The organism is Roseivivax sp. GX 12232 (assembly GCF_021272185.1).
Taxonomy (GTDB): domain Bacteria; phylum Pseudomonadota; class Alphaproteobacteria; order Rhodobacterales; family Rhodobacteraceae; genus Roseivivax.
Window position 1 is genome coordinate 334063 of record NZ_JAJSEC010000003.1, and the last position, 55085, is coordinate 389147.

General features: G+C 70.2%; 52 protein-coding genes, 1 tRNA gene and 1 riboswitch (2 of these 54 only partly in view). Of the genes, 23 read left to right on the forward strand and 30 right to left on the reverse strand.

Going from position 1 to position 55085, the window contains the following annotated elements:
• Window positions 1-546 carry the 5' portion of a DMT family transporter gene (locus LR948_RS08030; protein ID WP_232753475.1) on the reverse strand. The gene continues 360 nt to the left of window position 1, outside the view, so the window shows 546 of its 906 coding nt (coding positions 1-546); it begins with the start codon at window positions 544-546; its stop codon lies beyond the left edge, outside the window.
• Between the two features lie 119 nt (window positions 547-665).
• Window positions 666-872 carry a cold-shock protein gene (locus tag LR948_RS08035; RefSeq protein WP_232753476.1) on the reverse strand — a complete coding sequence of 69 codons (207 nt, stop codon included), beginning with the start codon at window positions 870-872 and terminating at the stop codon, window positions 666-668.
• Window positions 873-1221: 349 nt separating this feature from the next.
• Between LR948_RS08035 and LR948_RS08040 the strand changes: the two genes are divergently transcribed.
• Entirely contained in the window at window positions 1222-1821 is a 600-nt protein-coding gene (locus LR948_RS08040) for a transposase (RefSeq protein ID WP_232753477.1), read from the forward strand.
• Window positions 1822-2113: 292 nt separating this feature from the next.
• Here the strand turns inward: LR948_RS08040 and ettA are convergent, their stop codons facing one another.
• Entirely contained in the window at window positions 2114-3769 is a 1656-nt protein-coding gene (gene ettA, locus LR948_RS08045) for an energy-dependent translational throttle protein EttA (RefSeq protein ID WP_232753478.1), read from the reverse strand.
• A 105-nt stretch (window positions 3770-3874) separates the two neighbouring features.
• Between ettA and LR948_RS08050 the strand changes: the two genes are divergently transcribed.
• A complete protein-coding gene (locus LR948_RS08050) occupies window positions 3875-4357 on the forward strand; it encodes an MOSC domain-containing protein (protein WP_232753479.1) in 483 nt (160 codons plus the stop codon).
• Here the strand turns inward: LR948_RS08050 and LR948_RS08055 are convergent.
• Entirely contained in the window at window positions 4345-5313 is a 969-nt protein-coding gene (locus LR948_RS08055; RefSeq protein WP_232753480.1) for an MBL fold metallo-hydrolase, read from the reverse strand. The genes LR948_RS08050 and LR948_RS08055 overlap by 13 nt on opposite strands.
• 1286 nt (window positions 5314-6599) lie before the next feature.
• Between LR948_RS08055 and LR948_RS08060 the strand changes: the two genes are divergently transcribed.
• From LR948_RS08060 to LR948_RS08070, 3 genes are all read left to right on the forward strand, one after another.
• Entirely contained in the window at window positions 6600-7217 is a 618-nt protein-coding gene (locus tag LR948_RS08060; protein WP_232753481.1) for a nicotinate-nucleotide adenylyltransferase, read from the forward strand.
• A gap of 274 nt (window positions 7218-7491) precedes the next feature.
• Window positions 7492-8988 (forward strand): D-alanyl-D-alanine carboxypeptidase/D-alanyl-D-alanine-endopeptidase, encoded by a 1497-nt coding sequence (dacB, locus tag LR948_RS08065; RefSeq protein WP_232753482.1) that lies wholly within the window; start codon window positions 7492-7494, stop codon window positions 8986-8988.
• Between the two features lie 61 nt (window positions 8989-9049).
• Window positions 9050-9613, forward strand: a complete 564-nt coding sequence (locus LR948_RS08070) for a hemerythrin domain-containing protein (RefSeq protein ID WP_232753483.1) — start codon at window positions 9050-9052, stop codon at window positions 9611-9613.
• A 15-nt stretch (window positions 9614-9628) separates the two neighbouring features.
• On the opposite strand, the gene LR948_RS08075 is transcribed toward LR948_RS08070, so the two are convergent.
• The 3 genes from LR948_RS08075 to LR948_RS08085 all read right to left on the reverse strand — a co-directional run bounded on the left by LR948_RS08075 (window position 9629) and on the right by LR948_RS08085 (window position 12076).
• A complete protein-coding gene (locus tag LR948_RS08075; RefSeq protein WP_232753484.1) occupies window positions 9629-9883 on the reverse strand; it encodes a hypothetical protein in 255 nt (84 codons plus the stop codon).
• A 142-nt stretch (window positions 9884-10025) separates the two neighbouring features.
• A complete protein-coding gene (locus LR948_RS08080; RefSeq protein WP_232753485.1) occupies window positions 10026-11405 on the reverse strand; it encodes a HAMP domain-containing sensor histidine kinase in 1380 nt (459 codons plus the stop codon).
• Window positions 11402-12076 (reverse strand): response regulator transcription factor, encoded by a 675-nt coding sequence (locus LR948_RS08085; protein ID WP_232753486.1) that lies wholly within the window; start codon window positions 12074-12076, stop codon window positions 11402-11404. The genes LR948_RS08080 and LR948_RS08085 overlap by 4 nt, the downstream gene beginning before the upstream one ends.
• 243 nt (window positions 12077-12319) lie before the next feature.
• Here LR948_RS08085 and LR948_RS08090 point away from each other — a divergent pair, with 243 nt between their 5' ends.
• Window positions 12320-13465, forward strand: coding sequence for a S1C family serine protease (locus LR948_RS08090; protein WP_232753487.1), 1146 nt, complete (start codon window positions 12320-12322; stop codon window positions 13463-13465).
• A gap of 318 nt (window positions 13466-13783) precedes the next feature.
• On the opposite strand, the gene LR948_RS08095 is transcribed toward LR948_RS08090, so the two are convergent.
• The 8 genes from LR948_RS08095 to LR948_RS08130 all read right to left on the reverse strand — a co-directional run bounded on the left by LR948_RS08095 (window position 13784) and on the right by LR948_RS08130 (window position 19898).
• Window positions 13784-14179, reverse strand: a complete 396-nt coding sequence (locus tag LR948_RS08095) for an excinuclease ABC subunit B (RefSeq protein ID WP_232753488.1) — start codon at window positions 14177-14179, stop codon at window positions 13784-13786.
• A gap of 104 nt (window positions 14180-14283) precedes the next feature.
• Entirely contained in the window at window positions 14284-14469 is a 186-nt protein-coding gene (locus LR948_RS08100) for a PLD nuclease N-terminal domain-containing protein (RefSeq protein ID WP_232753489.1), read from the reverse strand.
• A 160-nt stretch (window positions 14470-14629) separates the two neighbouring features.
• The gene (locus LR948_RS08105; protein WP_232753490.1) at window positions 14630-14929 is read right to left on the reverse strand and encodes a CcdB family protein; all 300 of its coding nucleotides are present in this window, start codon (window positions 14927-14929) and stop codon (window positions 14630-14632) included.
• Entirely contained in the window at window positions 14916-15179 is a 264-nt protein-coding gene (locus LR948_RS08110) for a hypothetical protein (protein ID WP_232753491.1), read from the reverse strand. Before LR948_RS08110 ends, LR948_RS08105 begins: the two co-directional genes overlap by 14 nt.
• A gap of 198 nt (window positions 15180-15377) precedes the next feature.
• Window positions 15378-17582 carry an excinuclease ABC subunit UvrB gene (gene uvrB / locus LR948_RS08115; protein WP_232753492.1) on the reverse strand — a complete coding sequence of 735 codons (2205 nt, stop codon included), beginning with the start codon at window positions 17580-17582 and terminating at the stop codon, window positions 15378-15380.
• Between the two features lie 451 nt (window positions 17583-18033).
• Complete coding sequence (locus tag LR948_RS08120; protein WP_232753493.1) at window positions 18034-18627, reverse strand: SCO family protein; 594 nt, start codon at window positions 18625-18627, stop codon at window positions 18034-18036.
• A gap of 170 nt (window positions 18628-18797) precedes the next feature.
• On the reverse strand, window positions 18798-19385 hold the full coding sequence (locus LR948_RS08125) for a hypothetical protein (protein ID WP_232753494.1): 588 nt from the start codon (window positions 19383-19385) through the stop codon (window positions 18798-18800).
• A 3-nt stretch (window positions 19386-19388) separates the two neighbouring features.
• Window positions 19389-19898: a hypothetical protein gene (locus LR948_RS08130; protein WP_232753495.1), complete on the reverse strand. Its 510-nt coding sequence runs from the start codon at window positions 19896-19898 to the stop codon at window positions 19389-19391.
• 193 nt (window positions 19899-20091) lie between these two features.
• Here LR948_RS08130 and LR948_RS08135 point away from each other — a divergent pair, with 193 nt between their 5' ends.
• Together LR948_RS08135 and LR948_RS08140 are read left to right on the forward strand one after the other, a co-directional pair.
• Entirely contained in the window at window positions 20092-20403 is a 312-nt protein-coding gene (locus LR948_RS08135) for an ETC complex I subunit (protein WP_232753496.1), read from the forward strand.
• A 56-nt stretch (window positions 20404-20459) separates the two neighbouring features.
• Window positions 20460-20536: transfer RNA gene (locus tag LR948_RS08140), tRNA-Arg, on the forward strand.
• 92 nt (window positions 20537-20628) lie between these two features.
• Here LR948_RS08140 and LR948_RS08145 read toward each other — a convergent pair.
• The 3 genes from LR948_RS08145 to LR948_RS08155 all read right to left on the reverse strand — a co-directional run bounded on the left by LR948_RS08145 (window position 20629) and on the right by LR948_RS08155 (window position 24973).
• On the reverse strand, window positions 20629-20919 hold the full coding sequence (locus tag LR948_RS08145; RefSeq protein WP_232753497.1) for a HigA family addiction module antitoxin: 291 nt from the start codon (window positions 20917-20919) through the stop codon (window positions 20629-20631).
• 11 nt (window positions 20920-20930) lie between these two features.
• On the reverse strand, window positions 20931-21212 hold the full coding sequence (locus LR948_RS08150; RefSeq protein ID WP_232753498.1) for a type II toxin-antitoxin system RelE/ParE family toxin: 282 nt from the start codon (window positions 21210-21212) through the stop codon (window positions 20931-20933).
• Between the two features lie 134 nt (window positions 21213-21346).
• Window positions 21347-24973 carry a hydantoinase B/oxoprolinase family protein gene (locus tag LR948_RS08155; protein ID WP_232753499.1) on the reverse strand — a complete coding sequence of 1209 codons (3627 nt, stop codon included), beginning with the start codon at window positions 24971-24973 and terminating at the stop codon, window positions 21347-21349.
• A gap of 137 nt (window positions 24974-25110) precedes the next feature.
• Here LR948_RS08155 and LR948_RS08160 point away from each other — a divergent pair, with 137 nt between their 5' ends.
• The 5 genes from LR948_RS08160 to LR948_RS08180 all read left to right on the forward strand — a co-directional run bounded on the left by LR948_RS08160 (window position 25111) and on the right by LR948_RS08180 (window position 29457).
• Window positions 25111-26091 carry a TRAP transporter substrate-binding protein gene (locus LR948_RS08160; RefSeq protein ID WP_370634913.1) on the forward strand — a complete coding sequence of 327 codons (981 nt, stop codon included), beginning with the start codon at window positions 25111-25113 and terminating at the stop codon, window positions 26089-26091.
• Window positions 26092-26160: 69 nt separating this feature from the next.
• Window positions 26161-26712 (forward strand): TRAP transporter small permease, encoded by a 552-nt coding sequence (locus LR948_RS08165; protein ID WP_232753500.1) that lies wholly within the window; start codon window positions 26161-26163, stop codon window positions 26710-26712.
• Window positions 26712-28016, forward strand: a complete 1305-nt coding sequence (locus tag LR948_RS08170) for a TRAP transporter large permease (RefSeq protein WP_232753501.1) — start codon at window positions 26712-26714, stop codon at window positions 28014-28016. Before LR948_RS08165 ends, LR948_RS08170 begins: the two co-directional genes overlap by 1 nt.
• On the forward strand, window positions 28013-28540 hold the full coding sequence (locus tag LR948_RS08175) for a winged helix DNA-binding protein (RefSeq protein WP_232753502.1): 528 nt from the start codon (window positions 28013-28015) through the stop codon (window positions 28538-28540). Before LR948_RS08170 ends, LR948_RS08175 begins: the two co-directional genes overlap by 4 nt.
• A complete protein-coding gene (locus LR948_RS08180; RefSeq protein ID WP_232753503.1) occupies window positions 28537-29457 on the forward strand; it encodes a hypothetical protein in 921 nt (306 codons plus the stop codon). The genes LR948_RS08175 and LR948_RS08180 overlap by 4 nt, the downstream gene beginning before the upstream one ends.
• Here the strand turns inward: LR948_RS08180 and LR948_RS08185 are convergent.
• The 10 genes from LR948_RS08185 to LR948_RS08230 form a co-directional block, all read right to left on the reverse strand.
• Window positions 29417-30595, reverse strand: a complete 1179-nt coding sequence (locus LR948_RS08185; protein WP_232753504.1) for a sialidase family protein — start codon at window positions 30593-30595, stop codon at window positions 29417-29419. The genes LR948_RS08180 and LR948_RS08185 overlap by 41 nt on opposite strands.
• A gap of 1003 nt (window positions 30596-31598) precedes the next feature.
• Entirely contained in the window at window positions 31599-31778 is a 180-nt protein-coding gene (locus LR948_RS08190; RefSeq protein WP_232753505.1) for a hypothetical protein, read from the reverse strand.
• Entirely contained in the window at window positions 31775-33103 is a 1329-nt protein-coding gene (locus LR948_RS08195) for a c-type cytochrome (protein ID WP_370634914.1), read from the reverse strand. Before LR948_RS08195 ends, LR948_RS08190 begins: the two co-directional genes overlap by 4 nt.
• Window positions 33100-34326, reverse strand: coding sequence for a formate dehydrogenase subunit gamma (locus LR948_RS08200; protein WP_232753507.1), 1227 nt, complete (start codon window positions 34324-34326; stop codon window positions 33100-33102). Before LR948_RS08200 ends, LR948_RS08195 begins: the two co-directional genes overlap by 4 nt.
• A gap of 235 nt (window positions 34327-34561) precedes the next feature.
• Window positions 34562-35155 (reverse strand): formate dehydrogenase FDH3 subunit beta, encoded by a 594-nt coding sequence (gene fdh3B / locus LR948_RS08205; protein ID WP_232753508.1) that lies wholly within the window; start codon window positions 35153-35155, stop codon window positions 34562-34564.
• Window positions 35156-35170: 15 nt separating this feature from the next.
• Window positions 35171-38179, reverse strand: a complete 3009-nt coding sequence (locus tag LR948_RS08210; protein WP_232753509.1) for a formate dehydrogenase subunit alpha — start codon at window positions 38177-38179, stop codon at window positions 35171-35173.
• Window positions 38180-38293: 114 nt separating this feature from the next.
• A complete protein-coding gene (locus tag LR948_RS08215; RefSeq protein ID WP_232753510.1) occupies window positions 38294-38488 on the reverse strand; it encodes a twin-arginine translocation signal domain-containing protein in 195 nt (64 codons plus the stop codon).
• Window positions 38489-38625: 137 nt separating this feature from the next.
• Window positions 38626-39237 carry a molecular chaperone gene (locus LR948_RS08220; RefSeq protein WP_232753511.1) on the reverse strand — a complete coding sequence of 204 codons (612 nt, stop codon included), beginning with the start codon at window positions 39235-39237 and terminating at the stop codon, window positions 38626-38628.
• Window positions 39234-40046: a DUF3306 domain-containing protein gene (locus LR948_RS08225; protein WP_232753512.1), complete on the reverse strand. Its 813-nt coding sequence runs from the start codon at window positions 40044-40046 to the stop codon at window positions 39234-39236. Before LR948_RS08225 ends, LR948_RS08220 begins: the two co-directional genes overlap by 4 nt.
• Window positions 40043-40627: a DUF3305 domain-containing protein gene (locus tag LR948_RS08230; RefSeq protein ID WP_232753513.1), complete on the reverse strand. Its 585-nt coding sequence runs from the start codon at window positions 40625-40627 to the stop codon at window positions 40043-40045. The genes LR948_RS08225 and LR948_RS08230 overlap by 4 nt, the downstream gene beginning before the upstream one ends.
• 158 nt (window positions 40628-40785) lie before the next feature.
• Here LR948_RS08230 and LR948_RS08235 point away from each other — a divergent pair, with 158 nt between their 5' ends.
• From LR948_RS08235 to LR948_RS08275, 9 genes are all read left to right on the forward strand, one after another.
• Entirely contained in the window at window positions 40786-42750 is a 1965-nt protein-coding gene (locus LR948_RS08235; RefSeq protein WP_232753514.1) for a 4Fe-4S binding protein, read from the forward strand.
• 297 nt (window positions 42751-43047) lie between these two features.
• Window positions 43048-43126: riboswitch (SAM riboswitch) on the forward strand.
• 85 nt (window positions 43127-43211) lie between these two features.
• Window positions 43212-44390, forward strand: a complete 1179-nt coding sequence (gene metZ / locus LR948_RS08240; protein WP_232753515.1) for an O-succinylhomoserine sulfhydrylase — start codon at window positions 43212-43214, stop codon at window positions 44388-44390.
• A 136-nt stretch (window positions 44391-44526) separates the two neighbouring features.
• Window positions 44527-45621, forward strand: coding sequence for a GTP cyclohydrolase FolE2 (gene folE2, locus LR948_RS08245; protein WP_232753516.1), 1095 nt, complete (start codon window positions 44527-44529; stop codon window positions 45619-45621).
• 153 nt (window positions 45622-45774) lie between these two features.
• Window positions 45775-47223, forward strand: coding sequence for a TrkH family potassium uptake protein (locus tag LR948_RS08250; protein WP_232753517.1), 1449 nt, complete (start codon window positions 45775-45777; stop codon window positions 47221-47223).
• 6 nt (window positions 47224-47229) lie between these two features.
• Entirely contained in the window at window positions 47230-48375 is a 1146-nt protein-coding gene (locus LR948_RS08255; protein WP_232753518.1) for an ABC transporter permease, read from the forward strand.
• A gap of 2 nt (window positions 48376-48377) precedes the next feature.
• On the forward strand, window positions 48378-49145 hold the full coding sequence (locus tag LR948_RS08260; RefSeq protein ID WP_232753519.1) for an ABC transporter ATP-binding protein: 768 nt from the start codon (window positions 48378-48380) through the stop codon (window positions 49143-49145).
• 9 nt (window positions 49146-49154) lie between these two features.
• Window positions 49155-50894: an MlaD family protein gene (locus LR948_RS08265; protein ID WP_232753520.1), complete on the forward strand. Its 1740-nt coding sequence runs from the start codon at window positions 49155-49157 to the stop codon at window positions 50892-50894.
• Between the two features lie 8 nt (window positions 50895-50902).
• Window positions 50903-51511, forward strand: a complete 609-nt coding sequence (locus tag LR948_RS08270; protein WP_232753521.1) for an ABC-type transport auxiliary lipoprotein family protein — start codon at window positions 50903-50905, stop codon at window positions 51509-51511.
• A gap of 132 nt (window positions 51512-51643) precedes the next feature.
• Window positions 51644-52696 (forward strand): hypothetical protein, encoded by a 1053-nt coding sequence (locus tag LR948_RS08275; protein WP_232753522.1) that lies wholly within the window; start codon window positions 51644-51646, stop codon window positions 52694-52696.
• Here the strand turns inward: LR948_RS08275 and LR948_RS08280 are convergent.
• Both LR948_RS08280 and metF read right to left on the reverse strand, forming a co-directional pair.
• On the reverse strand, window positions 52693-53688 hold the full coding sequence (locus LR948_RS08280) for a type I glyceraldehyde-3-phosphate dehydrogenase (RefSeq protein WP_232753523.1): 996 nt from the start codon (window positions 53686-53688) through the stop codon (window positions 52693-52695). The two genes, LR948_RS08275 and LR948_RS08280, sit on opposite strands and share 4 nt — an antisense overlap.
• A 104-nt stretch (window positions 53689-53792) precedes the next feature.
• On the reverse strand, window positions 53793-54659 hold the full coding sequence (gene metF, locus LR948_RS08285) for a methylenetetrahydrofolate reductase [NAD(P)H] (RefSeq protein ID WP_232753524.1): 867 nt from the start codon (window positions 54657-54659) through the stop codon (window positions 53793-53795).
• Window positions 54660-54755: 96 nt separating this feature from the next.
• Between metF and LR948_RS08290 the strand changes: the two genes are divergently transcribed.
• Window positions 54756-55085 carry the 5' end (the start) of a LysR family transcriptional regulator gene (locus LR948_RS08290; protein WP_232753525.1) on the forward strand. The gene runs 576 nt beyond the window's last position, so 330 of the gene's 906 nt are visible here — the first part of the coding sequence; its start codon is at window positions 54756-54758; its stop codon lies off the right edge, out of view.

A 55085-nucleotide genomic window follows, 5' to 3' on the forward strand; every position in this document is an offset into this window, starting at 1 on the left:
CAGCGCCAGCGCGCCGACCTCGCGCGCGATCATCCGGGTGACCAGCATGAACCCCGCGAAGAAGACCGCGACGCCCAGCGGCAGAAGCGCCGGCAGGCCGACGCTGTCGAAGGCGGGCTCCAGCACCAGGAGCGTGCCGGCAAAGCCCACCAGGCAGGCGCCGAGGCGGCGGGTGCCGACCTCCTCGTCCAAGAACAGCCAGCCGAGGAGCAGAAGCAGGAAGGGCATGACGAAGGCGATGGAGATCGCATCGGCCAGCGGCAGGAAGCGCAGCGCGGTGAACATGCAGCCGATGCCGCCGATGTGCAGAACGGTCCGGGCAAGCGCGATGCGCCAGACCCGGGCGGGCGCGCGCCGCATGGCCGGGAGGCTGACCGGCGTCAGGATGACCGCTTGGAAGCCGAAGCGCACGATCAGCAGCAGAAGCAGCGGCACATGCGGCCCGAGCAGCTTGGCCAGGCTGTCGCCGAGCGGCGCCAGCACGCAGAAGCCCGCCATCAGGGCAATGCCGAGGATCGGCCGGTCGGAGGGAGGCGGGGCGCTCATGGCGGCGAGCCTGTGCCGCGGCGCGCAGAATGTCGAGGCGGCTTCGCGCGCTTAGTGCGGCGCAACGAAAAAGGCCGCCCGGGCGGGCGGCCTTTGATGTCCTGCAGGCAGGGCCTGGATCAGGCGAGGGCGAGGTTGGTCGCGCTCTCGCGGCCGTCGCGGCCGGATTCGACGTCGAAGGTCACCTTCTGGTCGTCACGCAGGCCGGTGAGGCCAGCGCGCTCGACGGCGGAGATGTGCACGAAGATGTCCTTGCCACCGGATTCCGGTGCGATGAAGCCGTAGCCTTTGGTGGTGTTGAACCACTTAACGGTGCCTTGAGCCATTGGGGTCGTCCTTGATGTTTCCGCTGCCCGCGGGAGTGCGGCAGCCCGGCAAAGTCACGTCTGGATCGATAGACCTGAGTGCCGAAGTCGGAAAACAGCAGGGGTCGAAAGAGAAGATCGTCAGCAGCGACGCCTATGACAGGAAAAGATGCATCGGGCAATAGGATTCGCGATGTGTCGGCGGGATGGGCTGCACAATTTCTTAACCTTGTCGGCGCAGGGTGCGGGGATGCGAGAGCTTGCCGCACATTCAGCGCGTAGTGCGCCTGCTGCTTCCGGGGCGCCTGACGCGCCCGTGGCCTCCGGGGCGTCTGACGCTCCGGCTGCGCCGATCGGTGCCGCGCCCGCCATGCTCGGGGCCTCAGCCGTGGCCGCTGCCTTCGCCGGGCCCGCTGTGCCCACTGGGTCCGCCGTCCCCGCCGCCCGCGCCGCGCCCGACCCGGGCTTCGTGCATCCGCATCTCGCGGGCCGGACGGAGTTCTTCACCCTCGCCGTCGCCCACCGCGGCAGCGCGCTTCTGACCGAGGAGGTGGCCCTCCTGCGCGCCGCCCTGCGCGAGGTGCTGCGCCGAAGGCCCTTCCATATCGACGCCTTCGTGGTGCTGCCCGACCATTTGCACGCGCTCTGGACCCTGCCCGAGGCCGACGACAATGCCTCCGAACGCTGGGGCAACCTCAAGGCGCATTTCTCCCGCGCGCTGCGCCGGGCCGGCCGGGCGCCCGAACCGCCGCTGGGGCGGCTTTCCGCCAAGGCGCGGCGGCGCGGAGAGATCGGCATCTGGACCAAGGGCTTCCGCCGCCACCGCGTGGGTGATCGCGCCGAATACGAGGCGCTGCGCCGCGCCTGCTGGTGCGACCCGGTGAAACACGGGCTGGTCGCCCGGGCCGAGGACTGGCCCTTCTCCTCGCTGCACCGCGACCGGCGGATGGGAGAGGTGGGTGAGATGTGACGCGGAAGTGGTCGGATGAGCAAAACTCGACGGCGTGTTTGGAACGGGTGAAGTTGGGCGAGCCTTGGCCGCACGTTTGGCCCGGTGCGGAGTGCGTAGCGGAAGAGACTGGGCTGTCTGCTGCGGCGCGCGGGGCCATGGGCCCTAGCGCAGGCCTGAGATTCCCGTTGCTCCCAAACGACACCGGGCGCGCAGGTCTCCCCGCACGCCCGGCGTGATGTCTGCGCTCAAGGAGGCCCGGCCCGTCTTGCTCCGGTCACCTAGACCAAGCCGCCCAGCCCGGGCCTCGCCCTCAGCGCGAGAACTTCTTGTGCTTGATCCGCTTCGGCTCCACCGCGTCGGGACCAAGGCGGCGCTTCTTGTCCTCCTCGTAGTCCTCGAAGTTGCCCTCGAACCACTCCACATGCGCCTCGCCCTCGAAGGCCAGGATATGCGTGCAGATCCGGTCGAGGAAGAACCGGTCGTGCGAGATCACCACCGCGCAGCCGGCGAACTCGGTCAGCGCATCCTCGAGCGCGCGCAGCGTCTCGACGTCCAGGTCGTTGGTCGGCTCGTCGAGCAGCAGCACGTTGCCGCCCGACTTCAGGAGCCGCGCCATGTGCACCCGGTTGCGTTCCCCGCCCGAAAGCTGGCCCACGACCTTCTGCTGGTCGCCGCCCTTGAAGTTGAAGGCGCCGCAATACTTGCGCGAGTTGACCTCGGCATCGCCCAGCTTGATGACCTCGGCGCCGCCCGAGATCGCCTCCCAGACGGTGTCGGTCGGCGTCAGGTCGTCGCGGGTCTGGTCGACGTAGGACAGGTCCACCGTGTCGCCGTAGTCGATCGCGCCCTCGTCGGGCTGCTCCTGGCCGGTCAGCATCTTGAAGAGCGTCGACTTGCCGGCGCCGTTCGGGCCGATCACGCCGACGATGCCGCCGGGCGGCAGCGAGAAGGACAGATCCTCGATCAGGAGCTTGTCGCCCATGGCCTTCTTCAGGTTGTCGACCTCGATCACCTTGGAGCCCAGGCGCGGGCCGTTCGGGATGATGATCTGGGCCTTGCCGACGCGCTCGCGCTCGGACTGGCTGGCGAGCTTCTCGTAGGCCTGGATCCGCGCCTTGGACTTGGCCTGCCGGGCCTTCTGGCCCTGCCGCATCCATTCCAGCTCGCGCGAGAGCGTGCGCTGCTTGGCCTTGTCCTCGCGGGCCTCCTGTTCGAGCCGCTTGGCCTTCTGCTCGAGCCAGGCCGAGTAGTTGCCCTCGTAGGGGATGCCGCGGCCGCGGTCGAGCTCGAGGATCCAGCCGGTGATCGAGTCGAGGAAGTAGCGGTCGTGGGTCACGATCAGGATCGTGCCCTTGTAGTCGATCAGGTGCTGCTGGAGCCAGCCGATGGTCTCGGCGTCGAGGTGGTTGGTCGGTTCGTCGAGCAGCAGCATGTCGGGCGCTTCGAGCAGCAGCTTGCAAAGCGCCACGCGGCGCTTCTCGCCGCCCGAGAGGGTCTCGACGCTGGCCTCGTCCGCCGGGCAGCGCAGCGCCTCCATGGCGACGTCGATCTGGCTGTCGAGATCCCAGAGGTTCTCGCCGTCGATCTCGTCCTGGAGCGCCGCCATCTCCTCGGCGGTCTCGTCGGAGTAGTTCATCGCCAGCTCGTTGAACCGGTCGAGCTTGGCCTTCTTGGCGGCGACGCCCAGCATGACGTTGCCGCGCACGTCGAGCTCGGGGTCGAGCTCGGGTTCCTGCGGCAGGTAGCCGACGCGGGCGCCCTCGGCCGCCCAGGCCTCGCCCTGGAACTCCTTGTCGAGGCCGGCCATGATCTTCAGGAGCGTCGATTTACCGGCGCCGTTGACGCCGACGACGCCGATCTTCACGCCCGGCAGGAAGTTCAGGCGGATGTTCTCGAAACAGGTCTTCCCGCCCGGATAGGTCTTCGAGACCCCATCCATGTGGTAGACGTATTGGTAGGATGCCATGGAGCGCGTGCCCTCTTGCCTGTGTGAGACTGGGTTGCGCGCCTCTTTAGGGGATTTGCGCGGCCACTAAAAGGGCGCGTTCGGCGGCTTGTGGAGGGGGCGCGGATGGAACGGCTGAAGGACATGATCGACCGCCATGCTCAGCCCGGGCGGGTGGTCTGGATCGGGCTCAGGCCCGAGCGGCGCATGGAGATCGTCCCGCGCGAGGCCGCGCTTCTGGGCGTCTCGGGGCTCGAGGGCGACCATGCCCGGCCCGGCAAGCGGGCGCTGACGCTCTTCCAGGCCGAGCACCTGGCGGCGGTGGCCTCCTACCTCGGGCGCGAGGCGATCGCCCCCGAGGCCTTGCGGCGCAACCTGCATGTGGCGGGGCTGAACCTGGCCTCGCTGCGCGACCGCGAGATCGCGCTCGGCGAGGCGGTGGTGCGGCTGACCACCATCTGCGCGCCCTGTTCGCGCATGGAGGAGGCCTTCGGTCCCGGCGGCTATGCCGCGATCCGGGGCCATGGCGGCTGGTGCGCCGAGGTGGTGGAGCCGGGCCGCATCGCGCTCGGCGACCCGGTCCGGCCCCTCGGCGATCAGAGCGCGTAGTCCCACTGGGCGGGCACCAGGCGGTAGCCCTCGCCCTCGCGGGCGACATTGGCGAGCCCGGGGAAGCCGATATGCGAGCCCGCGATCATCAGCCGGTCGGCGCTGACCCGGTCGAGGATCGCCTGCCGGGTGCTGACCGCCTGTTCGGGGTCCACGTCGAAGCCGATGGCGACATCGGGGCGGGCCATCTGGATCGGCGCGACATGCACGATGTCGGCCCAGATCAGGAGCGCGTCATCGCCCGAGGTGATCATGTAGCCCGCATGGCCCGGGGTGTGCCCCGGCAGCGGCACCGCCGAGACCCCGCGGGCGACCTCTTCCTCGCCCTCGAAGGTGGTCAGCCGGTCGGAATAGGCGCCGACGACGTTCTGGGCGAGGGCGGCGAAGCTCTGCACCATCTCGGGCGCGCCGGAGAAATTGCCCGCGTCGGTCCAGAAGGCGCGGTCGGTCTCGCTGACCACCAGTTCGGCATTGGGGAAGAAGGCCCCGCCGTCCGAAAGCGCGCCCGCGACGTGGTCGGGGTGCAGGTGGGTGGCGAGAAGCTTGGTCACATCGCCCGGCGCCACGCCCGCGGCCTCGAGGTTCTGCGGCATCTTGCCGAGGTCCGGGCCCATGGCATCGGCGGTGCCCGCGTCGACCATGATCACCTCGTCGCCGCTTTCGATCAGGAAGGCGTTGACCGCCGAGGGGAAGGTCGCGGGGTCGCGGAAGGCGGCGCGCATGCGCTCTTCGTATTCCGGCGCCTCGATGCCGATCAGCGCCTCGGGGCCGATGTGCAGCGCCCCGTCGGCGAGCGCGGTGACGGTGATGTCGCCCACGGCGAAGCGCTGGACGGCGGGCACCTGGCCCGCGGGCGCGGCATGGGCGGCGGCCCGGGCGGTCCGGGGCAGGGCGGCGCTGCCGAGGCCCGCCAGCCCGGCGAGCGGCACGGTGGACAGGAAATCGCGGCGTTTCATGGTTCTGTCTCCTCCTTCGGGTGACCCGGGGTCACTTGGGTTGGTGCCGCAGAGGTATCCCGAGCGCGCGCCCGGGCCGGTCACGATCGGGTGATACCTGTCGCGCGCGATGGAAATTCGGGGGTGGGGGCAGGGTTGGAGCTGGAGAAGGCAGGGCGCAGTGGGGCTGGCCCGAGAGAGGGCTGGGCAGGTCATGCCGCCACAAAGCGACCCGCAGCCGCAGTTCTTGCCGCATTTCGCCCACCTCCGTAGCTCTTCCCAGCCAACCCCAACCAATCGGCCCAAGATCGCATGCCTCCTTCCGCACCCACCAAGCATTCGCCCAGCCCCACGCGCCTTCCGAAGACACCGCCATCGCCTTCGCGCCTCCTTGCGCCCGAATAGCACCGAAGGTGCCGGGCGCGCGCCGGACCGGCCCGATGGGCCGGCGCTCTTTCGGGCGGTGCGCTTAGCTATCCCCTCGTCCTGACCTTGCAGCCATAAAACGCTTCGCTCAGAGGCCAGCAGCGCCGGCCCCCGGTCCGGCGCGCGCCCTCTGTGGCGAGGAGGGCGCGCGGGGGCGGGGCTGCTTGACGAGACGGGGGTGCTGCCCTCGGGGGCGTTTCTTCGTGGTTGCCCCGATATTTCAAGCACACCACCACTCTGCCGTCGTTTTCCCCGAACTTCGACACTGATGCACCTCCTTGCGCCCGAACAGCATCAAAGATGCCGGGCGCGCGCCGGACCGGCCCCTTGGGCCGGCGCTCCTTGGGATGGTGTGCTTAGCTCTACGCTAGTCCTGACCTTGCTGGGATAAAACGCTTCGCTCAGAGGCCAGCAGCGCCGGCCCCCGGTCCGGCGCGCGCCCTCTGTTGCGAGGGGTGGAGAGGAGGATTGGGTGGAGAGGGAAGGCCAAATTGGCAGATTGACCGCTGTGCCACTGAAGGGCCAAAGGGTAGCGCTGAGGGCCGCGCGATAGGGCGGTGAAGGGCAAGGCCGAGTGCGACGCCACGGGATCGTCGAAGCGCGGGACGGGGCGCCGCGCACAGGAGGCCCGAAGCTTATGACCGGGCACGGTGCCACGGGGACGTCAAAGGGTCAGGCCGAGTGCCGGGCCACAGGCCAGCCAAAGCGCAGGACCAAGCGCCCCGCCACAGGCCAGCCAATGCGCTTCGCAGACGCGCGATCCGGCCCATCCGCCCCCAACAGCGCCCAAGTGCCAGCCCGCCCGCCGCCTTACCTCCCAACCCCGCCCAACCTCCCCCAACACATTGCCTTTCCCCGCAATCCGGTGTTTCACCCCTCCCATGATGGAGCTTGCCCAGCACACCGGCCTTGCCCTGCCGCCCGGACGGGCCGTGGGGCTCTTGGGCGGGTCCTTCGACCCGCCGCACGCGGGGCACCTGGAGATCAGCCGCGAGGCGATGCGGCGCTTCGGGCTCGACCGGGTGCTCTGGCTGGTCTCGCCGGGCAACCCGCTGAAGACCCGCGGGCCGGCGCCGCTGGATGACCGCATGGCAGCGGCGCGGGCGCTGGTCGATCATCCGCGCATCCATGTCTGTGACCTCGAGGCGCGGCTCGAGACCCGCCACACCGCCGAGACCCTGCGGCTCCTGCAGCGCCGCTTTCCGAAGGTGCGCTTCGTCTGGCTCATGGGCGCCGACAACCTGCGGCAGTTCCACCGCTGGCAGAACTGGCACGACATCCTGGCGCGGGTGCCGGTGGGGGTGCTGGCACGCCCCGGAGACCGGATCTCCGCCCGCCGCTCGACCGCCGCGCGGGTCTATGCCGACGCCCGGCTGCCGGCGCCGCAGAGCCGTGCCCTCGCCCGGGCCGAGACCCCGGCCTGGTGCTTCGTGAACGTGCCGATGACGGACATTTCCTCCTCGGAGATCCGCGCGCGGGGCGACTGGCGCAAGGGCTGAGGCCCGGGGCAGGGCGCTCCTGCGCCGCCGCTCTCTCCGCCACGCCCAATGGCTCGCTTCCGCGGGCGAAGGCCCTCTCCGCCGCGCCCGAAGGCCCGCATCCCGCGGCGCTCCTGGCCCCGCGTCCCGCCGCCCTCCAAAACCCGTCCCCCCACGCGACTCCCCGCCGATCCGCCACTCCCCGGCACCTGCCGTCGCGGCGGGCCGCTTGTCTTGCCCGCAAACGGTCTATTTACTCCGCCGCATGACGACGCGGCTGACACGAAGGCACCTGATGCAGGGGCTGGGCCTGGCCTGGCTCGCCGGCCCCGCATGGGCGACTGCCCCCGAACGCTCGCTCCGGCCGATCGGGCGGGGCGACGACCTTCTGAAGAAAACCGTGCCCGACCTGCGCGAGATCGTCTCGGGCGCGGGGCTGAACGGGCCGAGCTCGGTCGCCGTGGCGCGGGTCGAGACCGGCGAGATGCTGGAGAACTACGCCGGCAGCATCGGCCTGCCGCCCGCCTCGGTCGCCAAGGCGCTGACCGCGGGCTATGCGCTCGACACGCTGGGCGGCGACTACCGCTTCACCACGCGGCTCCTGACCACCACGCCCCCGACCGAGAGCGGCGCCATCACCGGCGACCTGATCCTGGCCGGCGGCGGCGATCCGACGCTCGACACCGACGGGCTGGGGCGACTGGCCGAACGGCTGAAGGCGGCCGGCGTGACCGAGGTGCGCGGGCGGCTCCTGGTCTGGGGCGGCGCGCTGCCCCGCATCGTCGAGATCGACAGCGAACAGCCCGACCACGTGGGCTACAACCCGGCGATCTCGGGGCTGAACCTCAACTACAACCGCGTGCATTTCGAATGGCGCCGCGCGGGGTCGGACTACGCCGTCACCATGGACGGCCGCTCGGGCAAATACCGCCCCGAGGTGGCCATGGCGCGCATGGTGGTCGTGGCCCGCTCGAGCCCGATCTACACCTACCGCGACGCGGGCCTGCGCGACGACTGGACGGTGGCGAAATCGGCGCTGGGCGACGGCGGCGCGCGCTGGCTGCCGGTGCGCGAGCCCGAGCTTTACGCGGGCGAGGTCTTCCAGACCCTCGCGGGCGCCTATGGCATCCGCCTGAAGGCCCCCGAACGCATCGAGACCCTGCCGCAGGAAGCGACCGAAGTGGCCGCGCTCGACAGCGCGCCGCTCCTCGAGATCCTCGAGGACATGCTGCTTTATTCGACCAATCTCACCGCCGAGATCACCGGGCTGACCGCCAGCGCGGCGCGGGGCGTGGCGGCGACCGACCTCGCGGCTTCGGCGGCGGCGATGAACACCTGGGCGCAGGAGGCGCTGGGCCTCGAGAAGGTGGCGCTGGTCGATCATTCGGGCCTCGGCGACATGAGCCGCATCTCCGCCCAGGCCATGGTCACCGCGCTCATCGCGCTGCGCGACCGGCTGCCGCTGCGCGCGATCCTCAAGGACATCCCGCTGGTCGACGACAGCCGCGCGGCGATCCCGGATTCGGGCGTGGAGATCCGCGCCAAGACCGGCACGCTCAACTTCGTTTCGGGGCTCGCGGGCTACGAGACCCTGGCCGACGGCTCGGAGCTGGCCTTCGCGATCTTCTCGGCCGATCTTCAGCGCCGCGCCGAGATACCGATGGAAGCCCGCGAGCGGCCGCAGGGCGGGCGCACCTGGAACGGCAAGGCCAAGCGCATGCAGCAGGCGCTGCTCCGGCGCTGGCGAGTGGTCTTCGCCGAGGCCCGCGAACAGGCGGAAGTGCAGGAGTGAGCCGCGGCCTCTGGCCGGGCGCGGCGCGCGGCCTAGCTCGCGCAGGCAAAGGAGCCTGCCCATGAGTGCCACCATCGAGGACGAGCTGCGCCTCGCCCGCCGCACCCAGCTTCCCGACGCCCTGCGTGTGCTACTGGCGGAATTTCCCCGCAGCGGCTGGGAGGCGCATCCGCATTTCCAGGGGCTGGTGCAGTTCTGGCTCGGCCGCCACGGCATGTTCCGCGAGATTGTCGCGGCGCTGAAATCCGATGCCGAGGCGGCGATGGACGGCAAGCTCGAGGGCCGTGCCCGCGACGCGCGGCTCTCGCGCTACGGGGGCGCGCTGGTCAACGAGCTGCACGGCCACCACCAGATCGAGGACCACCATTATTTCCCGGTGCTGGTGGGGCTCGATGCGCGGATCAAGCGCGGCTTCGACATCCTCGACCGCGATCACGACGACATGGACGGGCTGCTCGACCGCTTCGCCCGGGGCGCCAACGGCGTGCTGCGGGGCGAGCTGGAGACCGGGCGCTTCCGCGAGGAGCTTCTGGGCTTCGAGGCGCTGCTCGACCGGCATCTCAACGACGAGGAAGAGCTGATCGTCCCGGTGATCCTGAAGAACGGCCCCGGCGGTTTGCACTGACCGGGGCCGGGGGCCTCACTCGACGATCGAGACCGCGTTGATCGTCTTCCAGCCGTTGTCGGCGTCGGAGGTATAGAGGATCGCGACCTTCTGGCCCGGGGCCAGCACCGGCGCGGTCTCGAGGGTTTCGAGCGACCAGACGGTCTTGTCGGTCAGCACCAGGAGCCGTTTCTCGGGGTCGTAGGTCGCGATGGTGCCCTGGGTCTGGTCGGCGAAAGCGGCCAGCGGCGCGAGGGCGAGAAGGGCGGCGGCGGCGAAGGGTTTCAGCATCGGTGGTCTCCTTGGACCGGGTTGCGACTGAGCTGAAATGGGAGAGCGCGGCGGCCCTGCAAGTGGGCGCGGCGGAATTATTTTCACGGCTTCGCGCGCGCGGTCCCTAGGCCGGGGCGGTCCCGGAAAATCCCGTTCCCGTTCAATCCCTTGGCCTGTCGTCCCGCCTGGTCTCCGGGAAGCGCAGCACCGCCCTGAGGCCGGGCGCGTTGTCGCCCAGCTCCAGCGCCGCGCCATGCGCCTGGGCGACCGCCGAGACCAGCGCCAGTCCGAGCCCGTTGCCGGGCGTCGTGCGGCTGCGTTCGAGCCGGTAGAGCCGCCGCGTCACCAGCCCGCGCTCCTCCTCGGGGATGCCGGGGCCGCGGTCCGCGACCGACAGGACCGGGGCGCCGCGCTCGCGCCGGGCGGTGAGGCGGATCGCGCTGCCGCCGCCGTGGCGCAGGGCGTTCTCGATCAGGTTGGCCAGCGCCTGGCCCAGGAGCGCGCGGTTGCCGGTGACGGGCAGGGGGCCCGTGGCGATCTCGGTCTCGAGCGTCACGCCGGCCTCCTCGGCGGCGGGCTCGTAAAGCTCGGCGATCTCGGCGGCCAGCTCGGCCAGGTCGAGCGGCGCGGGGTCGGCCTCAGGGCCGCCGGCCTCGATCTGGGCGATCTCCAGGAGCGACTGGAAGACCCGCACCGCGCGGTCGGCCTCCTCGCGGGCCCGGTCGGCCAGGGGCGCGCGGGGGTCGTCGTCCTCGGTCCGGGCCTGCATCTCGTCGAGCAGCACCGCGATGCGCTGCAGCGGCGTGCGCAGGTCGTGGGCGATGTCGGCGCTGACCTGGCGCAGCGCCTCGGTCGCCTCTTCCTGCCGCGCGGCCATGCGGTTCAGCCCGCGCCCGATGCGGGTCAGGTCGTCCTCGCCGGCGCGGCCCGGATCGTAGCGCGCCGAGAGGTCGCCGCCGGCGATCCGGTCGAGCGTCGTCTCGATCCGCGCCACCCGCCGGGCCGAGCGCCGGGCGATCAGCGTGCCGAGCCCGAAGGACAGGATCACCGTCGGCAGGAGCGAGAGCACCACCAGCCCCGCGAAGGTGCGGCTGAGGTCGGCCACCCGCTCGCGCGACTGCGCCACCACCAGCACCCCGGAGGAAAGCCTCCGCACCTCCTTCATGTAGCCCGCCTCGGAGAGCGACTCGCCCTCGCGCGCGGCCAGGACCACCTGGCTGCCGATCAGCCGCGCGTCGGCATTGCCCGCATGGGCCCCGTCGTCGCCGAGAAAGAGGTAGACCCGCTGGCGCGGATCGGCGGCCCGGGCGCGCACCGCGACCAGGGTGCGCAGGGCGCGCGGCGTGGCGCTGATGTCGAGGCCCGCCATCTCGGCCTCGAGATCGGCGCGGATGCCCGCCTCGGCCTGGGCCTTGAGCGTCAGATAGGCGCCGCCCAGGGTCACCAGGTTCACCGTCGCGAAGACCAGCACCAGCCAGAGCGCGATCCGCACCGGGGTGGAGCGGACGAGGTTCGACAGGGTGGCGCGGTCTCGGGTCATTCGGTGATCTTGTAGCCCGCCCCGCGCACGGTGACGATCAGGTCGCGCCCGAAGGGCCGGTCGACCTTGGCGCGGAGCCGCGAGATATGGGTCTCCACCACGTTGGTCTGCGGGTCGAAATGGATGTTCCAGACCGCCTCGAGCAGCATGGTGCGGGTCTGCACCCGGCCTTTGCGGCGCAGAAGATGCTCCAGAAGCGCGAACTCGCGCGGCAAGAGGTCCAGCGGCTGGCCCGCGCGGGTCACCGTGCGGCGCACCAGGTCCATCTCGAGGTCGCCCGCGCGCAGCACCGTCTCGGCGGCATCGGCCATCGGCAGCCGCCGCCCCAGCGCCGCGATCCGCGCCGAGAGCTCGCCGAAGGCGAAGGGTTTCACCAGGTAGTCGTCGCCGCCCGCGGAGAGCCCCTCGATCCGGTCGCCGATGCCGCCCATGGCGGTCAGGAAGATCACCGGCGTCGCGACCTTGGCGGTGCGCAGCGCCTTGACCAGCGACAGCCCGTCGAGGTCCGGCAGCATCCGGTCGATCACCAGCACGTCGTAGGGCTGGCCCATGGCCTGGCCCAGGGCGTCCTTGCCCGAGACCAGCCGGTCCACCGAATGGCCTTCCTCGGTCAGTCCGCGGGTGATGAAGTCCGCGGTTGTCACGTCGTCTTCCACGACCAGGATTTTCATCGCTGCGCCTCGCTCAAGAAGCCGTGAGGGGGTGGGGGTTACAAAGGCAGGCCCGGGCGGATTTCAAGGGAAGGCGCCCCTCGGGGCCCCGGAACTGGCGGCGCCGTGACATTCCTTGCGGATTTGTAATCTCCCGCCGGGCGCCCCTGCAATCTCGGGCGCAGAGATTATGGCATGAGCCCCGGCGGAGCCCTCTGCCGGGTCGCATCCCAGTCAGAACGGACAAGAACGGAGAGCTTTGCGATGACACGGACCACAGGCACGGCACAGGGCATGATGGCAGGCGTGGCGGTGGCCGCCCTGGTCGGCACCGCCGGGGCGTTTGGCGCCGCCACCACCATGCCCGCCCCCGCCGCGGCGGCCACGCCCGGCAGCGATTACGTCGATCTGGTGGCCGAGCTGTCGCCTGCCGTCGTCACCATCGAGGTGACCAAGACCGCCGGCGGCGCGCCCGACGAGATGACCGAGGAGCAGAAGGAGTTCTTCGAGGAATTCGAGAAGCGCTTCGGCATGCCCTTCCCGAACCAGCCCGGCCAGCGCGGCGGCCCTGGCGGCGAGATGCGCGGCTCGGGCACCGGCTTCATCGTCTCGGCCGATGGCCAGGTGGTGACCAACGCCCATGTCATCGACGGCGCCGACGAGGTGACGGTGACGCTCTCCGACGGGCGCGAGCTGACCGCCGAGGTGGTGGGCTCGGACCCCGCGACCGACCTCGCGCTTCTGGACGTCGAGGGCGAGGACCTGCCTTTCGTGGGCTTCGGCGACAGCACCGCGCTGCAGGTCGGCCAGAACGTCATCGCCATGGGCAACCCCTTCGGTCTCGGCAATTCGGTCTCCACGGGCATCGTCTCGGCGCTGGGCCGTGACATCAACGCCGGGCCCTTCGACGACTTCATCCAGACCGATGCGGCGATCAACCGGGGCAACTCCGGCGGGCCGCTCTTCAACGAGGCAGGCGAGGTCGTCGGCGTGAACACCGCGATCATCTCGCCCACCGGCGGCTCGGTCGGGATCGGCTTCTCGGTGCCGTCTGAGCTGGCCTCCGAAGTGGTGGCCGATCTCGCCGATGACGGCACGGTCGAGCGTGGCTGGCTCGGCGTGCGCATCCAGCCGGTCAGCGAGGAGGTCGCCATGGCGCTTGGCTTCGACGAGGGCGAGGGAGTGATGATCGCCGATGTGACCGAGGAGACCCCCGCCGCCGAGGCCGGTTTCCAGCAGGGCGACATCGTGACCGCGGTGAACGGCGAGCCGGTGGAGACCCCGCGCGACCTGACCCGCGCCATCGCCATCGAGAAGCCCGGCGCCGAGGTGGAGATCACCTACCTGCGCCGCGGCAACGAAGAGAGCGTCTCGGTGACCCTCGGCGACCGGGCGGACCTGGACGCCTGATCGGGGTGTGAACTGGTCGGGGTTGGACCCGAGGCAAGCTTGAGCCGGTTGGGTTGGGACCCGCCGCGAAGTTTGCGCTGGTCGGGTTGGGACCCGACGCAAGGATGAGAACGCGGGCGCTTCGGTGCCCGCGTTTTTTTGTGGGGCTTCGGAAGAGGGCTCACTTCCTGCCTTGATGGGCGCAGACCTCTCAGGTTGCTGCCGCAGCGGACGAGGCAGCCCGTCCGTCAAGCCGGTGTCGCACTTAACCGACACGCGCCTTCCTTACAGCTTCGACTTTTGGCTTGCCTGTTTGGGCACTTGGCCCCGCCGCGCGCTTTATCCCGCCGCCGGTGGCTCCGCCCCCTCCGCAGGCTCCCCCAGCACCGCCCGGCATTGCGCCGCACCCTCCGCCGCAACGGGCCGCAGCGCCGCGATATCCGCCCTGAGCGTCTCGGCCCGCGCCGCCACGCGGGCGAGGTCCACCGGCACCTTGACCGTCACCTCCTGCTCCCAGTCGCGGAAACATGGGTAGATCCGGCCGTCACCCGCCCGGCAGGAGGTGTAGATCGGGATGCTCCGCCGCCGGGTCTCGATTGCATGACCGCGCGCCAGCGTCGCCTCGGCCGAGGCCAGCTCGCGCTCGGCCGCGCGCAGGCTCTCGGTGGCCTGGGCGACGCAGCGCTCCATCGGGCTCTGGCAGGCCGCCAGCGCCAGTAACAGCGGTCCCAGCAAGGCCGCCCGGCACCCCCGCATCAAAAAGGCGCCGGGCACAGCGCCCGACGCCTTGGTCTTAAACCGTCCCGAGGCCGCAGGGCCCCGCGGAGCGGCTGTTCTCATCACGCGCGCACCGATCCGCCGCGCGGCCCGGCGACCAGCCAGGCGATGAAGCCCAGGACCGGCAGGATCAGGATGGCGAGCACCCAGACCACCTTCGCCAGCGTCGAGGCGCCCGAGGTGATTGTCTGGTAGATGGCATAGATGTCGAGGATGAGGACCAGCAGGCCCAGAAGTCCATATTCCATGATGTGCCTCCAATATGTGTCTTGCGGCAATAACGCGCATCCCCGGGTCATGTTCCCGTGAGGCGTGCGTTATGGCGCAAGAGGGCGGCAGGGGGGCGGGGCGCAAAGGCCCCGGAGGACAGAGCCCGCGCGGCAGGCGATGAGCGCCGCCCGCGCAGTGTCACAGGCCCCAGAGGATCGCGTTCATCCCATCCATGACCATCTGCCCCTCGTCCGGTGTAAGGCTGTGGACGGGCCGCAGGTGCCTCAGGCGCTGGGCCTCGATGGTGAGCGGCATATGGGTGCGGATGCGGTACGGCGCGCCGTCGATGGAAATATCGACCGTCAGCTTGCGCAGCGCGGGATAGGCCTCGCGCGGCAGAACTGGCAGAACGATGACCGAGTTGAGATCGAGCAGATGTTCCGCCTGGACAACCAGGTAAAGCGCGCCGCTGATCTCGAAGAGGTCAAAGGTCCTCATCGCGTTCCGGGAAGTGCAGGGCGAGATGCGCCCCGGGGATGCCGGCGCTCTGAATGAGTCGGGCTTCATCGGCCAGCGCCTCTCGGTGCTCCGCAAGCCAGGCCGCCGCCCGGCTGTCCGCGCTGCCCGCCTGCATGTCGGCGGCGACGAGGTCCTTGATGTAGTCGGTCACATTCTGGCCCTTGCTGGCCGCCCAGGCGGAGAGCTGGCGTTTTTCCTCGGGCTCCATGCGGATGGTCAGATTGGTCATGGCATTTGTTCTGTGACGGGATGCACTGACAGACTACCCCGAACGTCAGTGCGGGTAAAGCGCGACGCTGGCGGCGGCGGCCCCGGTTGAGGCCGGCCGTGCGTGAGAGGTCACCGCTGCCCGGACAGCCTCGAGGTGACAAAGGGCGTCTGCCTCACGCCCTCGCAGGGTCGCGCGAGGGCCCAGGCGCATGCCCCCTCAGCCCCCCTTCTTCCGCCGCTGCACGTTGCCGCCGCGCTGGCCGGGGCGGCCGGCGGTGGAGCGGCCGCGGGACTTGGTGGCCTCGGCGGAGGCCTTCTCGACCGCCTGCTGGCGCGCCAGCGGGTCGTCGGAGACCGCGAGGTCGACGGCCTCCAGCCGCTTGACCTCGTCGCGGAGCCGGGCGGCCTCCTCGAACTCGAGGTTCTCCGCGGCCTTGCGCATGTCCTCGCGCAGCCCGTCGAGCACCGCCTGCATGTTCGAGCCCTGGTGCTTGTCGTCGATCTTGGCGGTCACCCGGTTCATGTCGGTGTCGCCCTGGTAGAGCCCGGCGAGGATGTCCTCGACGTTCTTCTTGATCGTCGCGGGCGTGATGCCGTGTTCCTCGTTGTAGGCCATCTGCTTCTCGCGGCGGCGCTCGGTCTCGCCGATGGCGCGCTCCATCGAGCCGGTGACCCGGTCGGCATACATGATCACCCGGCCCTCCGAGTTCCGCGCCGCCCGGCCGATGGTCTGGATCAGCGAGGTCTCGGAGCGCAGGAACCCCTCCTTGTCCGCATCGAGGATCGCCACCAGCCCGCACTCGGGGATGTCGAGCCCCTCGCGCAAGAGGTTGATGCCCACCAGCACGTCGAAGGCGCCGAGCCGCAGGTCGCGCAGGATCTCGATGCGCTCGATGGTGTCGATGTCGGAGTGCATGTAGCGCACCCTTATGCCCTGCTCGTGCAGGTATTCGGTCAGATCCTCGGCCATGCGCTTGGTCAGCACGGTGCAGAGCGTGCGGTAGCCGGCCTGGCTGACATGGCGGATCTCGTCGAGAAGGTCGTCGACCTGGGTCTCGACGGGGCGGATCTCGACCTTGGGATCGAGAAGGCCGGTGGGGCGGATGATCTGCTCGGTGAAGACGCCGCCGGCCTGCTCCAGCTCCCAGTCGGCGGGGGTCGCCGAGACGAAGACCGACTGCGGCCGCATGGCGTCCCATTCCTCGAACTTCAGCGGCCGGTTGTCCATGCAGGAGGGCAGCCGGAAGCCGTGTTCGGCCAGGGTGAACTTGCGCCGGTAGTCGCCGCGATACATGCCGCCGATCTGCGGCACCGAGACGTGGCTTTCGTCGGCGAAGACGATGGCATTGTCGGGGATGAACTCGAAGAGCGTCGGCGGCGGCTCGCCCGGGGCCCGGCCCGTGAGGTAACGCGAATAGTTCTCGATGCCGTTGCAGGAGCCCGTGGCCTCGAGCATCTCGAGGTCGAAATTGGTGCGCTGTTCGAGCCGCTGGGCCTCCAGGAGCTTGCTTTCGCTGACCAGCTGGTCGAGCCGCTGGCGCAGCTCGCGCTTAATCTGCTCGGCGGCCTGTTTCAGCGTCGGCCGCGGCGTGACGTAATGCGAGTTCGCGTAGATGCGGATGCGTTCGAAATTGCCGGTCTTCTGGCCGGTCAGCGGGTCGAACTCGGTGATCGCCTCGAGCTCCTCGCCGAAGAAGGAGAACCGCCAGGCGCGGTCCTCGAGGTGCGCCGGCCAGACCTCGAGCACATCGCCCCGAACCCGGAAGGAGCCGCGCTGGAAGGCCTGGTCGTTGCGCTTGTACTGCTGCGCCACGAGGTCGGCCATGACCTTGCGCTGGTCGTATTCGCGGCCGGTGAAGAGATCGAGCGTCATCGCGCCGTAGGTCTCGACCGAGCCGATGCCGTAGATGCAGGAGACCGAGGCGACGATGATCACGTCGTCGCGCTCCAGCAGCGCCCGGGTCGCCGAGTGGCGCATCCGGTCGATCTGCTCGTTGATCTGCGATTCCTTCTCGATATACGTGTCCGAGCGCGGGACGTAGGCCTCGGGCTGGTAGTAGTCGTAGTAGCTGACGAAATACTCCACCGAGTTCTCCGGGAAGAACTGCTTGAACTCGCCGTAGAGCTGGGCCGCCAGCGTCTTGTTCGGCGCCAGGATGATCGCCGGGCGCTGGGTCTCCTCGATCACCTTGGCCATGGTGAAGGTCTTGCCGGTGCCGGTGGCGCCGAGCAGCACCTGGTTGCGCTCGCCGCTGGTCACCGCCTCGGCAAGCTCGGCGATGGCGGTCGGCTGGTCGCCCGCGGGGGCGTATTCGGTGTGCATGACGAACCGCTTGCCGCCCTCGAGCTTCTCGCGCACGGCGACATCCGGCGCGGAGGCATGCAAGAGATCGGGCATCTGGTCGGGGCGGTTGTTGTGCATGGGCGGGGGCCTCCTTGCTCGAAGGCTAGACTTGCGGTCGCGCGCGGCGGAATCAAGGCCGGGCGGGGCGGTTCCTTCGGGTCTTGCGCTCTGTCTATCGGGGTCTTTGCGCTTCGGGGCAAGGCGCCGGACGGGCATCGAGCCCGCCCGGCGCCTCCGAGAGCGCTGCTCTCGGGCTCTCGGAGTATTTGGGGCCCGGTCAGGCCTGGGGGGCGGGGGCTCTGGGGTGTTTGGGTGGCGCGCCGTGCCGGGGCGTGGTGTTTTTTGGTGGGGCAAGGCGCCGGGCGGGCATCGAGCCCGCCCGGCGCCTCCGAGAGCTCTGCTCTCGGGCTCTCGGAGTATTTGAGGCCCGGTCAGGCCTGGGGGTGGTGGCTCTGGGGTGTCGGGGGTGGTGCGCCGTGCCGGGCGGGCTGTGTTTGCGTGGGATGCGCTGGGCGGTTTGGTGGTCGGGTCAGCGGGGCAGGTAGCTTTGCGCGATCTCGGCGAGGCGTTCGGCGGAGAGGATCGGCGGGACCAAGGTGAGCACCTTTCCGGCGCCGTCGAGCAGGAAGATATGGCTGCCGTGGGCATAGACCGGATGGCCACCGGGGTCGTGGAAGAGCACCTCGGCCTCGACCCCGAAGGCCTTGTAGACGGCGGCGAGTTCCTCGGGGCTGCCGGTCAGTCCCAAGAAGGCCGGATGGTGCCGGGTGAGCGGCGGGCCGATGGTCTCGACCCGGTCGCGCGCGGGATCGACGGTGATCATCACCGGGCGGGCGGTGAGACCGTCTTCGGCGAGCGCCGTCACCGCGCCGCCCATGCGGGGCAGGGCGACCGAGCAGATCGCCTCGCAATTGGCATAGCCGAAGAAGAGGAGCTGCAGGTCGGCGCCTGGGGCGCGCTCGGTCCGGCGGGTGCCGGTCTGGTCGGTCAGGGCGAAGGGCCCGCCGAGGGCCAGTGGGAAAGGCGCGGGCGGGGTGGTGTCGCTGGCCGGGGGCGCGGCGGTGGTGGCCGGGATGGGAGCGGGGGTGTGGGCCGAGAAGGGCGCGGGTGCGGAGGCTTGCAAAGGTGCGGGGGTATGGGCCGCAAATTGGGCGGTATTGTCGCCCCGGATGTGCTTGGGCGCCGCGACCCACGCGGGCGCCGGCGCCTCCGCCCATAACGGCGCGCCCAGCAGCGGCGCGGGCAGCGCCAGGAGCGCCGCGCAGCCAAACGCCCGCAGAGGAGCCGCGCGGCTCATTCCACCCCCAGCCAGTCCTTGACGAAGGCCTGCTCGGCCTCTGGGCCGAGACCCAGCCAGCCCTCGGCCTCAATCTCGGCGGTCACGCGCGGGTCGCGGCGGAACCAGGGGCCTTCGCCCGCGGCCTCGGGGTTCTCCTCGGCCCAGGCGCGGGTGAAGCGGTTGGCGGGTAACCAGTCGCCCTCGGGCAGCGGGCGCAGGCGCTGCAGCTGGTAGATATGCGTGGCGCCGATCTCGGGGTTCTCGATCATCAGCCCGTCGACCTCGACCCGGGTGCCGCAGAAGGGCGCAAGCTCCAGCGCCGCCCCGGTGAAGAGCGGCTGGCCGTTCTTCAGGGGCAGGATCAGCGCGCCGTCGGCCTCGCGCAGGAGGGCGTATTGCCGCCCCGGCGCGCAGGCTGTCTCGCAGGCGCCCGAGAGGGTGCAGATCGGGTCGACGACCTCGGCCTCGAAGCGGGCCTTCTCCTCGCCGTAGAGGTTCCAGCTGGTGGCTTCGGAGCCTTCCGAGAAGTCCTGCGCCGTGGCGGCGAAGGGCAGGGCGGCAAGAGCCGCGAGCGGCATGGCAAAGGGCAGGGGGATCCGCATGGCCTAGTCCTCCAGCGCGTCGTCGGGGATCGCGAAGCCGGGCACCACGCCGTAATCCTCGTGGTTGAGATTGGTGATGTCGGCGTCCGAGAGCACCTCTTCGACCAGGATGTAGTTCAGCCCGTCGCGGGCGTAGTGCAGCCCCTCGGCGCTGACGCTGTGCGAGGCGAGCCGCAGCGCGGTGTCGCCCCCGGCGAGCTGGTCGGTGCCGGGCAGCTTGAGGATCATGTAGACCTCGCCCTCGGGGGTCAGCAGGCCCACCGGGATGCCGCCCGCCGAGCACCAGAGCGCGCAGGTGTGATGGGCCGAGCCGACCACCGCCTCGGGCCCGCCCATGACCCCGGAGAAATAACACCAGGTGTCGATGATCTCGCCCTCGACGGTGATGCGCTGGCCTTCGCTGGCGGCAAGCGGCGGCGCGAGGCCGACGGCCAGCGCGAGAGGGGCGAGCGCGCTGGCCAGCCTCCTCGTGCGCGGGGTCTTCTGCGGGCTCGTGATGGATGGTCTCGGCATCGGCGCCTCCCGTCGCGCGTGTCCTTTGCCCCCGAGACTAGCCGAGATCGCCCGTCACCGAGTTGACGTTCCCGTGCTCGCGCCGCGATGGGGCGGGCGCGCGGCTCCGATCGGGGCGCCCCGGCCCGCTTCCCGCCTTGCAAGCCACGGCATTTTTCCCGATAAGCCCAAGGGCAAGACCGGAGGTGTTCCCATGCGCGCACGCATCTATCAGCCCGCCAAGACCGCGATGTCCTCGGGCTGGGCCATGACAAAGCACTGGGTGCTGGAATTCGTGCCCGAGACCCCGCGGACCGTGGATCCGCTGATGGGCTGGACCTCGTCCGACGACACCCAGGCGCAGGTCCGCATCAGCTTCGAGACCCGCGAGGCGGCGGTCGAATACGCCCGCGACCACGGCATCGACGCGCAGGTCTTCGAGCCCAAGCGCCGCAAGCACAACGTCCGCCCGCGCGGCTACGCCGAGAACTTCGCGCACGACCGCCGCTCGACCTGGACGCACTGAGCGCGCCTCTCGCCGCTTGCCCCGGCCCGCGCGCCCCGGCATAGAGGGCGCCGAGCGGTCCCTTAGCTCAACTGGATAGAGCAGCTGACTTCTAATCAGCAGGTTCGGGGTTCGAGTCCTCGAGGGATCGCCAGAATTCTGATCTTGATCGAGCAAACGCTCTTCGACCGGCTGGCTAGCGGTAAGCAGCAGCCGTTCGCGCGGCTGTCACCCGGCGGGCCAAAGTCACGCGATTTCAAGGGGTGTGATGTCCGAAACGTCGATCTCTTCCGCGCCTTTGATCAGTTCGTAATTCTTCTGAAGGTTGGCCCAATAGTCTGGCGTGGTGCCAAAGAAGCGGGCAAGGCGAAAGGCCGTGTCGACCGAAAGGCCGACCTCTTCGCGGCAAAGCCGCTCCATCCGGGTGCGCGGCACGCCGGTGCGCCGAGCGAGCGTCCCGGTGCTCATTTCGAGGGGGGCCAGGTAGAGTTCGCGCAGCACCTCGCCCGGGTGAACTGCGACCTGCATCCGTGTCATCTCATCGCCTCTCAGTGGTAGTCCACGATCTCGACCTCGGCCGGGCCTTGGTCCGTCCAACGAAAACACACGCGCCATTGTCGGTTGATCCGCACGGAGTGCTGACCCGCACGATCCCCCTTCAGCTCTTCAAGGTGATTGCCAGGAGGGAAGCGCAAATCCTCTAGAACCACCGCCGAATCGAGCGCCGCGAAGATCGCGCGGACCCGCTTCACCAGATCCGCCGGAAAGCGCTTGCCGTAGGTTCCGCTCATGGCGCCTGCGGCGAGCTTGCCCTTCGTGCTCTGGATCATGCTCAAGATGTATCATGGTGCGATACGAATTCAAGCGCAGAATAATGCAGAAGCGAAAATTGCGTCGCCTGACTTGATCAGTAAAGCGGCGGCCCAACCCCCACCCTCCCGGGCAGGGGCCGGAACCAACTCCCTCAGCGCTCTCCATACCCCCCCGAGGTGGGCGTCACCACGACCACGGCGTCGCCGGGGGCGACCTGGGACTGGTCGGCGGCGCGCAGCTCTTCGGTGGTGCCGTCGGCGCGGTGGATCTCGGTGCGGCCGACCCGGCCTTCGCCGCCGCCGGCGACGCCCTGGGGCGGGCGGCTCCGGTGGGAGGAGAGGATCGCCATCTCCATCTCCTCGAGGAAGCGGATGCGCCGGGTGGTGCCGTCGCCCGCGGCGAAACGGCCCGCGCCGCCCGAGCCCGCGTCGATGCGGAAATCCTCGAGCAGCACCGGATAGCGCAGCTCCAGCACCTCGGGGTCGGTCAGCCGCGAGTTGGTCATATGCACATGCACCGCGTCGGTCCCGGCAAAGCCCGTCCCGTCGTTCCGCGCGCCGGCGGGGCTGCCCGAGCAGAGCGTCTCGTAATACTGGTGCCGGGCATTGCCGAAGGTCAGGTTGTTCATCGTGCCCTGGCTGTTGGCCATGGCCCCGAGCGCGCCGAAAAGCGCGTTGGTCACATGCTGCGAGGTCTCGACGTTGCCTGCGACCACCGCGGCGGGATGGCGGGGCGCCAGCATGGAGCCCTCGGGGATCACAATGCGCACCGGCCGCAGGCAGCCCGCGTTCATCGGGATCGGCGCCTCGACCATGACCCGGAAGACGTAAAGCACCGCCGCGCGGGTCACCGGCTCGGGGGCGTTGAAGTTGTTCTTCCGCGCCTCCGAGGTGCCGGTGAAATCCACCGTGGCCTCGCCTTTCTCGCGGTCGACCGTGACCTTCACGCGGATCTCCTGGCCGGTGTCGGTCTCATAGGCGTATTCGCCGTCCGAGAGCCGGCCGATCACCCGGGCCACCTCGGCGGCGGCATTGTCCTGGACGTGGCCCATGTAGGCCTCGACCACCTCGAGGCCGAACTGGCCGATCATGGCGCGCAGCTCGGCGGCGCCGCGGGCATTGGCGGCGACCTGGGCCTTGAGATCGGCGATGTTCTGGTCGGGGTTGCGCGCGGGATAGGCGTGGTCGGTCAGCACCTCGCGGATCGCGGCGTCGCGGAAGCGCCCGCCTTCGACCAGGCGGAAGTTGTCGATCAGCACGCCTTCTTCCTCGACGCTGGTGGCGAGCGGGGTCATCGAGCCCGGCGCGACCCCGCCGACATCGGCGTGGTGCCCGCGCGAGGCGACCCAGAAGAGGATCTTGGCGCCCGCCTCGTCGAAGACCGGGGTGACCACGGTGATGTCGGGCAGATGGGTGCCGCCGTTGTAAGGCGCGTTCAGCGCGAAGACATCGCCGGGGCGCACGGCGCCCTCGTTCAGGCGGATCACCGTCTCGACCGAGCGGTCCATGGAGCCCAGGTGCACCGGCATATGCGGTGCATTGGCCACCAGCGCGCCCGAGGCGTCAAAGACCGCGCAGGAAAAGTCGAGCCGTTCCTTGATGTTGACCGAGCGCGAGGTCTTCTGCAGCGCCACGCCCATCTGTTCGGCGATATTCATGAAGAGGTTGTTGAAGACCTCGAGCAGCACCGGGTCGGCCTTGGTGCCGATGGCGCCGGCGCGGTTGGCGGCGGTGACGCGGCTCATCATGACGTGGTCGCGGGCGGTGACCTCGGCGCGCCAGCCCGGCTCGACCACGATGGTCTGGTTCGGCTCGATGATCAGGGCCGGGCCCTCGACGTGGCGGCCCGGGGTCAGCGCCGCGCGGCGGACGACGCGGGCGTCGTGCTGTTCGCCACCCGAGAAGACCGGCACGGTGTCGGCCACCTCGGCCGCGCCTTCGGAGAGATGCCCGCTGGGCTCGGGGTCGGCGGCGGGTTCGGCGGCCTGGCCTTCGATCTCGGCGGCCTCGATGACCAGCGTGCTGTCGGGCGCGGTGAAGCCGAACTCGGCCTCATGGGCGGTCTCGAAGGCGGCGCGGGCCTTGGCGATGTCGCCGTCCCAGGCCACCGGGATCGCGGTGTCTGTGCCCGCGTAGCGCAGGTGCAGGCGCGGGGTCAGGCTGCGGCCTTCCTCGGCGACACCCTGGGCGGCGAGCTCGGTCGCGACCTCGGAGGAGAGCTCCTCGAGCGCGGTCTCGATCCCGGCGCGATGCGCTTCGGACAGCTCGGTCTCGAGCGCCCGCTGGCGCGCCTCGGTCACCCGGGCGAGCCCGATGCCATAGGCCGACAAGAGGCCCGAGAGCGGGTGCACCAGCACCTTGGTCATCCCCAGCGCATCGGCCACCAGGCAGGCATGCTGCCCGCCCGCGCCGCCGAAGGCGTTGAGCAGGTAGCGCGTCACGTCGTAGCCGCGCTGCACGCTGATCTTCTTGATCGCATTGGCCATGTTCTCGACGGCGATGCGCAGGAAGCCCTCGGCCACCTCCTCGGGGGATTTGCCCTCGGCCTTGGCGATCTCGGCGAATTTCTCGGCCACGGCGGCGCGGTCGAGCGGCTGGTCCTGGCCCGTGCCGAAGATCGCCGGGAAGTAGTCGGCGTTGAGCTTGCCGAGCATGACATTGGCGTCGGTCACGGTCAGCGGGCCGCCCCGGCGGTAGCAGGCGGGGCCGGGATCGGCACCGGCGCTGTCGGGGCCGACGCGGAAGCGGCCGGGCTCGGCGTGCAGGATCGAGCCGCCGCCCGCGGCAACGGTATGGACGCGCAGCATCGGCGCGCGCATCCTGACGCCCGCCACCTGGGTTTCGAAGGCGCGTTCGAAGCTGCCGTCGAAATGCGCCACATCGGTCGAGGTGCCGCCCATGTCGAAGCCGATCACCCGGTCCTCACCGGCGATCTGGCCGGTGCGCGCCATGCCGACGACGCCGCCCGCGGGGCCCGAGAGGATGGCGTCGCGGCCCTTGAAGCGGTCCGCGGCGGTCAGACCGCCCGAGGACATCATGAACTGCAGCGTCGGGCCGTCCTGGTCGGGCGGCGTCGCGCCCAGGGCACCGGCCACCTTCTCGACGTAGCGCGACAGGATCGGCGTGAGATAGGCGTCGACGACGGTGGTGTCGCCCCGGCCGACGAGCTTGATCAGGGGCGAGACCTCGTGGCTCACCGAGACCTGCGAGAGCCCGGCGGCGCGGGCGGCCTCGGCCAGTTGCCGCTCGTGCTCGGGGGCGGTCCAGGCGTGCATGAGCACGATGGCCACCGCGTCGATGCCGTCGGCCTTGGCCTGCTTTAGCGCCTCGGTCGCGGCCTCGAGGTCGAGCGTCTGTTCCACGGTGCCGTCGACGCGCACGCGCTCTTCGACCTCGACCACGCGGTCGTAGAGCATCTCCGGCAGGACGATCTCCTTGGCGAAGATGTCGGGGCGGTCCTGGTAGCCGATGCGCAGCGCGTCGCGGAAGCCCTTGGTGATCAGGAGGAGCGTGCGGTCGCCCTTGCGTTCCAGCAGCGCGTTGGTCGCCACGGTGGTGCCCATGCGGACGGTGCCGACGCGCTCGGGCGGGATGGCGCCGGGGTCGACGTCGAGAAAGCGGCGGATGCCCTCGATCGCGGCGTCGTCATAGGCGCCGGGGTTCTCGGACAGGAGCTTCAGCGCCGAGAGCGCGCCCGAGGGGTCGCGGCCGATGACATCGGTGAAGGTGCCGCCGCGGTCGATCCAGAAATCCCATTTTCCCGTCGTCTGCTGCGCCATGCCTAGCTCCTCAATGAGTATTCACCGACAAATCGTTGACAAAATATAGGTGTCTGGTCAAGCTTCCCGCATCCGGGCCAAGGGCGGCAGGTCCGGGGCTGCCAAAAGCCGCCCGCACAACAACAGGGAAATCCGCAATGACCATGAGTACCTTTCGCACTCTGCCCGCGGCGCTGATCGCCGCATCGCTCGCGCTGCCTGCTGCGGCGGCGGAATGGGACATGCCGACGCCCTATGGCGACAGCGTCTTCCACACCCAGAATATCCAGCAATTCGCCGAGGATGTCTCGGCGGCGACCGATGGGTCGATGACCATCACCGTGCATTCGGCGGGCTCGCTTTTTGCCCATCCCGAGATCAAGGACAGCGTGCGGCGCGGGCTCGCGCCGATCGGCGAGGTGCTGATGTCGCGGCTGGCCAACGAGGATCCGATCTTCGCGGTCGACTCGATTCCCTTCCTGGCCTCGAGCTACGACGAGGGCCGCGCGCTCTGGGAGGCCTCGCGCCCGCTGGTCGAGGAAAAGCTCGCCGCCCAGGGGCTGACGCTGCTCTTCGCGGTGCCCTGGCCGGGCCAGTCGATCTACACCCAGGAGCCGGTGGAAAGCGCCGCCGACCTCGAAGGCGCCTCCTTCCGGGCCTATAACGCCGCGACCGAGCGGCTGGCGCAGCTCATGGGCGCGGTGCCGACCCAGATCGAGACCGGCGACATCCCCACGGCCTTCGCCACCGGCCGGGTCGACGCGATGATTACCTCGCCCTCGACCGGCGTTTCCTCGCAGGCCTGGGACTTCACCTCGAACTACACCGACACCCAGGCCTGGCTGCCGAAGAACATGGTGATCGTGAATTCCTCGGCCTTCGACGGGCTCTCCGAGGCCGAGCAGGAGGCGATCCTGTCCGCCGCCGAAGAAGCCGAGACCCGCGGCTGGGAGATGTCCGAGGCCGAGACGGAATCGAAAATGGCCGAGCTTGAAGAGAACGGCATGACCATCTCGGCACCCTCCGAGACGCTCTCGGGCGAGCTGGCTGAGATCGGCGAGACCATGACCCAGGAATGGCTCGAGGACGCCGGCGCGGAAGGCCAGGAGGTCATCGACGCCTATCAGTCCAGCATGTGACGGACCTTCGGGCGCGGCGGGGCCTGGCGTCCCGCCGCATCCGTCCATTCCCAACCGAAGGGGCACGACATGCGCCGATTGCTCGACCGCATCTACGACCTCGCGCTGTGGCTGGCGGCGCTGACCTTCGCGCTGATCGCCGTCTTGGTGCTCGCGCAGATCCTCGGACGGCTGACCGACCGGGCGGCCCGCGCGCTGGCGCTGCCGCCGCCGGGGCTGACGGTGCCCTCGCTGGCCGAGTTCGGGGCCTTCCTCTTTGCCGGCGCGGTCTTCCTCGGCCTCGCGGGCACGCTGCAGGCGGGCGGCCACGTCCGTGTGAAACTGCTGATCACCGCGCTGCCCGAGACCGCGGCGCGCTGGCTCGGGGCCGCGGTCGCGGGCGGGGCTGCGGCGCTGGCCGGTTTCGCCACCTGGTCGAGCCTCCTGCAGGCGCTCGACAGTCTGAAATTCAACTCGGTCAGCTACGGCGTCGTGCCGATCCCGCTGGTGATCCCGCAGGGGGTGATGACGCTGGGGCTCGCGCTGTTCACGCTGGCGATCCTCGACGCGATGGTCACCCAGATCCGCGGCGGCACGCCCGCCCATGACGCGGCCGAGGTCAAGGACGGGGGCAAGTCCTGATGGAAATCGCAACGCTCGCGCCGCTCCTGGTGGTGGTTCTTTTCGGCGCGCTGGCGCTGGGCCTCTGGGTCGGTTTCGCGCTGATCGCGGTGGGGCTGGTGGCCATGCTGGCCGCCGCCTCGGCACCGCCGAGCCTGGTCTTCGCCACCAAGGTCTGGGGCGGGCTGACCGTCTGGGACCTGACCGCGCTGCCGATGTTCATCTGGATGGGCGAGATCCTGGTGCGATCCCGGCTCTCCTCGGACATGTTCTCGGGCCTCGCGCCCTTCACCGCGAAGCTGCCCGGGCGGCTTCTGCATGTGAACGTCATGGGCTGCGCGCTGTTTGCCGCGGTCTCGGGCTCCTCGGCGGCGACCACGGCGACCATCGGGCGGATGTCGCTGCCCGAGCTGAAAGCGCGCGGCTATGACGACGCCATGGCGATCGGCACGCTGGCGGGCTCGGGCACCTTCGGCTTCCTGATCCCGCCCTCGATCATCCTGATCGTCTACGGCGCCGCCACCGAGCAATCCATCGCCCGGCTGTTCCTCGCGGGCGTGGTGCCCGGCTTCATGCTGGCGGCGCTCTTCGGCGGCTACATCATGCTCTGGTCGCTTTTGAACCGCAGCCGCATGCCCGAAGCCGAACCCGCCGTCGACCGGCGCGAGGCGCTGGGCGCCGCCGCCCGGCTTCTTCCGGTGCTGGGTCTGATCGTGGCGGTGATCGGCTCGATCTACCTTGGCATCGCGAGCCCCACCGAGGCCGCCGTCATCGGCGTCACCGGCGCGCTGATCCTGGCCGCCGTGACCGGCGCGATGAGCTTCCGCGGTTTCTTCGACTCGCTCCGGGCCGCGACGATCACCACCTGCATGATCGCCTTCATCCTGGCCGGGGCCTCCTTCCTGACGGTCGCCATGGGCTACACCGGCATCCCGCGCGAACTGGCGCGGCTGATCGGCGACATGGGGCTGTCGCCCTATGCGCTGCTCGCGATGCTGACGGTCTTCTTCATCGTCATGGGGATGTTCCTCGACGGGATCTCCATCGTGGTGCTGACGGTCTCGATCATCCTGCCGATGGTGGTGGGCGCGGGCATCGACCCGATCTGGTTCGGGATCTTCCTGGTGCTGGTCGTGGAGATGAGCCAGATCACCCCGCCGGTGGGCTTCAACCTCTTCGTGATCCAGACCATCACCGGGCGGGACATCTTCACCGTGGCGCGTTACGCCGCGCCCTTCTTCCTGCTTCTGGTGCTGGCGGTGGCGATCCTTTCGGCCTTCCCGGGGATCGCGCTCTGGCTGCCCGGGACGATGCTGTCACGATGAGCGCCGAGGGCAAGAAGACGGGCATCGGCCCGGTCGTGAGCTCGGCCCATCTGGCGGCCTCGGGCATGCCCGAGCTGTCCGAGGTCGAATACGCGCTGACCATGGCCAACCACGCCTTCCAGCGTTGGATCGTGCGCTGCATGGATGCCGCGGGCGCGCCGGGCATGGCGCCGCTCGAGGTGCTGATCCTGCACCTGGTGAACCACCGCGACCGGGCCAAGACCCTGGGCGACATCCGGCTGGTCCTGCACGTCGAGGACGCGCATCTGGTCAGCTACGCGGTGCGCAAGCTGTCCGAGCGCAAGCTGGTGGTCACCGCCCGGCAGGGCAAGGAAAAGGCCGTGGAGATCACCGAGGAGGGCGCCGCCCTCTGCGCCCGCTACGCCGAGGTGCGCGAGGCGCTGCTGGTCGATCTCGCCCGGGAGAACGGCTTCCGCCCCGAGGAGATGTCGCGGCTGGCCGCCCTCCTGCGGGCGCTCTCGGGCAGTTACGACCACGCCGCGCGGGCGGCGACCACGCTTTGAGGGCGCTGGCCGCGCTGGCGGGCTGGGGGCGCTGGCTCCTGATCGCGGGGCTGGTGGCGGGCACGCTTCTGCCCGGGCTGGCGCGGGCCTTCGCCCCGGCAATCGTGCCGCTTTTGGCGGTGCTCCTCTGCCTCGCCGGCCTGCGCGAGGGGCCGCGCGCCGCGCTGCCCGCACGGGCGGGGCTGCGCTCCGGCCTGACCGCCACGCTGGCGCTGCAGTTCGCGCTGCCGCTCCTGGCGGGGGCCGCGCTTTGGGCCGGGGGGCTTCTGGATGCGCCGCTCGCGCTGGCCGCGCTTCTGGTCTTTGCCGCAGCCCCGATCACCGGGGCGCCGGGGCTCGCGGTCATGTCCGGGGCGGATGCGGGCGCGGCGCTGCGCCAGCTGACGCTGGGCACCGCGCTTCTGCCGCTGACGGCGCTGCCGGTCTTCGCGCTGCTGCCGGTCTTTCCCGACCCCATGGCGGTCTTCGGCGGGGCGCTGCGGCTCCTTTTGCTGATCGCGCTGGCGGTGGGGCTGGCGGGGCTCCTGCGCCGCGTCCTCCCGGCGCTGAGCCGCCCCGAGGCGCGCCCGGCGATCGACGGGGCCATGGCGCTGGCCATGGCGCTGGTCGTCGTGGGCCTGATGTCGGCGCTGGCCCCGGCCGCGCGCGATGCGCCGGGGGCCCTGGCGCTGACCTTCCTGTTTGCCTGGGCGCTCTACCTCGCCCAGAGCCTCGGCGCCTGGCGCATCGGGCGGCGTCTGACCGCGAAAACCGAGGCCCGGGCCTTCGCGATCTCGGCGGGCAACCGCAACCTCGCGCTCTTCCTCGCGGCGATCCCGCCCGAGATGGCCGCGCCCTTCATGGTCTTCATCGGCTGCTACCAGGTGCCGATGTATCTCACGCCCCTGGTGCTGCCGCGGCTGACGGGCCGGGGCTGAAGGCCTCGACGCAGAGCACCGTCGGCAGGTGGCGGGCGATCTCCTCCCAGCTCTCGCCGCCGTCGCGGCTGCCGAAGACCGAGCCCGAGTTGGTGCCGAAATAGACCCCGGGGTCGGCCTCGCGGTCGGTCGCCATGGCCTGGCGCAGGACGGTGAAGAAGCAGTCGCGCTCGGGCAGGCCGACCTGGCGCGGGCTCCAGCTCGCGCCGCCGTCCGAGGTCTTCCAGACCTTGGCCGAGGCGCCGGGCGGGAAGCGCCCCTCCATGTCGCCGTTGAGCGGCAGCACCCAGGCGGTCTCGGGGTCGGCGGGATGCACTGCGATCGGAAAGCCGAAGGTCGAGGGCAGGCCCGCGCCCGCCTCCTCCCAGGAGCGGCCGCCGTCGGCGGAACGGAAGGTGCCATGGTGGTTCTGCTGCCAGATCACGTCGCCCGCCGCCGAGGGCGCCCGCACCATGTTGTGCACGCAGAGGCCGATCTCCTCGGGGCTGCCCGCCGCCGGGTGGCCCGAGGTCGCCGCGGGGGTGTTGGCCCGCCGCACCCGCCGGTCCCAGGAGGCGCCGCCGTCCTCGCTGGCGAAGACGCCCGCGGCGGAGATGCCGACCCAGAGCTTCTCGGGGGCGCGCGGGTCGCTGAGGATCGTGTGCAGGGTCAGCCCGGCGGCCCCCGGCGCCCAGTCCTTGGCGGTCGGATGCTCGGTCAGCGCCTCGAGCGCGGTCCAGCTCGTGCCGCCGTCGGTGCTTTTGGCCAGCGTCGCGGGCTTGGCCCCGGCGTAGAGCGTGCCCTGGCTGTAGTGCAGCGACCAGATCGCATCGAGGCTGTCGCCGAAGGGCGCGTCCTCGGCGGGCGCCTGGCCGAAGAAGGCGCGCATCTCGGGGTCATTGGCGAGCCAGGTGTCGATCTCGCCGCGCGAGAGCTTGGTGAGGGTCCATGTTGCGCCGCCGTCCTCGGAGCGGAAGACGCCCGCGCCGTGGAAGTCGTTGCCGCCCCCGGCCCAGAGCGTCCCGCCCTCGGCGTCGCCCGCCATGTGGTTGATCGGCCAGCCGTCGCAATGCGGCCCGCTCACGGACCAGGCGGCGCGGTCCTCGGAGGTGAGGATGAAGGCGCCCTTGGTGGTGCCGACGAGAAGATGGAATGCCATGGCAGCGCCTCCCCGGGGTGGTTCGGCGCGAGGGTAACACGGGGTGTGCCGGGGGAGGGCGGGAAAATGGGGGGGCTTAGTTGGAAGGTGGGGCTGGAGAGCTGGGCGTTGGGGTTCGAGGACTGGTCGTTGGGGTTGGGAGCGGCTGGGGCAGGTGAGCTGGAAGGGGAGCGTGCGGGCGGATTGGGGCTTGTGCCGTTATCGATGGGTCATCGGGCCCAATGTCGCCGCGCATCAGACCGCCTCAACCCACCATCAGAGACGCACCGCACTTATCACCCGAGACACACCACACCTGCCACCCGGCACACACGACGCCGTCCACCCGACACATCTCACACGGGCCACCCGACACGCACGACGCCCGCCACCTGACAAACCCCACACCTGCCACTCGACAGGCTCTACACTCACCACCGCGCACAACGCTGGGACAACGCCCTTCTTGCGCCCGAATAGCACCGAAGGTGCCGGGCGCGCGCCGGACCGGCCCCTTGGGCCGGCGCTCCTTGGGGTGGCGTGCCTAGCTCACAGCGAGCAATGACCTTGCAGCCATAAAGTGCGCAGCCCAGAGGTCAGAAGCGCCGGCCCCCGGTCCGGCGCGCGCCCTCTGGCGGGAGGGCTGTGAGGGGGGCAGGGCGTTGCGCGACAGGGTGGAGCGGGGCGCGACGCTGGGAGAGGGGGAGGCCGCTGAGGATCAGGAGGGAGAGAGGCCGCGCGGGTTCAAAGGCGCGCGGCTCCAATAGGCCCAGGCGCCACACGCCCTGATCGCCGCTCCGGCTTAAAGGCGCGCGGCACCAAGAAGCACCGGGGCCGCCCGGTCTCAAAGGCTTGCGGCACCAAGACCCCCGGGACCGCGCGGGCTCATAGCCTTGCAGCACCAAGAACCCCCATGCCGCACGGCCTCATTGCCGCGCGCCACCGAGCCCCCCCGCCACACGACCCCAAAGAAGCGCCGCACCGAGCCCCGCCAGCGGCCAGCCTCACGCCACCTAAGCCCCCCTTACTCCGCCGCCTCCGTCTCCGTCGGGCTGCCGGCGTTCTCCGGGCCGGCTTCGCCCAGGCGCACGGCGCCGTTCGAGGCGGTGCGGTCGGCGGCCGAGAAGTCCCAGGCGGTCAGCCCGGCCCAGGCGACGACGGCGATTGCGATCACGGCGGCAAAGCCCAGGATCATGGCTTTCATGGCTGCTCCTTCTTGGGTGCGGTCTCGCGGCGCAGGTAGGCGATCAGGTCCGCCCTGTCGCCCGCGCCGGTGATCCGCTGCATCGGCATCTTGGTTCCGGGTATATAATGCGCCGGGCCCTGATCGAAGAGGGCGTCGATCGTCGCCGCCTCCCAGACCAGCTCGGAGCCCGTCAGCGCCTCGGAATAGCTGTAGTCCGAAAGGCTGCCGGCGGGGCGCCCGAAGAGCGCATAAAGCGAAGGGCCGGCGCGGCGCGCCGAGCCCGGGGTCAGCGTGTGGCAGATCGAGCACTTGCGTTTGAACTGCCGCTCGCCGTTGGGCATCGCCTCGGGATCGCCGAGGAAGGCCATGTCGCCGGTCTGCATCTGCGGCTGGTCCGAGAGGCTCTCGACCGGCCAGCGGTGCACGGCGGAATCGAGCCCGGCGGCGTAAAGCGCCCGGCCCGAAGGGTCGAAGGCCAGGGCCCAGATCGGGCCCCGGGTGGCGGCGCGGAAATCGCCCTCGATGCTCCAGCGGTCGGTGGCGACGACCGAGATGAAACCCTCGCCGTCGCCGATGGCGAGCCGGGCGCCGTCGGGCGTGCGGGCCAGCGCCAGGATCGGGCGGCGGTCGAGCGTCAGATCGGCCCGCGCCGCGCCGGTCGCGAGGTCGACCACCCGGGTCACCCCGTCGACCGCGCCATAGGCGAGCCAGCCCGCGGCCTCGTCGATCACCAGTTCGTTCAGCCCGAAGCCGTGTTCGACCAGCCGGGCGCGCTCGGTGCCCGCGGGCAGATCCCAGATCCGCAAGCTGCCGTCGGCGGAGGCGGAGTAAAGCACCGCCCCGCCCTCGGCGAAGGCCAGGTCGTTGACCGGCCCGTCATGGCCCGAGAGGAACCGCCCCGGCCCGCCATCGCGCGGCCAGAGCCCGATCACCCCGTCCCAGCCCGCCGAGGCGATCAGCCGCTCGGAGGCCGCCAGCGCCACCACCTTGCCCCGGTGCCCGGAAAGCCGGGTCGCCGCGCCGGTCGCGAGGTCCCAGCGGATCAGGTCGAAGTCGTCGGCGGCCGAGACGGCCTCGCTCTCGGAGAGGAAGAGCACCGCGTTGACCGCGGCGGCATGGCCGTCGTGCCAGCGCGGCGTGCCGCCCTCCCAGAGCCCCACGGCGTTGTCGAAGCTCGCCGTGGCGACGCGGCCCTCGGGGCTGACGGCGACGTCCATGACCGGGCCGCCGTGGCCCTCGAGCCGCAGATAGGGCAGCTCGGCCGCCGCCGGGGCGGGGCCGAGCGGCGCCTGAAGCGCGGCAAGCGCTGCCAGCGCGAGGGCCGGGGCGCGCAAGGCCGTCACTCTGCTGGGGTGGCCCCGGAGGCCCCGCGAGTCGGGCCCGCGCCCTCGGAGAGCTTCTTCTCGGCCCAGAGCGAATGGTGCTCGCGCGCCCATTGCTCCTCGACGTCGCCCTGGCCCATGGCGTCGAAGGCGCCCTCCATGCCGATCGTGCCGATGTAGATATGGGCGATGATCACCGCCATCATCACGAAGGCCACGATGGCGTGCCAGAGCTGGGCGAACTGCATCTCTTCCTGCGGTTCGAGATCGGTGGGGAAGCTCTCCATGCCGATCAGGCTGGGCACGCCCCAGGAATTGAGATGCGCGAAGGTCGGCTCGAAAAGCGTGATCTGGAAGGGAAACAGCAGCGCCACGCCCGAGGCCGAGACCGAGACCCCGAAGATCACCACCACCCAGAAGATCATCTTCTGGCCGGCGTTGAACTTCTTCGCGGGCGGGTGGCCCTTGGTGAAGATCCCGCCGCCCTTGGCGATCCACTTCAGGTCGGTGAGATCGGGGATGTTATGCGCCACCCACATCACGAAGACCATGATCAGCCCCAGCATGAAGGCCCAGGAGACGTTGTTGTGCAGCCACTTGGAGCCGATGGCGATGTCCGAGAAAAGCTCGAGCCCGAAGACCGGGATCAGGAACTCGCGGCCCATCAGCGTGATCAGCCCGGTCAGCGCCAGGATCACGAAGGAGCCGGCGATGAGCCAATGGCCGAAGCGCTCGATGCCGGTGAAGCGCTGGATGCGGCGGCCGGTCTTCTCGCCCTCGATGCGGATCCGGCCCTTGATGAGGTAGAAGAGCGCCAGGAGCCCCATGGTGCCGAGTAGCAGGTAGCCGCCCCAGTGCAGCACCGGGCCTTCGCGCAGCTCGAGCCACCACTGGCCGCCGCCCTGCATGATGACATTGGAGGCCGGGCCCCGCGCCTGGGTGGTGATCTCGCCCTCGTCAAAGCGGAAGGCGCGCCAGAGGTCGGCGTCAGAGGCGCCGCCGAGCGTGCCGAGCGGCCCGTCCGAGGCGCTCTCGGTGGGTTCGCGCACGCCGGTCAGGGCGCGGCGGGCGGCGGTGTCGTCCGAGGAGAGACCCTCCTGGCGGCGCAGGATGTCCTCGAGCGTGGTGGTCGCGGCGTCGGGTTCGGCGCGCTGCACCTCGGGGTCGACCGCCTGGGCCGCGCCCATCTGGGGCAGCGCCATGAGGGCCGCGAGGACGATCAGGAGCGAGCGGAGAAGGTGCATGGGTCTGCCTCCCAGAGGTCGGATCCGGCGCGGGCGGCTCGGCGCGGCGCGGGACATCGGAAATGCGGTCAAAACAGTCACGAGGCTGCGTCCGGGTGAAGCTGCGGCGCCCGGAGCCCCGCGCCGCCCGGTCGCCCCCTTGCCGGGGGGTGCTGCGCGACGGGACGGGGACCGGACGGAAAGGGCCGGCCTCGGCAGGCCGGCCCCGGAGGTGTCGGGCCGTCGGCCCGGGGCCTTACTGGCCCTTCTGGTCGTAGGCCGTGCCCCAGCCCCAGGCGCCCGAGCCGAAGCCGCGGGCGACGACGCGCTCGCGGTAGATGCCGGAGACCACGTCCCCGTCACCGGCCAGGAGCGCCTTGGTCGAGCACATCTCGGCGCAGATCGGCAGCTTGCCTTCCGCGATCCGGTTGCGGCCGTACTTCTGGAACTCCGCCTGGCTGTTGTCCTCTTCGGGGCCGCCGGCGCAGAAGGTGCATTTGTCCATCTTGCCGCGGCTGCCGAAGTTGCCGGCCTGCGGATACTGCGGCGCGCCGAAGGGGCAGGCGTAGAAGCAGTAACCGCAGCCGATGCAGAGGTCCTTGGAGTGCAGGACCACGCCGTCGGCGGTCTGGTAGAAGCAATCCACCGGGCAGACCGCCATGCAGGGCGCATCGGAGCAATGCATGCAGGCCACCGAGATCGAGCGTTCGCCCGGGCTGCCGTCCTGGATCGTCACCACCCGGCGCCGGTTGATGCCCCAGGGCACCTCGTGCTCGTTCTTGCAGGCGGTCACGCAGGCGTTGCATTCGATGCAGCGTTCGGCGTCACAGAGGAATTTTGCGCGTGCCATAAGTCTCTCTCCTCCTTACGCGGCTTCGATGCGGCAAAGGGTTGCCTTGGTTTCCTGCATCTGCGTGACCGAGTCGTAGCCATAGGTCTGCGCAGTGTTGCAGCTTTCGCCGAGGACGTAGGGATCCGCGCCCTCGGGGTAGTGGTCGCGGCGATCCTCGCCCTGCCAGAAGCCCCCGAAGTGGAAGGGCATGAAGGCGACGCCGGGCGCGACGCGCTCGGTCACCATGGCCATGACGCGGATCTTGCCGCCCTCGGGGCCATGCACCCAGACCATCGCCCCGTCCCGGACGCCCAGGTTGTTGGCGTCGCGCGGGTTGACCTCGATGAACATGTCCTGCTGGAGCTCGGCGAGCCAGGGGTTGGAGCGGGTCTCGTCGCCGCCGCCCTCGTATTCGACCAGGCGGCCGGAGGTGAGGGTGATCGGGTAGTCGGACGAGAAATCCGTCGCCTGGATCGACTTGTAGAGCGTCGGCACCCGCCAGAACTTCTTGTCCTCGTAGGTCGGGTAATCCGCCACCAGGTCGTAGCGCGGCGTGTAGAGCGGCTCGCGGTGGATCGGCACCGGGTCCGGGAAGGTCCAGACCACGGCGCGGGCCTTGGCGTTGCCGTAGGGCGCGCAGCCATGCTTGATCGCGACGCGCTGGATGCCGCCCGAGAGGTCGGTCTTCCAGTTCACCCCGCCGACGGCCTTGGCGTAGTCGGACTTGAGCGGGCCGGTCTGGCTTTGCTCTCCGACCTCGGTCTCGGCGTCCGAGGCGCCGCCGGCCTGGGCCTGCGGGCGCTCGCCGCTGTAGCCGGCGACCCGTTCGATCACGCTGCGCTCCTCGTCGGTGAGATCGCCGTCCCAGCCGAGGTCGATGAGCATCTGCATGGTGAACTCGGGGTAGCCGTCGGGGATCTCCGAGCCGACCGGCGCGACACCCTCGGCCAGGAGGTTGTCGCCGTCGCGCTCCACCCCGAAGCGGGCGCGGAAGCCCATGCCGCCATCGGAGACGGGCTTGGAGATGTCGTAGAGGTTCGGCGAGCCGGGATGGTTCATCTCGGCCGTGCCCCAGCTCGGCCAGGGCAGACCGTAGTAGTCGCCGTCAGCCGGACCGCCGAGCGCCTTGAGCGTGGTGCGGTCGAAGGTGTGCTGGTTCTGCATGTGGGTGCGCATCCGCTCCGGCGACTGGCCGGTGTAGCCGATGGTCCACATGCCGCGGTTGAACTCGCGGGTGATGTCCTCGATCAGCGGCTCGTCGCCATTCACCTCGATGTTCCGGAAGATCCGGTCCGAGAAGCCGAACTTGTCGGCGAAGAGCTTCATGATCGTGTGGTCGGGCTTCGACTCGAAGATCGGGTCGACGACCTTTTCGCGCCACTGCAGCGAGCGGTTGGACGCGGTGACCGAGCCGTAGGTCTCGAACTGCGTGGCCGCGGGCAGCAGGTAGACCCCGTCGGTGCGGTCGTTCATCACCGCCGAGACGGTCGGATAGGGATCGACCACCACCAGGAGATCGAGCTTTTCCATCGCCGTCTTCATTTCCGGCAGGCGGGTCTGCGAGTTCGGCGCGTGGCCCCAGAAGACCATGGCCTTGGTGCTGTTGGGCTGGGCCAGGTTCTCGGCGTCCTCGAGCACACCGTCGATCCAGCGCGAGACCGGGATGCCGGTGACGTTCATCATCGGAACGTCTTCGTTGCCCTTGTCGCTGGCGGTCTCCTGGCTGAAGCGGCTCTTGAGCCAGTCCAGGTCCTCTTCCCAGACGCGCGCCCAGTGGGCGTAGGCGCCGGCGGAGAGGCCGTAGTAGCCGGGCAGCGTGTCGGCGAGCACGCCGAGGTCGGTCGCGCCCTGCACGTTGTCATGGCCGCGGAAGATGTTGGTGCCGCCGCCGGCCTTGCCCATGTTGCCCAGGGCCAGCTGCAGGATGCAGTAGGCGCGGGTGTTGTTGTTGCCGTTGGTGTGCTGGGTGCCGCCCATGCACCAGATCACGGTGCCGGGACGGTTGTTGGCCAGCGTGCGGGCCACCCGCTCGAGCTGCGAGCCCGGCGTGCCGGTGATGCGCTCGACCTCCTCGGGGTTGTACTTGGCGACCTCCTCGCGGATCTGGTCCATGCCCCAGACCCGGGTGCGGATGAACTCCTCGTCCTCCCACTTGTTCTCGAGGATGTGCCAGAGGATGCCCCAGACCAGAGCGACGTCGGTGCCGGGCCGGAAGCGCACGTATTCGTCCGCATGGGCCGCGGTCCGCGTGAAGCGCGGGTCGCAGACGATCAGCGGCGCGTTGTTCTGCTCCTTGGCCTTGAGAAGGTGCAGCAGCGAGACCGGATGCGCCTCGGCGGGGTTGCCGCCGATCACGAAGATCGCCTGGCTGTTGTGGATGTCGTTGTAGGAGTTGGTCATGGCGCCGTAGCCCCATGTATTCGCAACGCCCGCGACCGTGGTGGAGTGGCAGATCCGCGCCTGGTGGTCGACGTTGTTGGTGCCCCAGTAGGCGGCGAACTTGCGGAAGAGATAGGCCTGTTCATTGTTATGCTTGGCCGAGCCCAGCCAGTAGACCGAATCCGGGCCGCTTTCCTCGCGGATGCGCAGCATCTCGTCGCCGATCTCGTTGATCGCCTGCTCCCAGGAAATCCGGGTCCACTCGCCGTCGACCTTCTTCATGGGATACTTGAGACGGCGCTCGCCGTGGGTGTGTTCGCGCACCGAGGCGCCCTTGGCGCAATGGGCGCCGAGGTTGAACGGGCTGTCCCAGCCCGGCTCCTGGCCGGTCCAGACGCCGTCGCGCACCTCGGCGATGACGGTGCAGCCGACCGAGCAGTGGGTGCAGACCGATTTCACCGTCTGCACGGCGTCATTGACGGCCTGCTGGGCCGAGGCCTGCGTGACCGAGCCCGCGGTGGCGCTGATCGCGGCCAGACCGCCGATGGCCAGGCCCGAGCCGCGCAGGAAGGCGCGGCGATCGACGGAAGCCCCGCCGATCTCGGACAGAAGCCCGGTTCTCTGGGGGCGGCGCGCCACCCCGCTTGTCTTTTTCCTGAGCATGGTTCCCTCCGTTAGCGTCCCCGCTGGCAGCCCGGAGGGCCGGTGCGGGATCCTGTATCCGGCTTTCGGGGACGTGACACCCTGTGGCCGGTTATGCGTAGAAGCTGGCGTCCGTCAGAACCGGGCGCTGTCGAAATAGGCGCGGGTATGCGCGGTGTCGCGCAGGCCGCTCTCCGATCCCTGGTCGGAGGCGGCGGCCTCGGCCTCGGTGCCGGAGGTCGCGACGGCGGCGAAGGCGGCGGGCGCCGCGGTGCCGGCGAGTTTCAGGAAGTTGCGGCGGCTCGCATCCGCCTTCTTGCTCTCGGACATTCTGGGTCTCTCCCTTCCTTGTCGTGGACCGCGGGTGAAGGCCGGTCCGACCTTTTTGGCAGCCCTCCCCGCAAGCCACGGGAAACCTGCAATTTTTCAGGGCCGACGCGGCGCGTGCCGCGGCAACCTGGGGTGGATCACTCCGAGGTCAATCGGAAGCCCTCGCGTTCGATCTCCACGAAGGCGCGGCCGACCGAGCCGACCGCGGCGTAAAGCATCGCCGATTTCGCGGTCTCGAGGTCCGCGAAGAAATGCCCGGCCCAGGGCCCGACGTGGCGATTGAAGAAGGTCTTCTGATCCTCGAGCGGCGCCGGCTGGCCGAAGCGGCCGACGATCAGCGCGCCCATGACCTCCATCAGCGAGGCGATGTTGTCCTCGGGTTCGAAGACATTGGGCGAACGCGTCAGCCCGCGCGCGCGCAGGTCCTGGCGCAGCGTGGCGAGCGGCTTCTCGTTCAGGAACCCGGTCAGGTAATACGAGGCATAGGGCAGAAGCTCGCCCCGGCCGAGGCCGATGAAGAGCCGGTTGAACTCGCGTTCGAGGTCGCGGACCGAGGAGCTCTTGGCGCAATCGGCCAGCCGGGTGATCGCCTGGCCCAGGTCGCTGTCATCGCCCGAGAGGCCGGCGACCTGCGCCAGCAACATCTCGTCCGGCGGCCCTGCCAGGAGCAGGCCGAGAAAGTTGTAGAGATCGGCGCGAAGCCGGTCCTCCTCGCCCACATGGGGGCTCGCCGAAGCAGCGGTGGTCATTCCCTCTCCTCGAAATCGAAGCGCATCCGGCGGGGCCGATGAAACGCCTCGGGATCTGTATGCAATGGTGTTCCTTCCGGGGCGGGAGCCTCCATTGCGACTTTGGTCGTAGAAGGGCTCTCCACCCATGCCTGATCCTGCATATCTGCGCGGGACCCTGCATTTTTTCCCGAACCCGCCAGGGTTCCAGCTGTTGAAGGTGTCTCGGGCGCGCTCTCGGCCCCGGTCTGAGGCTCCGTTTCGCGTGCAGGATCCGAGGCCAGGGCAGGGGGCTCGACCGAGTCTTCGGCGTCCTCTCCGGGCGTCTCATCCCCGTGCCCCTCGGGGGACACAGCGGGGGCGCTCTCCGCCGTCTCGCCCGCATCCGCCGCCAGCGCCTCGGGCGCCGCGTCACCCGCCTCGGCCTCCGCCTCGGCGGCCAGCGTCTCGACATGGGCGCGCATGCCCCGGCCGATCTCATAGGCGGTCTTCACCCCCGGCATGTCGGTCGCGGCGTTGGTGTAATCGTCGTCGTAGTCGTTCAGCCCGTCGACGCAGGCCAGGACCGGGTTCGAGCCCCAGAGCTTGCGCAGCGCCCGGCGGCGCAGCCGCTCGGGGATCTCCCGGCGCATGAAGGCGGCGATGCCCTCGCCGGGCTCCAGGCTGTCGGGATCGGGCAGGCCCAGCTCGGCGCAGATCTCGGCGTCGCTCTTCTCGGCCAGGGCGCCGGCGCGGGCGGTCTCCTCGGCCTCGGCGGCGCTGCGGGCGGCGTCCTGGGCCTCCTCGGCGACGCGGGCCTTGCGCCGCGACCAGAAGTCGCCCCGGCTCATGTCCGGTCTCCGTGGCGGCCCGCGGTGGGGGCGCGGAAGATGTCGGTGGGCTTGGCGATGCGCGGATCGCCCAGCCGCTCTTCGCCGTCCTCGGGGCCCGGCGCGCGGCGGCGCTTGCGCTTGACGAAGGCTTCTTCGCGGTAATGCGCCTCGATCCACTGGCCGGCCCAGCCGATCAGCGCGTCGGGCAGGGCGAGCTTCTCCACGAGCTCCTCGCCCGATTGCTCGAAAAGCGCCGCCTCATGCGGCGAGAGGGTCACGAGATGCACCTTCCAGGGAAACTCCTCCTGCCCCGAGGGGCGGAGAATCACGAACCCCGCGGGCACCTTTTCCGAGAGCGCCACGCGGTAGGCCTCGGCCTCGCCGCGATAAAGCGTCAGCGGCACGGTCGCGGCGTGGTAGTCGATCCGTTCGCCCTCGCGGCGCAGCTCGCGCCAGTCGGCATCGGGCGCATCGGCCAGGAGCGCCTTCGGCTGCCAGACCTCGCGTTGCCAGCGGGTTACCCCCGGGCGGCGCTCCACCAGGACGCCGACGCGGCGGCTGACCGTCTTGCGGTCCGCCAGATCACTTGCGGTTGTCACCTGTGCTCTCCCTCTGGTGCCGGCCGTCCGTCTCTGCGAGGCTCTACCTTGTCTAACCCGGCAGCGGGCGCTATCCAAAATCACAAATTCCCGAAGAACAAGGGGTTCGCCGCAGGTCCCAGCCAGGCCCGCGGCCCGCCGGGAATGAAGGGGGATCCATGACAAAACGTCTTCTGCTCTGCGATTGCCTGGGCTCGCAGCCCGTCGACGCCGCCCGCATCGGCGCGGCCACCGGCTGCGAGACCGGCCGTGTGCACCACGCGCTCTGCCAGGGCGAGACCGAGGCCGCCGCCAAGGCGCTGGCGGGCGGCGACACGCTGGTGGCCTGCGCCCAGGAGACCGCCTTCTTCGAGATGCTGGCCGAGGAGCTGGGCGTCGAGACCCCGGCCTTCGTCGACCTGCGCGACCGCGCGGGTTGGTCCGAGGAAAGCGCCGAGGCGGGGCCGAAACAGGCGGCACTTGCCGCCGAGGCGCTGCTGGAGATGCCGGTGCCGCGCACCCGCGACGTCACCTCCGAGGGCACCTGCCTGCTCCTGGGCACGGGCGAGCTGGTCTTCGAGGTCGCCGCGCGGCTTTGCGAGACGCTGGCGGTCACGGTCCTGCAGGAGGATGCCACCGATCCCCCCGCCGACCGCCGCTTCGACGTGGTGCGCGGGCGGCTGCGCTCGGCCCAGGGCGCGCTCGGGGGCTTCCAGCTCAGGATCGACGGCTTCCAGGAGCTTCTGCCCGGCGGGCGCGGGTCATTCGCCTTCTCCGAGCCCCGCGACGGCGCGGGCTCGGCCTGCGACGTGATCCTCGACCTGCGCGGCGCGACGCCGCTTTTCCCCGCCCACGAGAAGCGCGAGGGCTACCTGCGCGCCGATCCCGGGCGCCCGGCGGACCTCTGGATGCGGGTGGCCGAGGCCGCGGGGCTGGTCGGCACCTTCGAGAAGCCGCTCTACGTGCGCACCGAGCCCGCGCTCTGCGCCCATTCCCGCGCCAGCCAGACCGGCTGCACCCGCTGCCTCGACATCTGCCCGACCGGCGCGATCAGCCCCTCGGGCGATCACGTCACCGTTGACCCGATGGTCTGCGCGGGCTGCGGCGCCTGTTCGGCGCTCTGCCCCTCGGGGGCCATCGCCTATGACGCGCCGCCGCCCGCGGCGATCTTCCGGCGGCTCGACACCCTGGCGCGCAGCTACCGCGAGGCCGGCGGCGGGGCGCCCCGGCTCCTGGTGCATGACGGGGACCACGGCCGCGAGATGATCGGGCTTGCCGCGCGCTTCGGCCGCGGGCTGCCCGCCGATGTGATCCCCTTCGAGACCGAGGCGCTGGCGGGCTTCGGTCATGCCGAGATGGTCGCCGCGCTGGCGGCGGGCTTCTCCCGCGTGGACCTGCTGCTCTCGCCCCGGACCGAGCGCGAGACCCCGACCCGCGAGACCGCGCTGGCCAACGCCCTGACCGGGCAGGAGGCGGTGCGCCTCCTGGAGCCCGCCGAGCCCGACGCCCTGCCCGAGGCGCTTTACGGCGGTGCGGCCGAGGCGCTTTCCGAGCCCGCCCTGCCGATCGGCACCCGCCGCCAGGTGGCCCGCGTCGCCGCCCGCGCGCTGAACCCCGAGGGCGGCGTCATGGCCCTGCCCGAGGGCAGCCCCTACGGCGCGGTGCTGGTCGACCCGGACGCCTGCACGCTCTGCCTTTCCTGCGTGTCGCTCTGCCCCTCGGGGGCGCTCGGCGACAACCCCGACAAGCCGCAGCTTCTGTTCCAGGAGGACGCCTGCCTGCAATGCGGCCTCTGCGCCAACATCTGCCCCGAGGACGCCATCGCGCTCGAGCCGCGCATGGACCTGAGCGAGGCGGCGCTGTCGCAGCGCGTGCTGCACGAGGAGGAGCCCTTCGCCTGCGTCGAATGCGGCGCGCTCTTCGGGGTGAAATCCACCATCGACCGGATCACCGAGAAGCTCGCCGGGAACCACGCGATGTTCGCCAATCCCGACGCCGCGCGGATGATCCAGATGTGCGACGACTGCCGGGTGAAGGCGCAGTTCCACAGCACCAACAACCCCTTCGCCGGGGGCGAGCGCCGCCCGGTGCGGACCACGGCGGATTACATGGGCGAGAGCCCCTCGAAGCGGCGCGATCACTGAGAGGGGGGGGAGCGCCGGGCCCTGACGGTCCCGGCGCTGCGAGACCTCCGGTCTCGCGCTCTGGGGAGTATTTTTGGCCCGGCCATGCCGGGGGCGGGGCGCCCGGAGTGGCTTGGGCTGTGCGGGGTGAGGGGGTGGATTTTTTTGGTGGTGGGTGTTTGCGGTTGGGGGTGTGCGGGCTTGGCGCGGCGTGGGGCGCGGTGCGCGCCGCGGAGGCGTTGGGCGCGGCGCCGGGCGGGCGGAGGGCCGCCCCGGGGCGCGCCTGAGGCGGCTTGACCGGCGGGGCGCTTCGGGCTAGCGACGGCGCGTGGCGATTTGTGCACCGGATTGCGGGCCACGTTAAACACACCGCTAAAGAGGTCAGACGAGAGCGTTCCACGCCGGAACCCCTTTCGCTTGGCCGCGACGGGGGTTTTTTCATGTCCCGCGCCTTCGGGCGCGGCGGGAACCGGAGAAAGACGATGACGACGCGCAAGACCCGCACCAACCTCGTGCATGGCGGGACCCGCCGCTCGCAATACGGTGAGCTGAGCGAGGCGATCTACCTCACCCAGGGCTTTGTCTATCCCAGCGCCGAGGCGGCCGAGCAGCGCTTCCTCCAGGCCGGCGAGGACGAGTTCATCTATGCCCGCTACGGCAATCCCACCGTGCGCATGTTCGAGGAGCGCGCGGCGCTTCTGGAAGGGGCCGAGGACGCCTTCGCAACCGCCTCGGGCATGGCCGCGGTCAACGGCGCGCTCATGGCGATGCTGAAGGCCGGGGATCACATCGTCTCGGCCCGGGCGCTCTTCGGCTCCTGCCTCTATATCGTCGAGGAGATCCTGCCGCGCTTCGGCGTGGAGGTGACGCTGGTCGACGGGGCAGACCTCGAGCAGTGGCGCGCCGCGGTCCGGCCCGACACCCGCGCGGTCTTCTTCGAATCGATGTCCAACCCGACGCTGGAGCTCGTCGACATCGCCGCGGTCGCCGAGATCGCGCGCGGCGTGGGCGCCAGCGTCGTGGTCGACAACGTCTTCTCGACCCCGGTCTATTCCGACGCCATCGCCCAGGGCGCCGACGTGGTGATCTATTCCGCCACCAAGCACATGGACGGGCAGGGGCGGACGCTCGGCGGCGTGATCCTCGGCACCAGGGAGTTCATCCGCAAGACCGTGGAGCCCTACCTCAAGCACACCGGGGGCTCGATGAGCCCCTTCACCGCCTGGGTGCTTCTGAAGGGGCTCGAGACGCTCGACCTCAGGGTCCGCGCCCAGACCGAAAGCGCGGCGCGCATCGCCGCGGCGCTCGAAGGGCACGCGCGGCTCTCGCGGGTGATCTACCCGGGCGCCGAGAGCCACCCCCAGCACGCGCTGGCGCTGCGGCAAATCGGCGCCGGCGGCACGATGATCGCCTTCGAGATCGACGGCGGCAAGGAGGCCGCTTTCCGATTCCTCAACGCGCTCGAGGTGATCCTGATCTCGAACAATCTGGGCGACGCGAAATCCATTGCGACGCATCCGGCGACAACCACCCACCAGCGGCTTTCCGACGAGATGAAGGCCCATCTGGGCATCTCCGAGGGGCTCATTCGCCTCTCGGTGGGGCTGGAGGACGCATCGGACCTGATTTCCGACATCGAGGCGGCGCTCTCGGCAATGTGAAAGGGCGCGCTGAGGGGCGCTAAATCCTTGAAACGCTGCTGATCCGGCCGAGTTTGTGATACGTAGACACGGGGACATGCGGGCATTGCCCGATGCCGCCCTAGATAAAGCGCGTCCCAGAGACGGAGTGCCCCTCATGAACGTTCACACGCCGGAAATCGACCGCTCCCCCAGCCGCGAGGCCGCCGAGGAGGCCCTGGCGCTTCTGCGCCATTGGGCCGAGACCGCAGGCTCGGCGGAGGTCGAGGCGCTCGACCCGGCGATCTCCAAGCTGCTGCCCGATCCCGACAGCTATCCCGCCCTGGCGCGGACCTACGACCACGGCTTCGACGTGGACGCCGACTACAAGGCCGGGCTGCCGGACCTGCAGAACGGCCCTTCCTCGCTGATCCGCGGCGCGCGCCGCGCGATCCAGCACGTCGGCATCTCCAACTTCCGCCTGCCGGTGAGCTTCCGCACCCGCGACAACGGCCCCCTGACGCTCGAGACCAGCGTGACCGGATCGGTCAGCCTCGAGGCCGACAAGAAGGGCATCAACATGTCGCGGATCATCCGCTCCTTCTACCGGCACGCCGAGAAGACCTTTTCCTTCGAGGTGATGGAAGCGGCGCTCGACGACTACAAGGCCGACCTCGAAAGCTTCGACGCGCGCATCAACATGCGCCTGCGCTTCCCGGTGACGGTGGAGAGCCTGCGCTCGGGGCTCGAGGGCTACCAGTATTACGACATCGCGCTGGAGCTGGTCGAGACCGACGGGGTGCGCCGCAAGATCATGCATCTCGACTACGTCTATTCCTCGACCTGCCCCTGCTCGCTGGAGCTGTCCGAGCATGCCCGCCGCGAGCGCGGCGTGCTGGCGACGCCGCATTCGCAGCGCTCGGTGGCGCGCGTCTCGGTCGAGATGACCGGCGCGGAGTGCCTCTGGTTCGAGGACCTGATCGAGCTTTGCCGCGCGGCGGTGCCGACCGAGACCCAGGTCATGGTCAAGCGCGAGGACGAACAGGCCTTCGCGGAGCTGAACGCCGCCAACCCGATCTTCGTGGAGGACGCCGCCCGGCTTTTCGCCGAGCAGCTCCAGGAGGATCCGCGCATCGGCGATTTCCGGGTGGTGGCGAGCCACCAGGAGAGCCTGCACAGCCATGACGCCGTCTCGGTGCTGACCGAGGGGCCGCTCTTCGACCAGGACAGCCTCGACCCGCGGCTCTTCTCGACGCTCTTCCACGTCGGCTGAGGCCCACCGCGCGCCTGCCCCGGGCCCACCCCGGGGCAGGGCACCTCCGGCCCTAAATTCCAGCCCCCAATTCTGGCCCTGAGGCCACGCGCGCGCCTGCGCCCGCGCCCGCGTGCTTGACTTGGCTTCCGGGGCACGCCAACGCTCGCCGTCATGTTCGACCTGCGTCCCGTGGCCTATGTGATCGGCCTTCTCGTGACCTGCCTCGGCCTCACGATGCTCGTGCCGATGCTGGTCGACATCGCAGAGGGGCGCGGGGCCTGGCCGGTCTTTGCCGAAAGCGCCATCATCACCACGCTTTCGGGCGGGTTCATCTCGCTGGCTTCGCAGAACGCGGTAAAGGACCGGCTGTCGCTGCAGCAGATCTTCCTGCTGACCACCGGCGTCTGGGTGGTGCTGCCGGTCTTCGGCGCCATTCCCTTCGTGCTGGGCGCCACCGAGGCGCGCTTTGTCGACGCCTTCTTCGAGGCCATGTCGGGGCTGACCACCACCGGATCGACCGTCTTCACCGGGCTCGACGAGCTGCCCAAGGGCATCCTGCTGTGGCGCGGGCTCCTGCAGTGGCTGGGTGGCATCGGCATCATCGTGGTCGCCATGGTCTTCCTGCCCGAGCTGCGCGTCGGCGGCATGCAGATCTTCCGCTCCGAGGCCTTCGACACCATGGGCAAGGTGCTGCCGCGCGCGGCGGAGATCTCGTCCTCGATCTCGTCGATCTACATCACCATCACGCTGATCTGCGCGCTGAGCTACATCGCCACCGGCATGTCGGTCTTCGACGCCACGGTGCATGCGCTCAGCACCGTCTCGACCGGGGGCTTTTCCAACTACGACGCCTCCTTCAGCACCTTCTCGGGCTCGGCGGAATACGTGTCGACGATCTTCATGGTGCTCGCGGCGCTGCCTTTCGTGCGCTACGTGCAGCTTATGAACGGCCAGGAGGCGGCGATCCTGCGCGACAGCCAGATCCGTGCCTTCCTGACGATCATTGCACTGCTGGTGGCGCTGGCGGCGGCGATCCTGGTCATGGGCTCGCAGCATCCGCCCGAACGCGCGCTGCGCCAGGCGCTGTTCAATATCGTCTCGATCATGACCGGCACCGGCTATGCTTCGGCGGATTACATGCAATGGGGCGCCTTCCTGGTGGCGATGTTCTTCTTCATCGGGCTGATCGGCGGCTGCGCGGGCTCCACCGCCTGTTCGATCAAGGTCTTCCGCTGGCAGCTGATGATGGCCTCGGTGCGCAGCCAGATGCGCCGCATCCGCGCCCCGCACGGGATCTTCACGCCGCGCTTCGAGGGGCGGCCCATCGGCGAGGACGTGCTCTCCTCGGTGGTGACCTTCTTCATGTTCTTCATCGTGACCCTGGGGGTCTTGGCGCTGGCGCTCAGCATGACCGGGCTCGATTTCATCACCTCGGTCTCCGGGGCGGCGACGGCGCTGGCCAACATCGGGCCGGGGCTCGGGCCGACGATCGGGCCCGCGGGCAGTTTCGCGCCGCTGAACGACACGGCGAAATGGGTGCTCTGCTTCGCGATGCTGATGGGGCGGCTCGAGCTGATGGCGGTGCTGGTGCTCTTCACGCCGCGGTTCTGGCGGGGATGAGCGATCATGTCTGAGCCCGAAGAAAGCGCCGCGCCGCTGCGCATCACCAGCGCCGAGACCGGCGAGACCCGCGCGCTCGAGATCGCCGGGCGGCTGACCGTCTTCGAGGTCACCGAGGCCGAGGACCGGCTGGCCGCGCTGCCCGCCGACCGCGACATCGCCGCCGATCTGTCCGGGCTGACGCGCTTCGACACGGCGGGGGCCTGGCTGATCGCCCGGCTGCGCCAGCGTATCGAGGCGGCGGGGCAGAGCTTCCGCATCGCCGCTGCGCCCGCGGATTTCGAGGCGCTGATCGCCCGGGTCTCGGGGCTCGCGGCCCCCGCCGAGCCCGCCGCGCCTGCGCCTCGGCGCGGGCCGCTCGATCGGCTCGCCGATCTCGGCGAAGGCGTCTACCGCGCGGGCCAGGGCGCGGGCGTCTTCCTCGGCGTCTTCGGGCTCTTCCTCGCCCGGCTTGGCCGCGCGCTCCGCCATCCCGGCGAGTTCCGCCTGACCGCGCTGGTCTCGCACTGCGAGGACGTGGGCCTGCGCGCGGTGCCGATCGTCAGCCTCCTGTCCTTCCTGATCGGCGTGGTGCTGGCCTTCCAGGGCGCGACGCAACTGCGCCAGTTCGGCGCCGAGGTCTTCGTGGTCGACCTGATCTCGATCTCGATCCTGCGCGAGTTGGGCATCCTGCTGACCTCGATCATCGTGGCGGGCCGCACCGCCTCGGCCTTCACCGCGGCGATCGGCTCGATGAAGATGCGCGAGGAGATCGACGCCATGCGTACGCTTGGCATCGACCCGGCCATGGCGCTTTTCGTGCCGCGCATCCTGGCGCTGATCCTGATGCTGCCAATCCTGGGGCTGGTGGCCAATGTCATGGGGCTTCTGGGTGGCGGGATCATGTCGCTTCTTGTGCTCGACATCTCGCCGGCGATGTTCCTCACCCGGCTCTCCGAGGGCACCGACATCGCCAATGTGCTGATCGGCCTGTCGAAGGCGCCGGTCTTCGCGGTGATCATCGGGGTCGTGGGCTGCAACGCGGGAATGCGCGTCGGCTCCAACGCCGAGAGCCTCGGCCGGCAGACCTCCAAGGCGGTGGTCCAGGCGATCTTCGCGGTGATCGTGGCCGATGCGATCTTCTCGATCTTCTTCGCCGAGCTGGGGGTCTGAGCATGGCGGCAGATCCGGTCATCCGCCTCAGAGGCATCGACAACCGCTTCGGCACGCAGGTGGTGCACGAGGGGCTCGACCTCGAGGTCTCGCGCGGCGAGATCCTGGGCGTCGTCGGCGGCTCGGGCACCGGCAAGTCGGTGCTGCTGAAGACCATCGTCGGGCTGAAGCCGCCCAACGCCGGGCGGATCGAGGTCCTGGGCCGCGACCTGACCTCGGGCGATCCCGCCGCCCGCGCCGCGGTCGAGGACCGCTGGGGCGTGATGTTCCAGGACGGGGCGCTCTTCTCCTCGCTGACGGTGCGCGAGAACGTCGAGGTGCCGCTCGGCCACGTGCCCGACCTCGCGCCCGCGACGCGGCGTGCGCTGGCGCAGCTCAAGGTCGAGATGGTGGGCCTGCCGGCCTCGGCGGGCGACAAGTATCCCTCCGAGCTCTCGGGGGGCATGCGCAAGCGCGCGGGCCTTGCCCGGGCCCTGGCGCTCGACCCCGAGATCGTCTTTCTCGACGAGCCGACGGCGGGGCTCGACCCGATCGGCGCGGCCCAGTTCGACCAGCTGATCCATGGACTTAGCCGGGCGCTGGGGCTAACGGTGTTCCTGGTCACACATGATCTCGACACGCTTTACGCGGTCTGCGACCGTGTCGCCGTCTTGGCCGAAAGGCGCGTTCTTGTCACCGGCACGATAGAGGAGATGGCCCGCGTGGATCATCCTTGGGTGCATGATTACTTCCACGGCCCGCGCGCCCGCGCGGCGCGGCACGAAGGCTAGGGCAAGGCCATGGAGACGCGCGCGAATTTCATCCTGATCGGGGCCTTCACGCTCCTGGGTTTCCTGGGGCTTCTGGGCTTCGTTTTGTGGTTCGCGGGCGTCGAGCTTGACGAGCAATACGCCTATTACGACGTGGATTTCACCTCGGTCTCGGGCCTGTCGAACGCCGCCGACGTGCGCTTCGCGGGGCTGCCGGTGGGCCGGGTGGTCGACATCGGGCTCTCGCCCGAGGGCGACGGCACGGTCCGGGTCCGGCTCGAGGTCGGCGCCGAGACGCCGGTGCGCACCGACAGCGAGGCCACGGTCGAGGCGCAGGGGGTCACCGGGGTCTCCTACGTGGGCATCAGCCCCGGCACGCCCGAGGCGCCGCGGCTCTCCGCCGTCGCCGAGACCGCGATCCCCGAGATCCCGGCGGGCACCTCGGTTCTGCAGTCGCTCTCCGAGGATGCGCCCGAGCTGCTCTCCGAGGCGCTGGAGGTCGTGCAGGACCTCAACGCGATGATGAGCAATCAGAACCGCGAGCGCATCGACCGCATCCTCGGCAATGTCGCCGATGCCTCGGACAGTTTCTCCGAGGTGCTGGAAAGCTTCTCCAGCGTGACCGAGGAAGTGTCGGATTTCTCCGAGCAGATCGACCGTTTCAACACCACGCTCGAGACCCTCTCGGACGACCTCTCCACGGTGCTGGCCACCGCCGACACGACGCTTCTGACCGTCGATGCGCTGGCCCGCGACGGGCAGGAGCTGCTCGAGCGGGGGCAGGGCACGCTCGAGGCCACGACGCGGACCATCGACAGCGCCCGGGGCTATCTCTCGAACGACCTGCCGGCGCTGACCATCGAGCTGCAGGGCGGCATCGCGGACCTCCGCCGCGAGCTTCTGGCGCTGACCGGCGAGGCCTCGAACACGCTGGCGACCATCGACGCGGCGGGCTCCGTCGCGCAGCAGCGCTTCGAAGAGGCCGCCCCGCTGATCGAGGAGACCCGCACCCTGATCGACAGCCTCGAGGTGGCCTCGGAGTCGATCTACGAGACCTCCGAGGACCTCGACCTGCTGTTCGAGACCGACGGCCAATGGCTGATCGACGAGATGCGCGCCGTGGTCGCCGACACCGCCGAGGTGATCGAGATCGTCTCGGGCGTGGCGCAGGACGACCTGCCCGTGGTCATCGAGGACGTGCGCGGCGCCACCGCCACTGCCCGCCGGGTGATCGAGGAGGTCGGCGCCGATGTGACCCGCACCTCGGAGAACGTGGCCGGGCTGACCGACGAGGCGCAGACCGCCATCGTCACCGCCACCGAGACCTTCGCCAAGGCCAACGGCACGCTCGATGCGGTCAACGAGGCGCTGGTCACCGGCAACCGCACGCTCAGCGCCGCCGAACGCGCCTTCAGCGGTGCCGACCGGGTGATCAACACCGAGGTCGCGGCGATCACCGAGGACCTGCGCGGCGCCATCGCCAGCTTCGACGCGGCCATCGCCGAGGTCTCCGAGGACATCCCCGCGCTCAGCCAGGACCTGCGCGACGCCGCCGCCGTGGCCGAGGAGACCTTCCGCGAGGTGCAGGCCCTGGTGCGCCGCACCGGCACGCCGGTCGCCGCCTTCGCCAGCGAAGGGCTGCCGCAGTTCTCGGCGCTGGCCTCCGAGACCCGCAAGCTGATCCGCAACCTCGACACGCTGACGCGCCAGCTCAGCCGCGATCCGGCGCGGCTCCTGCTGGACCGCGACACGCCCGAATTCCGCCGATAGGTGCGCCCATGCCGTCTTTCCGCCTGCTCCCCCTCGCCGCGCCGCTCCTCCTGTCGGCCTGTTCGGCGCTCTCGGCCCTGTCGGATGCCACGCAGGAGCTGGCGGTCTTCGAGCTGCGCGCGCCTTCGGGGCTGCCCGAGGCGGCGCAGGCGCGGCGGCTCGACGTGATCGTCGAGGAGCCCAGCACCACCGGCGCGCTGCTGACCGACCGGATCATGATCCGTCCCTCCGAGCTCGAGGCGCAATACCTGCCCGGCGCGCGCTGGGGCGAGGAGGTGCCGGTCATGGTGCAGTCGCTCATGGTGCGCAGCCTGCAGGCGACGGGCGGCTTCGCCTATGTCGGGCGCGAGCCGCTGGGGCTTTCGGGCGACGTGGCGGTGGTCAGCGACGTGATCGACTTCCAGGCCCGCGACCTGGGCGATGCGGCCGAGGTCACGCTGAGGGTCTCGGTGCAGCTCGTGCGCGAGCGCGACGTGGCGATCCTGGCGAGCCGCACCTTCACGGCGGGCGCGGTCTCGGCCTCGCTGTCGAACGGCGACATCGTGGCGGCCTTCGACGCGGCTTCGGACCAGCTCATGGGCGACTTCGCGGGCTGGGTGCTGGACGGGCTGCGTTAAGGGCGAAACACCGCCCGCCGCGCCCGCGCCACGGTCCCGCCCAGAAATCGACACGAAGCCGCGCGCTTTCCGCCATGCCTGTGACCTAAGCCCGAGGCGGGCGGCCACCACGCGCCGCCGAAAGGTCAGAGCTTGAAAGACGTGAGCTTCATCGGCGACCCGCAGAACGACGACGACGCCCGGATGCTGCGCATCCTGAGCGCGGCGGAACGGCATTTCGGCACCCCCGTGCGCGAGGTCGAGGCCCCGCCCGGCCCGCTGCCGAGCCGGCTCCTGCTGATCTTCGACGACCGCCGGGTGATCGCCACCGCGCGGCCCGCGGGCGAACACGCCGACATCGAATCGCGCCTTCTGGAAGCGCTCTCCGAAGTCACCGACCGCGCGCCGCGCTCGCTGGGGGTGACCGACGGGGTGCTGTTCCAGAGCGACCTCGGCCCCGACCGGCTCGACGGGATCATCGGCAGCGTGCCCCCGGGGCGCGAGGCGCTCCTGGCCGAAGAGGCGGTGCGGGCGCTCTCCGAGCTGCATGCCGCCGCGGGCGAGATCGCGCTCGACGAGATCCTGCCGCCGCCCGAGACCGGGCCCGAGCTTGCCGCCCGCCGGCTGCGCGCGGTCGAGGTGCTGGCCGCCCACGGCGGCACCGGGCGCTTCGACATGGAGGCGGCGACCGCGGTCCTGGCCGAACCGGGCCACGCGCTGGTCAAGGGCGACTGCCGCCCGGTGAGCGCCACGCTCGGCCCCGACGGGCGGTTGCGCTGGTTCGACTTCGAGACCGCGGTGATCGGGCAGGCGGCGGCGGATTACGCGAGCCTGCTGAGCGATCCCGCCTGGCGGCTGCCGCCGGACCGGCTCTTTGCCATGGTGGCGGGGCTGGTGGCTTGGGAGGACGCGGATTTCCTCGATCACCTGGCGCTGCATTTGGTGGTGCAGGCGGCGGCGCGGCTGCGGTTCCTCGAAAGCGCGGCGCAGCGCGCCGGGCGCGGGGCCTCGGGGGCGGAGGCGGAGACCGCGGCGCGGCTGTCGGAAGTGGGCGCCCATGCCGCCGGGCAATCGGCGCTGACCCAGCCGCTGGCCACAGGCTTCAAGCGCGCCGCGCGGCATCACCGCAAGCGCCTGCGCGAGGCGGGCCAGCGCCAGGGCCCCGGCGCGCGGAGCGCTAGGGGCGGGGCGCGGCCGCCGGGCTAGGCGCCCTCGTGCCGCGCGGCCATGCGCCGGGCCATGTCGAGCATCCGCGCCGAGAAGCCCCATTCGTTGTCATACCAGCCGAAGACCCGGAGCTGCCGCTCGCCGACGGCCATGGCCTCGCGCGGGACCAGCACCAGGCTTTCCGGCCTGGCGCGCATGTCGACCGAGACGCAGGGGTCTTCGGAGACGCCCAGCACCGGGCTCGCCTCGGCCAAGGCCCGGACCGCGTCCGCGGCGTCGCCGCCGAAGGGCCGGTCGAGCTGCACCACAAGGTCCACTGCCGAGACCGAGAGCGAGGGCACCCGCACCGCCGCGCCGGTGACCCGCCCGGCGAGCCCCGGCAGCACGTGGTCGATCAGCTTGGCCGCCGAGGTTGTGGTCGGCACCATGGAGACCGCCGCTGCCCGCGAGCGCTCAAACGGCCCGCGCGGCTTGTCGACGCTGGGCTGGCTGCCGGTGTAGCAATGCACCGTCGTCATATGCCCGCTGACCACCCCATGCGCGTCGTCGAGCGCCTTCAGAAGCGGCGCCAGCGCGTTGGTCGTGCAGGAGGCGTTCGACACGATGCGCGCATCGCCCAGCGTCGCGTCGTTGGCCCCCAGGACCACGGTGCATTCGGCCTCGAGGCAGGGGCCGGAGATCAGCACGTCGCGCGCGCCCGCCGCGCGGCCCGCCTCGGCGGCGGCGCGGGTGCCCTCCATGCCGGTGCAGTCCAGCAGCACGTCGACCTTGTCGAGCGCCAGCCGCGCGGGCGCCGCCTCGCTGGAGAAGGCAATGCTGCGCCCGCCCACCTCGAGCGCGTCGCCGGTGGCGCGCACCGGGGCGGGGTAGGGGCCGTAGACGCTGTCGTATTGGAACAGATAGGCGCAGTCCGCGCGCGGGGCGATGTCGTTCAGCAGCACCACCTCGATGTCGGCATGCGCCGGGTCGCTCAGGATCTGGCGCAGGATCGTCCGCCCGATCCGTCCGAAGCCGTTGATCGCTATCCGCATGAGGAACCTCCCGCACCAAGTGAAAACCGCGCGCTCCTTTGAAAAAGGCGCGCGCGGCGGTGGAGTTCAAGCAGGGAATTGTATGCGCACAAAGGCGCGCGGGGTCAGGCCACGTTCTCGAGCCGCGCCTCGGGGGTGACGCCGAGCGCGAAGCAGACGTCGCGGGTCAGCTCGGGGCGGTTCAGCGTGTAGAAGTGCAGCTTGTCGACGCCGCCCTCGATCAGGTCGGTGCAGAGCTCGGTGCAGAGCGCGGTGGCCAGCAGGTCCTGCCGCCCGTCGCGGGTCGCGGTCTCGAAGGCGTCGATGACCCACTGCGGGATCTTGGTGCCGCAGGCCTCGGCGAAGCGGCGCGCGCCCTTCCAGTTCTCGATCGGGAAGATGCCCGGCACGATCGGCTTGTCGATGCCCGCCTTGTCGCAGGCGTCGCGGAAGCGGAAGAAGGTCTCGGCCTCGAAGAAGAACTGAGTGATCGCCTCGTCGGCGCCGGCGTCGAACTTGCGCTTGAGGTAGTCCACGTCCGCCGTCTCGGTCGGGGCCTCGGGGTGCTTGTCGGGATAGGCGCCGACGCGCACGGTGAAATCGCCGGCCTCCTTCAGCGCGGTGATCAGCTCGCAGCTGTCGCGGAAGCCGCCGTCGGTCGGGGTGAAGCGCGCCTCGCCCTTGGGCGGGTCGCCGCGCAGCGCCACGATGTCGGTCACGCCGGCCTCCTCGAAGCCCTTGGCGATGGCCAGGGTTTCCTCGCGGGTGGCGTTCACGCAGGTCAGATGCGCCGCGGTGCGCAGGCCGGAATGCTTGTGGATCGCCGAGACCGCCTCGCGGGTCAGCTCGCGCGTGGTGCCCCCGGCGCCATAGGTCACCGAGACGAAGCGCGGCCCCAGCGGTGCCAGCGTCTGCACCGTGTCCCAGAGCCGGAAGCTGGCCTCGAGGTTTTTCGGCGGGAAGAACTCGAACGAGATCTCGGGACGGGTCATCGGGGCAATTCCTTCTGATTGAGACTCGCTTGTCGCATGCCGGCGATTGTGAGACAAACTCATAAATCTCAAGAACAACATGAGCCCGGCTTAGGAATGCATATCGAGTTCCGTCATCTCAGGACCATCAAGGCGATCCACGAAGCGGGAGGTCTGGCGCGGGCGGCAGACCAGTTGAATATCACACAAAGCGCGCTCTCGCACCAGATCAAGGGGCTCGAGGACCAGGCCGGGGTCGAGCTCTTCGTGCGCCGTTCGAAGCCGATGCGGCTGTCGCCCGCGGGGCTGCGGCTGTTGCGGCTGGCCGAACAGGTGCTGCCCCAGGTCGAGGCGCTGACCGCCGAGTTCGAGGGGCTGCGCAAGGGCGTGACCGGGCGGATGCATATCGCCATCGAGTGCCACGCCTGTTTCGAATGGCTCTTCCCG

What these genes read in the sequence shown, in the direction of transcription:
- LR948_RS08075 (WP_232753484.1), bottom strand. Translation starts at nt 9,883, where the DNA reads ATGCTGAAACCCTTCGCCGCCGCCGCCCTTCTCGCCCTCGCGCCGCTG.
- LR948_RS08160 (WP_370634913.1), top strand. Translation starts at nt 25,111, where the DNA reads ATGACCATGAGTACCTTTCGCACTCTGCCCGCGGCGCTGATCGCCGCA.
- LR948_RS08255 (WP_232753518.1), top strand. Translation starts at nt 47,230, where the DNA reads ATGTCTGAGCCCGAAGAAAGCGCCGCGCCGCTGCGCATCACCAGCGCC.
- LR948_RS08210 (WP_232753509.1), bottom strand. Translation starts at nt 38,179, where the DNA reads ATGCTCAGGAAAAAGACAAGCGGGGTGGCGCGCCGCCCCCAGAGAACC.
- LR948_RS08125 (WP_232753494.1), bottom strand. Translation starts at nt 19,385, where the DNA reads ATGCGGATCCCCCTGCCCTTTGCCATGCCGCTCGCGGCTCTTGCCGCC.
- LR948_RS08260 (WP_232753519.1), top strand. Translation starts at nt 48,378, where the DNA reads ATGGCGGCAGATCCGGTCATCCGCCTCAGAGGCATCGACAACCGCTTC.
- LR948_RS08090 (WP_232753487.1), top strand. Translation starts at nt 12,320, where the DNA reads ATGACACGGACCACAGGCACGGCACAGGGCATGATGGCAGGCGTGGCG.
- LR948_RS08155 (WP_232753499.1), bottom strand. Translation starts at nt 24,973, where the DNA reads ATGGCGCAGCAGACGACGGGAAAATGGGATTTCTGGATCGACCGCGGC.
- LR948_RS08150 (WP_232753498.1), bottom strand. Translation starts at nt 21,212, where the DNA reads ATGATCCAGAGCACGAAGGGCAAGCTCGCCGCAGGCGCCATGAGCGGA.
- LR948_RS08165 (WP_232753500.1), top strand. Translation starts at nt 26,161, where the DNA reads ATGCGCCGATTGCTCGACCGCATCTACGACCTCGCGCTGTGGCTGGCG.
- LR948_RS08100 (WP_232753489.1), bottom strand. Translation starts at nt 14,469, where the DNA reads ATGGAATATGGACTTCTGGGCCTGCTGGTCCTCATCCTCGACATCTAT.
- ettA (WP_232753478.1), bottom strand. Translation starts at nt 3,769, where the DNA reads ATGGCATCCTACCAATACGTCTACCACATGGATGGGGTCTCGAAGACC.
- LR948_RS08035 (WP_232753476.1), bottom strand. Translation starts at nt 872, where the DNA reads ATGGCTCAAGGCACCGTTAAGTGGTTCAACACCACCAAAGGCTACGGC.
- LR948_RS08170 (WP_232753501.1), top strand. Translation starts at nt 26,712, where the DNA reads ATGGAAATCGCAACGCTCGCGCCGCTCCTGGTGGTGGTTCTTTTCGGC.
- LR948_RS08215 (WP_232753510.1), bottom strand. Translation starts at nt 38,488, where the DNA reads ATGTCCGAGAGCAAGAAGGCGGATGCGAGCCGCCGCAACTTCCTGAAA.
- LR948_RS08080 (WP_232753485.1), bottom strand. Translation starts at nt 11,405, where the DNA reads ATGACCCGAGACCGCGCCACCCTGTCGAACCTCGTCCGCTCCACCCCG.
- LR948_RS08190 (WP_232753505.1), bottom strand. Translation starts at nt 31,778, where the DNA reads ATGAAAGCCATGATCCTGGGCTTTGCCGCCGTGATCGCAATCGCCGTC.
- LR948_RS08175 (WP_232753502.1), top strand. Translation starts at nt 28,013, where the DNA reads ATGAGCGCCGAGGGCAAGAAGACGGGCATCGGCCCGGTCGTGAGCTCG.
- LR948_RS08050 (WP_232753479.1), top strand. Translation starts at nt 3,875, where the DNA reads ATGGAACGGCTGAAGGACATGATCGACCGCCATGCTCAGCCCGGGCGG.
- LR948_RS08145 (WP_232753497.1), bottom strand. Translation starts at nt 20,919, where the DNA reads ATGACACGGATGCAGGTCGCAGTTCACCCGGGCGAGGTGCTGCGCGAA.
- LR948_RS08070 (WP_232753483.1), top strand. Translation starts at nt 9,050, where the DNA reads ATGAGTGCCACCATCGAGGACGAGCTGCGCCTCGCCCGCCGCACCCAG.
- LR948_RS08235 (WP_232753514.1), top strand. Translation starts at nt 40,786, where the DNA reads ATGACAAAACGTCTTCTGCTCTGCGATTGCCTGGGCTCGCAGCCCGTC.
- LR948_RS08055 (WP_232753480.1), bottom strand. Translation starts at nt 5,313, where the DNA reads ATGAAACGCCGCGATTTCCTGTCCACCGTGCCGCTCGCCGGGCTGGCG.
- metF (WP_232753524.1), bottom strand. Translation starts at nt 54,659, where the DNA reads ATGACCCGTCCCGAGATCTCGTTCGAGTTCTTCCCGCCGAAAAACCTC.
- LR948_RS08265 (WP_232753520.1), top strand. Translation starts at nt 49,155, where the DNA reads ATGGAGACGCGCGCGAATTTCATCCTGATCGGGGCCTTCACGCTCCTG.
- LR948_RS08250 (WP_232753517.1), top strand. Translation starts at nt 45,775, where the DNA reads ATGTTCGACCTGCGTCCCGTGGCCTATGTGATCGGCCTTCTCGTGACC.
- uvrB (WP_232753492.1), bottom strand. Translation starts at nt 17,582, where the DNA reads ATGCACAACAACCGCCCCGACCAGATGCCCGATCTCTTGCATGCCTCC.
- LR948_RS08185 (WP_232753504.1), bottom strand. Translation starts at nt 30,595, where the DNA reads ATGGCATTCCATCTTCTCGTCGGCACCACCAAGGGCGCCTTCATCCTC.
- LR948_RS08085 (WP_232753486.1), bottom strand. Translation starts at nt 12,076, where the DNA reads ATGAAAATCCTGGTCGTGGAAGACGACGTGACAACCGCGGACTTCATC.
- LR948_RS08135 (WP_232753496.1), top strand. Translation starts at nt 20,092, where the DNA reads ATGCGCGCACGCATCTATCAGCCCGCCAAGACCGCGATGTCCTCGGGC.
- LR948_RS08060 (WP_232753481.1), top strand. Translation starts at nt 6,600, where the DNA reads ATGATGGAGCTTGCCCAGCACACCGGCCTTGCCCTGCCGCCCGGACGG.
- LR948_RS08130 (WP_232753495.1), bottom strand. Translation starts at nt 19,898, where the DNA reads ATGCCGAGACCATCCATCACGAGCCCGCAGAAGACCCCGCGCACGAGG.
- LR948_RS08110 (WP_232753491.1), bottom strand. Translation starts at nt 15,179, where the DNA reads ATGACCAATCTGACCATCCGCATGGAGCCCGAGGAAAAACGCCAGCTC.
- fdh3B (WP_232753508.1), bottom strand. Translation starts at nt 35,155, where the DNA reads ATGGCACGCGCAAAATTCCTCTGTGACGCCGAACGCTGCATCGAATGC.
- LR948_RS08040 (WP_232753477.1), top strand. Translation starts at nt 1,222, where the DNA reads ATGCTCGGGGCCTCAGCCGTGGCCGCTGCCTTCGCCGGGCCCGCTGTG.
- LR948_RS08220 (WP_232753511.1), bottom strand. Translation starts at nt 39,237, where the DNA reads ATGACCACCGCTGCTTCGGCGAGCCCCCATGTGGGCGAGGAGGACCGG.
- LR948_RS08225 (WP_232753512.1), bottom strand. Translation starts at nt 40,046, where the DNA reads ATGAGCCGGGGCGACTTCTGGTCGCGGCGCAAGGCCCGCGTCGCCGAG.
- LR948_RS08105 (WP_232753490.1), bottom strand. Translation starts at nt 14,929, where the DNA reads ATGAGGACCTTTGACCTCTTCGAGATCAGCGGCGCGCTTTACCTGGTT.
- folE2 (WP_232753516.1), top strand. Translation starts at nt 44,527, where the DNA reads ATGAACGTTCACACGCCGGAAATCGACCGCTCCCCCAGCCGCGAGGCC.
- LR948_RS08280 (WP_232753523.1), bottom strand. Translation starts at nt 53,688, where the DNA reads ATGCGGATAGCGATCAACGGCTTCGGACGGATCGGGCGGACGATCCTG.
- dacB (WP_232753482.1), top strand. Translation starts at nt 7,492, where the DNA reads ATGCAGGGGCTGGGCCTGGCCTGGCTCGCCGGCCCCGCATGGGCGACT.
- LR948_RS08270 (WP_232753521.1), top strand. Translation starts at nt 50,903, where the DNA reads ATGCCGTCTTTCCGCCTGCTCCCCCTCGCCGCGCCGCTCCTCCTGTCG.
- LR948_RS08200 (WP_232753507.1), bottom strand. Translation starts at nt 34,326, where the DNA reads ATGCACCTTCTCCGCTCGCTCCTGATCGTCCTCGCGGCCCTCATGGCG.
- metZ (WP_232753515.1), top strand. Translation starts at nt 43,212, where the DNA reads ATGACGACGCGCAAGACCCGCACCAACCTCGTGCATGGCGGGACCCGC.